Annotated in this window: 48 protein-coding genes (1 of these 48 running past the window's edge); 14 read left to right on the top strand and 34 right to left on the bottom strand. The window is 71.2% G+C overall.

The features are described from left to right. From QRN26_RS15155 to QRN26_RS15120, 8 genes are all read right to left on the bottom strand, one after another. On the bottom strand, positions 1 to 692 hold the 5' portion of the coding sequence (locus QRN26_RS15155) for a Gfo/Idh/MocA family protein (RefSeq protein ID WP_502927623.1). The gene continues 496 nt to the left of window position 1, outside the view; 692 of the gene's 1,188 nt are visible here — the first part of the coding sequence; it begins with the start codon at positions 690 to 692; its stop codon lies off the left edge, out of view. Further along, entirely contained in the window at positions 692 to 1,534 is an 843-nt protein-coding gene (locus tag QRN26_RS15150) for a sugar phosphate isomerase/epimerase family protein (RefSeq protein WP_285037407.1), read from the bottom strand. The genes QRN26_RS15155 and QRN26_RS15150 overlap by 1 nt, the downstream gene beginning before the upstream one ends. Positions 1,535 to 1,643: 109 nt before the next feature. Further along, positions 1,644 to 3,005: an MFS transporter gene (locus QRN26_RS15145; RefSeq protein ID WP_285037406.1), complete on the bottom strand. Its 1,362-nt coding sequence runs from the start codon at positions 3,003 to 3,005 to the stop codon at positions 1,644 to 1,646. Positions 3,006 to 3,315: 310 nt separating this feature from the next. Continuing rightward, entirely contained in the window at positions 3,316 to 3,912 is a 597-nt protein-coding gene (locus tag QRN26_RS15140; RefSeq protein ID WP_285037405.1) for a TetR/AcrR family transcriptional regulator, read from the bottom strand. A gap of 73 nt (positions 3,913 to 3,985) precedes the next feature. Continuing rightward, the gene (gene arfA, locus QRN26_RS15135; RefSeq protein ID WP_285037404.1) at positions 3,986 to 5,494 is read right to left on the bottom strand and encodes an arabinosylfuranosidase ArfA; all 1,509 of its coding nucleotides are present in this window, start codon (positions 5,492 to 5,494) and stop codon (positions 3,986 to 3,988) included. Between the two features lie 123 nt (positions 5,495 to 5,617). After that, positions 5,618 to 6,634 carry a LacI family DNA-binding transcriptional regulator gene (locus tag QRN26_RS15130; protein WP_285037403.1) on the bottom strand — a complete coding sequence of 339 codons (1,017 nt, stop codon included), beginning with the start codon at positions 6,632 to 6,634 and terminating at the stop codon, positions 5,618 to 5,620. Positions 6,635 to 6,677: 43 nt separating this feature from the next. Then, positions 6,678 to 7,751 (bottom strand): LacI family DNA-binding transcriptional regulator, encoded by a 1,074-nt coding sequence (locus QRN26_RS15125; RefSeq protein ID WP_082455570.1) that lies wholly within the window; start codon positions 7,749 to 7,751, stop codon positions 6,678 to 6,680. Between the two features lie 245 nt (positions 7,752 to 7,996). Further along, positions 7,997 to 8,782, bottom strand: coding sequence for a phosphatase PAP2 family protein (locus QRN26_RS15120; protein ID WP_285037402.1), 786 nt, complete (start codon positions 8,780 to 8,782; stop codon positions 7,997 to 7,999). 113 nt (positions 8,783 to 8,895) lie between these two features. Between QRN26_RS15120 and QRN26_RS15115 the strand changes: the two genes are divergently transcribed. Next, entirely contained in the window at positions 8,896 to 9,324 is a 429-nt protein-coding gene (locus QRN26_RS15115; RefSeq protein ID WP_285037401.1) for a YchJ family protein, read from the top strand. Positions 9,325 to 9,547: 223 nt separating this feature from the next. Here QRN26_RS15115 and QRN26_RS15110 read toward each other — a convergent pair whose 3' ends face one another. Next, positions 9,548 to 10,789: a multidrug effflux MFS transporter gene (locus QRN26_RS15110; RefSeq protein ID WP_235522512.1), complete on the bottom strand. Its 1,242-nt coding sequence runs from the start codon at positions 10,787 to 10,789 to the stop codon at positions 9,548 to 9,550. 342 nt (positions 10,790 to 11,131) lie between these two features. On the opposite strand from QRN26_RS15110, the gene QRN26_RS15105 reads away from it, so the two are divergent. Then, complete coding sequence (locus tag QRN26_RS15105) at positions 11,132 to 13,018, top strand: HSP90 family protein (RefSeq protein ID WP_285037400.1); 1,887 nt, start codon at positions 11,132 to 11,134, stop codon at positions 13,016 to 13,018. Next, positions 13,015 to 15,924, top strand: coding sequence for a hypothetical protein (locus tag QRN26_RS15100; RefSeq protein WP_285037399.1), 2,910 nt, complete (start codon positions 13,015 to 13,017; stop codon positions 15,922 to 15,924). The genes QRN26_RS15105 and QRN26_RS15100 overlap by 4 nt, the downstream gene beginning before the upstream one ends. A gap of 55 nt (positions 15,925 to 15,979) precedes the next feature. Here QRN26_RS15100 and QRN26_RS15095 read toward each other — a convergent pair whose 3' ends face one another. Further along, positions 15,980 to 16,960 (bottom strand): cyclase family protein, encoded by a 981-nt coding sequence (locus QRN26_RS15095; RefSeq protein WP_285037398.1) that lies wholly within the window; start codon positions 16,958 to 16,960, stop codon positions 15,980 to 15,982. 95 nt (positions 16,961 to 17,055) lie between these two features. Between QRN26_RS15095 and QRN26_RS15090 the strand changes: the two genes are divergently transcribed. Then, a complete protein-coding gene (locus QRN26_RS15090; protein WP_285037397.1) occupies positions 17,056 to 18,153 on the top strand; it encodes a hypothetical protein in 1,098 nt (365 codons plus the stop codon). 18 nt (positions 18,154 to 18,171) lie between these two features. Here the strand turns inward: QRN26_RS15090 and QRN26_RS15085 are convergent, their stop codons facing one another. The 10 genes from QRN26_RS15085 to QRN26_RS15040 form a co-directional block, all read right to left on the bottom strand. Continuing rightward, a complete protein-coding gene (locus tag QRN26_RS15085; protein WP_056776500.1) occupies positions 18,172 to 18,492 on the bottom strand; it encodes a hypothetical protein in 321 nt (106 codons plus the stop codon). Between the two features lie 150 nt (positions 18,493 to 18,642). Continuing rightward, positions 18,643 to 20,160, bottom strand: a complete 1,518-nt coding sequence (araA, locus tag QRN26_RS15080) for an L-arabinose isomerase (RefSeq protein ID WP_285037396.1) — start codon at positions 20,158 to 20,160, stop codon at positions 18,643 to 18,645. 100 nt (positions 20,161 to 20,260) lie between these two features. Beyond that, the gene (locus QRN26_RS15075; RefSeq protein WP_056014264.1) at positions 20,261 to 20,968 is read right to left on the bottom strand and encodes an L-ribulose-5-phosphate 4-epimerase; all 708 of its coding nucleotides are present in this window, start codon (positions 20,966 to 20,968) and stop codon (positions 20,261 to 20,263) included. Further along, entirely contained in the window at positions 20,965 to 22,725 is a 1,761-nt protein-coding gene (gene araB / locus QRN26_RS15070; RefSeq protein WP_056014261.1) for a ribulokinase, read from the bottom strand. Before araB ends, QRN26_RS15075 begins: the two co-directional genes overlap by 4 nt. 163 nt (positions 22,726 to 22,888) lie before the next feature. After that, positions 22,889 to 24,604, bottom strand: coding sequence for a sugar ABC transporter ATP-binding protein (locus QRN26_RS15065; protein WP_285037395.1), 1,716 nt, complete (start codon positions 24,602 to 24,604; stop codon positions 22,889 to 22,891). A gap of 58 nt (positions 24,605 to 24,662) precedes the next feature. Continuing rightward, positions 24,663 to 25,916, bottom strand: a complete 1,254-nt coding sequence (gene mmsB / locus QRN26_RS15060; RefSeq protein ID WP_056014255.1) for a multiple monosaccharide ABC transporter permease — start codon at positions 25,914 to 25,916, stop codon at positions 24,663 to 24,665. Positions 25,917 to 25,947: 31 nt separating this feature from the next. Next, entirely contained in the window at positions 25,948 to 27,456 is a 1,509-nt protein-coding gene (gene mmsA, locus QRN26_RS15055; RefSeq protein ID WP_056014741.1) for a multiple monosaccharide ABC transporter ATP-binding protein, read from the bottom strand. A gap of 211 nt (positions 27,457 to 27,667) precedes the next feature. Next, complete coding sequence (gene chvE / locus QRN26_RS15050; protein ID WP_056014252.1) at positions 27,668 to 28,780, bottom strand: multiple monosaccharide ABC transporter substrate-binding protein; 1,113 nt, start codon at positions 28,778 to 28,780, stop codon at positions 27,668 to 27,670. Between the two features lie 107 nt (positions 28,781 to 28,887). Continuing rightward, positions 28,888 to 29,028: a hypothetical protein gene (locus QRN26_RS15045; RefSeq protein WP_157605282.1), complete on the bottom strand. Its 141-nt coding sequence runs from the start codon at positions 29,026 to 29,028 to the stop codon at positions 28,888 to 28,890. Positions 29,029 to 29,304: 276 nt separating this feature from the next. Beyond that, positions 29,305 to 30,324: a serine hydrolase domain-containing protein gene (locus QRN26_RS15040; protein ID WP_285037393.1), complete on the bottom strand. Its 1,020-nt coding sequence runs from the start codon at positions 30,322 to 30,324 to the stop codon at positions 29,305 to 29,307. A gap of 134 nt (positions 30,325 to 30,458) precedes the next feature. Here QRN26_RS15040 and QRN26_RS15035 point away from each other — a divergent pair, with 134 nt between their 5' ends. Next, entirely contained in the window at positions 30,459 to 31,478 is a 1,020-nt protein-coding gene (locus tag QRN26_RS15035) for a LacI family DNA-binding transcriptional regulator (RefSeq protein WP_056014246.1), read from the top strand. Positions 31,479 to 31,677: 199 nt separating this feature from the next. Here QRN26_RS15035 and QRN26_RS15030 read toward each other — a convergent pair whose 3' ends face one another. Beyond that, positions 31,678 to 32,874 carry an ROK family protein gene (locus tag QRN26_RS15030; protein ID WP_285037392.1) on the bottom strand — a complete coding sequence of 399 codons (1,197 nt, stop codon included), beginning with the start codon at positions 32,872 to 32,874 and terminating at the stop codon, positions 31,678 to 31,680. A gap of 96 nt (positions 32,875 to 32,970) precedes the next feature. On the opposite strand from QRN26_RS15030, the gene QRN26_RS15025 reads away from it, so the two are divergent. Further along, entirely contained in the window at positions 32,971 to 33,408 is a 438-nt protein-coding gene (locus tag QRN26_RS15025) for a GNAT family N-acetyltransferase (protein ID WP_285037391.1), read from the top strand. 107 nt (positions 33,409 to 33,515) lie between these two features. Here QRN26_RS15025 and QRN26_RS15020 read toward each other — a convergent pair whose 3' ends face one another. Then, positions 33,516 to 34,127 carry a hypothetical protein gene (locus QRN26_RS15020; protein WP_200920982.1) on the bottom strand — a complete coding sequence of 204 codons (612 nt, stop codon included), beginning with the start codon at positions 34,125 to 34,127 and terminating at the stop codon, positions 33,516 to 33,518. Between the two features lie 117 nt (positions 34,128 to 34,244). Here QRN26_RS15020 and QRN26_RS15015 point away from each other — a divergent pair, with 117 nt between their 5' ends. After that, positions 34,245 to 34,748, top strand: a complete 504-nt coding sequence (locus QRN26_RS15015; RefSeq protein WP_056014238.1) for a metallophosphoesterase family protein — start codon at positions 34,245 to 34,247, stop codon at positions 34,746 to 34,748. Positions 34,749 to 34,755: 7 nt separating this feature from the next. Here the strand turns inward: QRN26_RS15015 and QRN26_RS15010 are convergent, their stop codons facing one another. The 8 genes from QRN26_RS15010 to QRN26_RS14975 form a co-directional block, all read right to left on the bottom strand. Beyond that, a complete protein-coding gene (locus QRN26_RS15010; protein ID WP_285037390.1) occupies positions 34,756 to 35,394 on the bottom strand; it encodes a hypothetical protein in 639 nt (212 codons plus the stop codon). A 106-nt stretch (positions 35,395 to 35,500) separates the two neighbouring features. Further along, entirely contained in the window at positions 35,501 to 36,634 is a 1,134-nt protein-coding gene (locus QRN26_RS15005; protein WP_235526869.1) for a Gfo/Idh/MocA family protein, read from the bottom strand. Continuing rightward, positions 36,619 to 37,314: a ThuA domain-containing protein gene (locus QRN26_RS15000; protein WP_056014232.1), complete on the bottom strand. Its 696-nt coding sequence runs from the start codon at positions 37,312 to 37,314 to the stop codon at positions 36,619 to 36,621. Before QRN26_RS15000 ends, QRN26_RS15005 begins: the two co-directional genes overlap by 16 nt. A gap of 48 nt (positions 37,315 to 37,362) precedes the next feature. Then, positions 37,363 to 38,316: a carbohydrate ABC transporter permease gene (locus QRN26_RS14995; protein WP_082498793.1), complete on the bottom strand. Its 954-nt coding sequence runs from the start codon at positions 38,314 to 38,316 to the stop codon at positions 37,363 to 37,365. Next, on the bottom strand, positions 38,316 to 39,242 hold the full coding sequence (locus QRN26_RS14990; RefSeq protein ID WP_056014229.1) for a carbohydrate ABC transporter permease: 927 nt from the start codon (positions 39,240 to 39,242) through the stop codon (positions 38,316 to 38,318). Before QRN26_RS14990 ends, QRN26_RS14995 begins: the two co-directional genes overlap by 1 nt. A gap of 7 nt (positions 39,243 to 39,249) precedes the next feature. Then, the gene (locus QRN26_RS14985) at positions 39,250 to 40,524 is read right to left on the bottom strand and encodes an extracellular solute-binding protein (protein ID WP_235528129.1); all 1,275 of its coding nucleotides are present in this window, start codon (positions 40,522 to 40,524) and stop codon (positions 39,250 to 39,252) included. Between the two features lie 85 nt (positions 40,525 to 40,609). Continuing rightward, positions 40,610 to 41,800 carry a Gfo/Idh/MocA family protein gene (locus QRN26_RS14980; RefSeq protein WP_285037389.1) on the bottom strand — a complete coding sequence of 397 codons (1,191 nt, stop codon included), beginning with the start codon at positions 41,798 to 41,800 and terminating at the stop codon, positions 40,610 to 40,612. Between the two features lie 190 nt (positions 41,801 to 41,990). Continuing rightward, positions 41,991 to 43,025, bottom strand: coding sequence for a LacI family DNA-binding transcriptional regulator (locus QRN26_RS14975; protein ID WP_056776527.1), 1,035 nt, complete (start codon positions 43,023 to 43,025; stop codon positions 41,991 to 41,993). 187 nt (positions 43,026 to 43,212) lie between these two features. On the opposite strand from QRN26_RS14975, the gene xylA reads away from it, so the two are divergent. The 3 genes from xylA (at position 43,213) to QRN26_RS14960 (ending at position 47,160) form a co-directional block, all read left to right on the top strand. Next, positions 43,213 to 44,403, top strand: coding sequence for a xylose isomerase (xylA, locus tag QRN26_RS14970; protein ID WP_285037388.1), 1,191 nt, complete (start codon positions 43,213 to 43,215; stop codon positions 44,401 to 44,403). A 132-nt stretch (positions 44,404 to 44,535) separates the two neighbouring features. Next, entirely contained in the window at positions 44,536 to 45,966 is a 1,431-nt protein-coding gene (locus tag QRN26_RS14965; RefSeq protein WP_285037387.1) for a xylulokinase, read from the top strand. Between the two features lie 153 nt (positions 45,967 to 46,119). Then, a complete protein-coding gene (locus QRN26_RS14960) occupies positions 46,120 to 47,160 on the top strand; it encodes an NADPH:quinone reductase (RefSeq protein ID WP_285037386.1) in 1,041 nt (346 codons plus the stop codon). A gap of 21 nt (positions 47,161 to 47,181) precedes the next feature. Here QRN26_RS14960 and QRN26_RS14955 read toward each other — a convergent pair whose 3' ends face one another. From QRN26_RS14955 to QRN26_RS14940, 4 genes are read right to left on the bottom strand one after another with little or no spacing between them, the layout of a single operon-like run. After that, positions 47,182 to 48,294, bottom strand: a complete 1,113-nt coding sequence (locus QRN26_RS14955) for a glycerate kinase (protein WP_285037385.1) — start codon at positions 48,292 to 48,294, stop codon at positions 47,182 to 47,184. A gap of 4 nt (positions 48,295 to 48,298) precedes the next feature. Continuing rightward, on the bottom strand, positions 48,299 to 49,351 hold the full coding sequence (locus QRN26_RS14950) for a M24 family metallopeptidase (protein ID WP_285037384.1): 1,053 nt from the start codon (positions 49,349 to 49,351) through the stop codon (positions 48,299 to 48,301). Further along, positions 49,348 to 50,508 (bottom strand): Gfo/Idh/MocA family protein, encoded by a 1,161-nt coding sequence (locus QRN26_RS14945; RefSeq protein WP_285037383.1) that lies wholly within the window; start codon positions 50,506 to 50,508, stop codon positions 49,348 to 49,350. Before QRN26_RS14945 ends, QRN26_RS14950 begins: the two co-directional genes overlap by 4 nt. After that, complete coding sequence (locus tag QRN26_RS14940; protein WP_285037382.1) at positions 50,505 to 52,532, bottom strand: DUF6807 family protein; 2,028 nt, start codon at positions 52,530 to 52,532, stop codon at positions 50,505 to 50,507. The genes QRN26_RS14945 and QRN26_RS14940 overlap by 4 nt, the downstream gene beginning before the upstream one ends. Positions 52,533 to 52,657: 125 nt before the next feature. On the opposite strand from QRN26_RS14940, the gene QRN26_RS14935 reads away from it, so the two are divergent. From QRN26_RS14935 to QRN26_RS14920, 4 genes are read left to right on the top strand one after another with little or no spacing between them, the layout of a single operon-like run. Continuing rightward, a complete protein-coding gene (locus QRN26_RS14935; protein ID WP_285037381.1) occupies positions 52,658 to 53,656 on the top strand; it encodes an NAD-dependent epimerase/dehydratase family protein in 999 nt (332 codons plus the stop codon). Between the two features lie 14 nt (positions 53,657 to 53,670). Beyond that, complete coding sequence (locus tag QRN26_RS14930; protein ID WP_285037380.1) at positions 53,671 to 54,612, top strand: 5-dehydro-4-deoxyglucarate dehydratase; 942 nt, start codon at positions 53,671 to 53,673, stop codon at positions 54,610 to 54,612. 2 nt (positions 54,613 to 54,614) lie between these two features. Continuing rightward, positions 54,615 to 55,706 (top strand): mandelate racemase/muconate lactonizing enzyme family protein, encoded by a 1,092-nt coding sequence (locus tag QRN26_RS14925; RefSeq protein WP_285037379.1) that lies wholly within the window; start codon positions 54,615 to 54,617, stop codon positions 55,704 to 55,706. 60 nt (positions 55,707 to 55,766) lie between these two features. After that, positions 55,767 to 57,227, top strand: a complete 1,461-nt coding sequence (locus QRN26_RS14920; RefSeq protein WP_285037378.1) for an aldehyde dehydrogenase (NADP(+)) — start codon at positions 55,767 to 55,769, stop codon at positions 57,225 to 57,227. The last annotated feature ends 444 nt before the right edge of the window (positions 57,228 to 57,671 follow it).

Genomic DNA, 57,671 nt, shown 5'->3' with positions numbered 1-57,671 from the left:
GTGCGCGTCGCCCGCCCGCGGGATCCCGCGGCGGAGACCGACGCGACCGAACCGAACACCTGCACGAGCGTCGTGAGGTAGTACGGGCCCATGTCGAACAGGGGTCCGCCGCCCTTCGCGAACAGGAACTCGGGGTTCGGGTGGAAGATGTCCGGGCCCGCGTACTGCATGACGGTCTGCGCCGTGAGCGGCTGCCCGATGTCACCCCGGGCGATCGCGCGACGCGCGGACTGCACGCCGGGCCCGAGCACGGTGTCGGGGGCGATGCCGACGAGGAGGCCGGCCGCGTCCGCCTGCCCGAGGAGTGCCAGGCCGCTCGCCCGGTCCACACTGATCGGCTTCTCGGTCCAGACGTGCTTGCCCGCGGCGATCACCTGGGAGGCGACCTGCGCGTGGACGGCCGGGATCGTGAGGTTGACGACGAGCTCGACGTCCGGATGGGCGATGACGTCGGCGGCGGTCCCCCAGGCGCCGACGCCCCACTTCTCGGCCTGCGCCTTCGCGCGGTCGACGTCGAGGTCGCCGAGGATGACGACGGTCACGTCGAGAAACGCGGTGAGGTGCTCGAGGTAGGTGTCGCTGATCATGCCGGTGCCGACGAACCCGACGCCGACGGGGCCGCTGCCCTGCGCTGCGCGGGTCCGCGTGCCAGGTGCCGCCGCGGGCATCGTGCCGTCCGCTGCCGCGGGCATCAGCGGGCCACCGCTTCGGTCGAGACGAGCTGCTCGGCGACGAGCGCGTCCACGCTCGCCTGGATGCCGTCGAAGATGTCGCCGGCGCCGTAGTGGTCGAACTCGATGATGGCGAAGCGGGCCGATGGTGCCGCAGCGAGGGATTCGCGCAGCGGCACCTCACCCTGCCCGAACGGGCGCTGGTCGAGGCTCGTCGGCGCGAACGGTGCGGCCCCCGGTGCGAAGGGGTCCGCGGGGAGCAGACCGTCCTTCACGTGGAGCGCCTGCACCCGGTCGCCGAGCCGGGCGAGCAGCGCCGGGACGTCCTGCCCGGCGGTCGCCGCCCAGAACAGGTCGACCTCGAGCGCGACATCGTCACGCAACTGCTCGGCGAAGACCTCGAACGCGCTCCGGCCGCCGAAGGACGCGACGAACTCCTGCGAGTGGTTGTGGTACCCGACCCGGAGCCCGTGGTCGGCTGCGCGCTCCGCGGCGGCGTTCAGGCGCGCGGCGGTGTCCGCGACCGCGGCCTCGTCGAGCCAGCGGTCGGGGCTCACGAAGGAGTCGATGACGATCTCGAGGCCGAGCGCCGTTGCGGCGGCGAAGACGTCCTCCTGCGAGGAGACCGGCATCACCTGGTCGCCGAACCGGATCTCGTCGGAGAGGAGGGTGGCGTGCCCGGTGCGGGCCGCGAGCCCGTGGCGGTCGAACGCCTCGCGGAGCTCGGGCGCCCGGGAGACGAAGTCGAAGGCCTCGACCTCGCGGAGGCCCATCCCGGCCAGCCGGGCGAGCGCGGCGTCGAGTCCGTGGTCGAGGTGCTCCTTGATGCTGTAGAGCTGCACGGAGAGCGCTGGTGCGGTCATGGTGTTGCCGTCCGTTCCGACGCCGACGTTGGCGTCTGTGGTGATGGTGGTGGTGTCGCAGGTGTGGTGTCGCGGGAGTGGTGTCGCGGGGCAGGCTGGTGGCGGTCGCTCAGCCGCGGGTCGCGATGGACCCGGTCACCGTGCCGTCGGCGTTGCGGATCATGCGGTGCCGGACCGGGAGGATCGTCAGCGCGCCGAGGACGCAGATGACGCCGGCGCCCCAGAACAGCGCCGTGTAGTTGTTGCCGAGCCCGCCCAGCCCGAGCAGGACCGCGCCGACGGCTCCGGCGAGCGACTGCGGCAGGGCGTTCGCGATGTTCAGCACCCCGAGGTCCTTTGCCGCGTCGTCGGGGTTCGGGAGCACGTCCACGACGAGTGCTGTGTCGACCGCCACGTACACGCCGTACGCCGCGCCCATGATCGCCTCGACCACGTAGAACATCGGGACCGTCGTCGTGTGGGCCAGCAGCACGAGCCCCAGCGCGAAGACGACCGTCGAGCCGATGACGAAGACCTTGCGGTTGAGCATGCGGTCGGAGAGCCAACCGCCGACCTTCGCGAGCACGACGAGCGCGATCGTGTAGATGAGGACACCCAGGGTCAGGGTGTTGACCGCCTCCTGCTCGGTCAGCCCGACCTCCTCCTGCAGGAAGAACAGCCGGAACGCGACGAAGAGGAAGGACGCGAGCGTCAGCAGGAATCGCGAGAGCCAGACCCAACCGAAGTCGGGGTGCTTGAGCGGGTTCACCCAGAAGGTGAAGAGCAGTCCCTTCCACCCGCCGACGTCCGGACGCTTGGTGATGGGGCGGTCGGGCAGGACGAAGCAGTAGAGCCAGACGGTGATGAGCGCGAAGACGGCGGGTGCGACGAAGAGGAGCACCATGTTCGTGACGAACCAGCTGGCGACGAACGCTGCGGCGAGGATGCCGAGGTTCTGCATGACGCCGACGTTCGCCGAGACGCTGCCGCGCTGCTCAGGCGGCACCTGGTCGGCGATCGTGGTGAGCAGCGGGCCGAGGATGGCGTTGCCCGTGAGCTGCGCGAGGCACCAGCCGACGATGAGCACCGGCACGCTGGGCGCGAGCGCGACGATGGTGAGCGAGACGACGAAGCCGATCGCACCGAGGAACATCCACGGACGACGACGGCCGAAGCGCGAGAGCGTCAGGTCGGAGAGGCGGCCGATGACCGGGTTCGCGACGAGGGCGAACAGGGCGGCGATCGAGAGGACGTTGCCGTTGACGACGGCGGCCTGATCGCCCGGGACGAGCTGCTGCGTCTTCAGCGCGAGGCTGACCGTGACCGGCGCGAGCAAGGCGACGAACAGGCCGAACTGGGCGAGGGCCATCGTGCTGACGACCCGCTTCGACGCCCGCTCCGTGGGGCCGCTCGGGCCGGTGACGAGGCTGATGTAGGGGCCGCTCGAGGCTCGCTGGCCGGTGGGTTTGGGGCCGCGGGGGGTGGTGGACATCCGGATTCCTCTCAACGCTGAGCTGCGGACCGGCTCTGGTCCACGGATGGTGCGGTGCTGGCGCGATCGCGGTAAACCGATCACTGCACGGCTTTGAGTATATCCACGAAACCCGAGTGGTCAATAGGTTTTCACGGATCCACCCGACACCCGTGGTGGAGCGCCGGCGCGGTGCGCTGACGCGAGCGCGGGTCATGGAGGTGAGCGCGCCCCTCCGGAGAGCCGCGCTCGCGCAGGTGGGGTGCGCTCGCGTCAGCGCACCGCGCCAGCGTCGTCCCGAACACTCACGCGCCGGAGCCCCGCGCTCGCGTCAGCGCACCGCGTCGGCGTCGTCCCGGACGAGGAGGTGCCAGGCGCGCTCGAGGTCGCCACCCATGTCGATCGACGGATCGAGACTCCACTGCACCTGCAGCCCGTCCGCGATGGCGATCATGATCCGCGCCACGTGTTCGGCATCGAGCTCCGCCCGCACGACGCCCTCCGCCTGTCGCTCACGCACGACCTCGACGAGACTCCGCCGCACCCCCGCGACGTGCTCGACGAAGAACTCCCTGGCCGGGTGGGCCGGGTCACCCGCCGCGGCGGCCATCGTGAGGTAGAGCTCCACGAGTCCCGGGACGTCGCTGTTGTGCCGCATGACGGCCACGAGCCCCTCGATCGCGTCCTGCGAGCCGGTCGCCGCGAACTCCTCCGAGTCGACGGCGTCGCGGACCCGCAGGATCGCGGCGAACAGGTGCTCCTTGGACGCGAAGTAGTGCATGAGCCCGGGCAGGCTGACCCCGACCTCGCGGGCGACCTCACGCAACGACGTGCCCCGATACCCCTCGCGCGCGAAGACCGCGAGGGCCACGCGCAGGATCTCCTCACGCCGCGCGACGCCCTTCGCGTAGGATCCCCGAGCCGTCATGTGCTGATTGTAGGGCTGCACGACGAGGGCGACGAGGGGGTTCCCCACTCGTCGCCCCGGTGCCCGGAACGCGTCAGGCGCCGAGCGCGACCGCGGTCCACGACACCGGCGGCAGCGTGATCGTCAGGGTGCCGCCGGCGAGGACGGCGCTCTCGTTGGCGACGAGGCCGACGCGCTCGCGGTCGTCGATCGTGTTCTTCGCGTACACGTCGTCGTCATGGATGCCGTTCGCCTCGACGACCGAACCGACGCCGAGGGCCGAGACGTCGACCGTCACCGTGATCGCCTCGTCCTGGCTGCGGTTCACGAGGAAGACGGCAGCGGTCCCCGCGTCGGCGTCGTAGGTGGCGACCGAGTCGACGAGCGGTGCGTCGCCGTGCACCTTCGTGGCGTAGCTGGCGACCTCGATGCGCGGTGCGATGACCACACCGGCGGCGAGCCGGCTCGTGACCGAGAACGGGAAGAAGGTGGTCTGCCGCCACGCCTCCCCGCCCGGCTCCGTCATGATCGGGGCGATGACGTTCACGAGCTGCGCGAGGCTCGCCGAACCCACCCGGTCGCTGTGCTTCAGCAGCGTGATGAGCAGGTTGCCGAACACGACCGCGTCGGCGACGGAGTACAGGTCCTCGATGAGCCGGGGCGCGTAGGCCCACTCCTCGATCGTGCCCTCGATGGCGTTCCACTCGTCGAGGTACCAGACGTTCCACTCGTCGAAGGAGAGCTGGATCTGCTTGTCGGAGTGGCGCTTGTGCTGCACGTGGTCGGCGGCCGCGACGACGGTGCGGATGAAGTACTCCATGTTGAGCGAGGAGGCGAGGAACGAGCCGAGGTCGCCGTCGCGCTCCTGGTAGTAGGCGTGGCAGGAGATGTAGTCCACCGAGTCGAAGCTGTGCTCGAGGACGGTGCGCTCCCAGTCGCCGAAGGTCGGCATGGAGGAGCTGGACGAGCCGCAGACGACGAGCTCGAGCTTCGGGTCCACCATCTTCATCGCCGACGCCGTGCGGGCGGCGAGCTTGCCGTAGTCGTCGGCGGACATCGCGCCGACCTGCCACGGGCCGTCCATCTCGTTGCCGAGGCACCACATGCGGATGCCGTAGGGCTCCGGGGCGCCGTTGGCGATGCGTTGATCCGACAGGGCCGTGCCGCTCGGGTGGTTCGTGTACTCGAGGAGGTCGAGCGCCTCGAGCACCCCGCGGGTGCCGAGGTTGACGGCCATCATCATCTCGCTGCCGGTGAGCTTGCACCAGCTGGCGAACTCGTCGACGCCCACCTGGTTGGTCTCGAGCGAGTGCCAGGCGAGGTCACGACGCACAGGCCGGTCCTCGCGAGGACCGACGCCGTCCTCCCAACGGTAGCCGGAGACGAAGTTGCCGCCCGGGTAGCGGATGGTGCTCGTGCCGAGTTCCTTGACGAGCTCCACGACGTCGCCGCGGAAGCCGTCGGCGTCAGCCGTGGGGTGGCCGGGCTCGTAGATGCCGTCGTAGACACACCGACCGAGGTGCTCGACGAACGAGCCGAAGATCCGGCGGTTGACGGGGGCGACCGTGGCGTTCGGGTCGATCGCGAGGCGTGCGGTGACCATGGGCGGTCCTTTCGATGGACGTCGTCGTCGTTTTCCAACGTTGAAGGTAAACGTTGTAATTGCAGTCTGCCCGCGGGTCCCCGGGCTGTCAAGCACGACGATGCACGCCGGAGCGGGAGGTCGTCAGTGGGTGGTCGACTCGCGTTGGACGAGCTGGAAGTCGGCGTACACCCGGCGAGCGGGCCGTGCGTCGTCGTCGGCCGATTCGATGCGCTCCACCAGGAGGTCGACGGCGGTGGACGCGATCTGCTCGCGGCCGGGCGCGATCGTGGACAGCGACGGCAGGGAGTACCGGCCCTCGTCGATGTCGTCGAAGCCGATGACGGCGACCTCCTCCGGCATGCGGATCCCGCGCTCGGCGAGGACCCGGATCGCTCCGAGGGCGAGGGCGTCGTTGAACGCCACGATCCCGTCGAACCGCAGGCCCTCGTCGAGCATCTCCCGCATCGCGACCGCACCGTCGAAGCGGTGCCAGACCGCGACGTCGCGCACGAGCTCGGGGACGACCGGCAGACCGGCGGCCTCGAGTGCGGCGCGATAGCCGGCGAAGCGGAGACTGGCCGAGCTGACCAGGTCGCCGCGGTGGGCGCCGAACGCGACGACCCGCCGACACCCGATCGACAGCAGGTGCTCCGTCGCGGCCCGGGCCCCCTCGGTGTTGCGCATGGTGACGTGGTCGTTGGGCGCGTTGAAGATCCGCTCCCCCAGCAGCACCATCGGGATGGAGACGTCCTCGATGACCGCCAGGTCGTCGTCGCTCAGCTGCAACGCGCTGTAGAGGACACCGTCGACGGCCCGCAGCCGAGCTCCGCGCAGCAGGTCCGCCTCGCGCGCCAGGTCTCCACCGCTCTGCTCGATGAGGAGGGACAGGCCGCGACGGGCGGCCGCGCGCATGACGGCATCGGCGAGCTCGGCGAAGTAGGCGTTGCGGAGGTCGGGGACGATGAGGCTGATCACGCCGGAGCGACCGGAGCGGAGACCACGGGCGGAGAGGTTCGGCCGGTAGCCGAGTTCCGCGATCGCGGCGAGCACCCGCTCCTTGGTCGCCGCCTTGATGTGCGGGTAGTCGTTGACGACGTTCGAGACGGTCTTGGCGGAGACACCGGCGAGCTTCGCCACGTCGTGCAGGGTGGTCGCCATGATCCTCCTCGGCGGCGGCCGCATCGGCCGCTCGGTACGCACTCTACAACGTTGAAGGGATCGCGCTCCGGCCGCCGGCCGCGTCCGTCGCGGACGTCGTCGCCCCGCCCCTCGGCGCCGTCGACTCCCGCGGCACCACACGGAAGCCACTGACGACCGCGCGCGGCGCCTGCGGCTCGCCCGTCTCACCGATCCGCTCGATGAGCAGCTCGACCGCCCGCTCGGCGATCTCCTCGCGGCCGATGTCGACCGTGGACAGGGCCGGCAGGGCGTAGCGCGTCTCGTCGAGGTCGTCGAACCCGATGATCGCGACGTCCTCGGGGATCCGCCGCCCGGCGTCCTGCAGCACCCGCATCGCGCCGAGCGCCATCGCGTCGTTGAACGCCACGACCCCGTCGAACGGGATCCCCGAGGCGATGACCTCACGCATCGCGTTCGCGCCGTCGCTCCGGTGCCAGCTGACGACCGTGCTCACGTAGTCCGGGTCGGCCTCGATGCCCGCCGCGGCGAGCGCCTCCCGGTACCCCTGCAGTCGCAGCTCCGCGGGCCCGAGGGTGTCGTGGGGGTCGGTGCCGAGGGCGACGATCCGGCGCCGCCCCAGGGCGAGCAGGTGTTCGGTCGCCGCGCGGGCGCCGTCGACGTTCGCCATGGTCACGTGGTCGCGCTCGCCGTCGAAGACCTGCTCGCCGAGCACCACCATGGGCCCGTCGGGGAGGAGGGCGCTGTCCTCGCGGTCGAGGCTGAGCGGGCTGTAGAGGATGCCGTCGACGAGCTGCATGCGGGGGCCGCGGAGGATCTCGAGTTCGACGTCGCGACCACCGGCGACCTGCTCGATGAGGACCGAGAGCCCGCGCGCCCGCGCCTGGCGCATGACCGCATCCGCGAGTTCGGCGAAGTAGGCGTTGCGGAGGTCGGGGATGATGAGGCTGATGACGCCCGAGCGACCGGAACGCAGGCTGCGGGCGGAGAGGTTCGGTCGGTAGCCGAGTTCGGCGATCGCCTGCTCCACCTTGGAGCGGGTCGCGTCGCTGACGTAGGGGTAGTCGTTGACGACGTTCGAGACGGTCTTGATGGAGACACCGGCGCGCGCGGCGACGTCATGCATCGTGATCGACACGCGTCTCCTCCCGGCCCGGCTCAGCTGTCAGCAGACTACCCGTCCGGCGTCACCCCCGGCGTGACCCGCCTGGGGATGGTGGCCTTCGCCAGCGCGGTGCGCTGGACCGAGCGCGGGCCTGTGGGGTGAGCGCGACCCTCCGGAGGGGTGCGCTCACGCCGGAGCCACGCGCTCGCGCCGGTGCGGTCGGTTTCGGGCCGGCGCACCGCGCTGACCCGACCGCGAGCTGGCCGAGTCGGGGTCCGTCAGGCTTCAGCCAATGGGACGCGCTTCTTCGGTTCCGCCGACATCCGTTGGAGCAGCGGGACCGCGACGATGAGCGCGACGCCGGCGCCGAGGAGGAGCCCGCCGACGGTGTCGCTCACCCAGTGGGCGCCGAGGTAGGTGCGTGACAGCATCATGAGCAGCGTGTAGGCGACCCCGATCAGCCACACCCACACGCGCGGGAAGATGATCCCGAACGCGACCGCGATGGTCGCCGCGTTGGCGCTGTGGCCGGAGGGGAACGACCCGAAGTCCGCGTGCACGAGGATGTCCTCGGGCCTCGACCGCCCGACGATGTTCTTGATGACCTGCACGGCCCCGGCGCTCAGCGCGGAGACGAGTCCGAAGTACAACGCGGCCCAGGGGCGACGCAGCAGCAGGAGCACGGCGATCCCGAGCAGCGGCACGACGAAGATCGCGACGACGCCGCCGCCCAACCAGTTCATGACGAGCGCTGCTTGGACAAGCCACGGGGAACGCTCCTCGAGCACCTCCTGCATCCACTCCTCGTCGAACCCGAACGGGGCGTTCGGCCCGCGCTGGAAGAGGAGGACGCCGAGCAGGAGGACGAGCACCACGGCGATCGCACCGCTGATGAGCGGCCACCGGCGGGACACCTTCGCGGCGAGCTTCGGGTCGGGTCGGATCGACGACGGATCGGGGTCCATCGCGAGTGCACCCTGCTCGTCGAGCGTCGGCGGGACGCTCTCGTGGAGCTCCGGAGCCGGTCCGGCTGCGGGGTCGTCGTGGTCGTCAGGTGCCGTCATCGTCCCATCATGCCGTGTCGGGAATGGATCGCGCGGAGGCTTGCGCCCAGCGGATGGAGCCGCACGGACCCCGTGGTCCCGACGCGGACGCCGGCGCGGGCGATACTGGGACGATGACCGCCGACGACCCGACCGCACACCTCGCCGACGACGCCCGATGCCCGTGCCTCTCCGGCGAGACCTACGGCGCCTGCTGCGGACGGCTGCACCGCGGCGAGGCTGCGGCCGCCACGGCGGAGGCGCTCATGCGGTCACGCTTCTCGGCGTTCGCGGTCGGCGACGCCGGCTACCTCCTCCGCACGTGGCACCCGAGCACGAGACCGGCTGCGCTCGACCTCGACGACACGCTCCGCTGGTACCGACTCGACATCCTCGCCACGGCACGCGGCGGTCTGCTCGACACCGAGGGCATGGTCGAGTTCGTCGCGCACCACAAGGTCCCGGGCGTCCGCGGCTCCGCCGGGAGCCAGCACGAGCGGAGTCGGTTCTCGAAGGACACCGGCGTCTGGACCTACGTGGACGGCGTCGACCCCGGAGCCTGAGCCGCGCTCGTCGCCCGAGCCCACGGTCCAGCCGGGGACTCCAGCGCGGTGCGCTCGCGCGAGCACACCGGAACCGGCGTCAGCGCGGTGCGGTGACGCGAGCACACCCGGATCGGCGCCGGTGCGGGTCAGCGCGGTGAGCGCGGCCCTCCGGAGCACCGCGCTCGAGTCGTAGACCCGCGCTCGCGTCAGCGCACCGCGCTGGCGCAGCACAAGAGATGCGTCAGCCGGCGAGCGCCGGGACCTTCTTCGGCTGCACGATGAACCAGAGGGCGCAGACCGACACGACCGAGGTGGCGGCCATGACCGTGCCCATCGGGATCGCGGTGCCGATGCCGAACACCCCGACGATGGGCGAGATGATCCCGGCGAGACCGAAGTTGAGCGCGCCGAGGAGCGACGCCGCCGTTCCGGCCTCGTGTCCGTGGTTCGCCAGGGCGAGGACCTGGACCGCCGGGAATCCGAACCCGCAGGAGAGGATGAAGAAGAACAGGGGTACGAGCACCCCGAACAACCCGACGTCGGCCATGGTGAGCGCGACGATCGTCAGCGCGGAGATGAGCTGCACGATCGTGGTGCAGGCGAGGATCCACTGCGGACCGTACCAGCGCATGAGGCGCGAGGAGATCTGCACGCCGGCGACGATCCCGAGCGAGTTCACGGCGAACAGGAGCCCATACTCCTGCGCGTCGAAGTCGTAGACCTCCTGGAACAGGAACGAGGAGCTCGACAGGTAGGCGAAGAGCCCGGAGAAGCTCATGCCGCCGATGAGGGCGACACCGACGAAGACGCGGTCACTGAACACCGAACGGTAGCGGTCGCGTACGGTGCTGTGACCGGCGTCGCGACGCCGTGCCGGCGGCAGGGTCTCGACGATCCACAGCGACACCGCGACCACGACGAACAGGCCGTACGCGGCGAGGAAGACGAACAGCCCCCGCCAGTCGAGGACGAGCAACAACTGCGACCCGATGACCGGGGCGGCGATCGGCGCGAGGCCGTTGACGAGCGCCAGGCGCGACAGCATCCGCACGAGGGGCTTCCCGCCGAAGAGGTCGCGGACCATCGCCATCGCGACGACACCGCCGGCTGCGGCACCGGCACCCTGCAGGACCCGGAACACCATGAGCCAGCCGATGTCGGGTGCGAAGGCCGCACCGACCGAGGCTGCGATGTGGATGCTCGTCGCCAGGATGAGCGGCAGGCGACGACCGACCTTGTCGCTCCACGGCCCCATGAAGAGCTGCCCGACCGCGAAGCCGATGGTCGTGCCCGTGAGGGTCAACTGGATGAGGCTGACCGGGACGTCGAGATCCTGTTCGAGGATGGGGAACGCGGGCAGGTAGAGGTCGATCGTGAACGGGCCGAGCGCGGTGAGGGCGCCGAGCACGAGGATGTAGACGAGGCGCTGCCGGCCTGAGAGCGAGTCGCCCGGGTGGACGACGGTGATTCCTGCGGTGTGCACGGGTGTACGGATTCCTAGCGAGGTGTGGGTGGAGCGGGCGGCGGTGCGGGAGGCGGTGCGGAACCGATGTCGAATCGATTCGAGAACGAGGATCAAGGCTAGCAGCCGGTGGCACCGTTCCGCGACGACATCCGCCGCCTGATCCGTCGCGACCTCGCTCCACAGCCGTTGTGCGGCGGGCTGACCGCGCGGTTCCCGCAGGAGGGACCCAGCGTCCGTTTCGCGACGCCCGCTAGGCTGTTCCGGCTGCAGGTGACCGCGGTCGAGACGTCCGCCAAGCCGCCTGACCGGAACCGGTGGCCCGCCGGTCTCCGACGCAGCAGCCGCCGACGGAAGAGAGCCATGCCAGACGACGCCCGAGCCCCGCTGCCGTTCCAGGTCGACCTCCGCGGAGTCGTCGACCTGCTGAGCCGGCACATCTACTCCGGCCCGCGCGTCTACCTGCGCGAACTTCTGCAGAACGGTCGCGACGCGGTCGCCGCCCGTCGCGCCGAAGACCCGACGGCACCCTCCGGCGCGCTGCTCATCACCCCGCATATGGCTGGCTCACCCGACGGCGCCGGCTCGCCCTTCCGCTTCCAGGACAACGGGATCGGGCTCACGCGCGACGAGGCGGCCGAGCTGCTGGCCACGGTCGGGCGCAGCTCGAAACGCGGCGACCTCGACGAGCTCCAGCGCGGCGACTACCTGGGCCGGTTCGGCATCGGACTCCTCAGCTGCTTCATGGTCGCCGACACCATCACCGTCCACAGCCGCTCGGCCCGCGGCGGACCGGCCATCGAGTGGATCGGCCACACCGACGGCACCTTCACCATCCGGGAACTCGACGAGCGGACGACCGCCGCGCGCCCGATCGGCTCGGAGGTGCTGCTGGAGCCGCGCCTCGACGGCCCGCTCCACGACGGCGGCCTGCTCGGGCACGGGGCGGTCCTCGGCCTGGCGACGAGCTTCGGGCGGTACCTCGACCTCGACGTCGACGTGGTCGACCCGACGACGTCGACCACCACGCGGGTGAACGTCGAGCCGGTGTTCCGCACCCCGGCGACCACCCCGCGGGAGGAGCTGCTCGCGTTCGGCGAGGAGCTCCTCGGCACACGCCCCTTCGACGCCGTCGAGATCGTGGTGCCCGGCACCGACACCCGGGGCACCGCCTTCGTCCTGCCTTCGCCACCGCCGCCGGGTGCTCGGCAGGCGAGCCGGGTCTACCTGGGCGGCATGCTCCTCAGCGAGCAGGTCGACGACCTCCTGCCGGACTGGGCGTTCTTCGTCCGCTGCATCGTCGACACCACCGGCCTCCGCCCGACGGCCTCGCGCGAGCAACTCGTCCAGGACGACGCCCTCGAGTTCACGCGGGAGGCGATCGGTGCCGCGCTCCGACGCTGGATCCTCGACCTCGCCCGCCAGCGCCCGCACCGCTTGCAGGAGTTCATCGGCGTCCACCAGCTCGGCATCAAGGCCATCGCCGCGCACGACGACGACCTCGCGACCGCGGTGGTCCGGTGGTTGCCGATCGAGACCTCCGCCGGCACCATGACGATCGACGAGCACCTCTCGCAGACCGGGGTCATCCGGTACACCGCGACGCGGGACGAGTTCCGGCAGATCGCCGCGGTCGTCGACCCGGCCTCCCCGATCGTCAACGGCGGGTACGTCTACGACCAGGAGATCCTCGAGCGCCTGCCGTCGTTGATCGACGGCGTCCGGGTCGAACGGGTGACGGTCGCCGACGAGCTCGACAACCTCGAGCCACCCCACCTCGACGACCTCGCCACGACGACCGCCTTGGAAGACCGCGCCAGCCGCGTGCTCGACGAGGTCGAGTGCCGGGTGTCCGTCAGGCGCTACCGCCCCGACGACCTCGCGGCCCTGTACGTCGCCGACCCCTCGGTGCTCCGCCGCCTCGAACGCCACCGCGCGGCCGCCGTCGCCCCCGGCATCTGGTCCCAGGTCGTCGGCGCGGTCGACTCCTTCCTCGCCGAGGCGAAACCGGACGACGGCGACACGACGGCCGCGGCACGCCTGTGCCTGAACTGGAACGCCGCACTCGTCCGCCGGCTGGCCACGCTCGGCGACGACCTCGTGTTCGAGCGCAGCATCCAACTCCTCTACGTACAGGCGCTCCTCGCCGGCCACCGCCCGCTCGAGGCCCGCGACCGCCGCATGCTCGACGCAGCCATGACCGACCTGATCGGCCTCAGTGTCGGTCTCGACGACAAGGAACTCCGATGAACGACTCCGCAACCACCCCCGTCTCCACCGACCTCGGCCCCGACGCGAGTGTCGACGACCTCCTCGCGGAGGCCGACACCCTGCCGTGCGGCCCCGCCGAGCGCGCGCTCCTCGACGAGGCGCTGCGACGCGCCGACGCGGCCGGCGACGAGGAGGCCGCGTACGCGACCCGGATGCGGCTGACCCAGTCCGCCCACATGACGGGCGACACCGACACCATGTTCAGCTCCTTCGGGTGGTGCGTCGGCAAGCACGACGCCGACCCGCAGCGCTTCCCCATCACGGTCGACGGCTGCGACCTCCTCTTCCAGTACAAGTGGATGGCCGGACGGCTGTCGACGAACCCGACCTTCTCGCTCGCGCAGATCGAGGCGATGCACCAGGACATGCAGGCCAGGTACGCGGCGGCCGGTGCCACGATGAGCGGCGTCGTGCAGTCGCAGTTCCACATCGCGACGGTCACCGGGCGGCTCGACGAGGCGGCTACGCTCCTCGAACGCCGGTCGAGCATCGAGGACGACCGGTACAGCCACTGCGAGGCCTGTGTCCGCAACGAGGACGCCTGGTTCCATCAGCTCCGCGGGCACGACGACGAGGCGATCCGGATCTACGACGAGATGTTCGAGAACCGCATGAGCTGCGGCGAGGAGCCGGAGACGAGCGAGGCCCAGGCGCTGCTCCCCTACCTGCGCGCCGGCCGACTCGACGACGCCAAGGCGGCCCACCAGCGCAGCTACCGGGTGGCGCGTTCGAACGCGGACGGCTTCGGCATCATCGCCGACCACCTGATCTTCTGCGCGGTCACCGGTAACGAGGCACGTGGCCTCGCGATGCTCGAGCGTCACCTCCCGACCCTCGTCAACGACCCCATCAACCTGTCCGGGCACACCGACGGCCTCACCGCGGTCGGCGTGCTCCTCGACGCGGTCACGCGGGCCGGCCACGGTGGGCTGCCGGTGCGTGGCGCCGACGCCCCCGAGCTCGCGCGATACCTCGGGGTGGCGCCGGCCGACGCCACCGACGGTGCCCCGCGCGACGACGCGGACTGGACCGTGGCCGCGATCGCCGAGCGGGCGTGGGCCTCGGCCGAACGGCTCGCCCGGGCGTTCGACGAACGGAACGGCAACGACTTCCGCACCGCGCGGCTCGAGGCGGCTCGCGCGCTCGCGACGGAGCACTGGGACCTCCCGCTCTCCGTCGAGGGCTTCGCCGCACCCGTCGTCGAACCGGAGCCGGCGGCCTCCGCCGCCGAGTGGCGCGAACGCACCTCGGCCCTCCTCCAGAGCGCCGACACCACGGGGGCGATCGTCGCGGCCGAACAGGGTCTCGCCCTGCTCGCCGACGAGTCGGACCCGGACGAGAACCTCCGCGCCGGGCTCTTCGGCGTGATCACGCAAGCGGCCGTCATCGAGGGCGACGAGGGACGCGCGGGTGCTGCGTGGACCGACCGCGGCATCGCCCTCCGTGCCGCCGGCCGAAACGCCGTCGCCGAGCTCGAGGGCCGGTTCGGTCCAGCGCTCCTCGGCACGGCCACGGAGGACCGACTCACGGCGCTGCTCGCGGAACTCGACGAGGCCCGCCTCGTCCCCGTCGATCCCGACCGGCTCATCCACACCCTGGTCATCACCGCCCGGCATGCCTTCGAGCTCGCCGGGCAGCAGACCGAGCAGGAGGCGGCGGAGCGCTTCATGGGGATCGCCGACCGACTCGCCGGCGAGGCCGTCCTCGCCGCGGCCGTCGACGATCCCGGCGAGGCCGGCCCCCCGGCGCGGCTGCTGCACGCCCACCTCTTCGCGGTGACCGGACGGATCCAGGAGGCCGAAGAGCTCCTCGACCCACTCCTCGAGCCCGGGCAGCGGGCGTCTGTCCGGCTCCCGGCGCTGACCCTCCGCACCCGCATGCTCGGCGGAGCCGGGGCGTTCGCCGAGGGGGTCGCCCTCGCCGACGAGCTCGTCGGCCTCCAGACCACGCTCGGCAACCGGCTCGGCATCATCCAGGCCTGCACCCTCTCGGCCGCGCTCCTGAGCGACGCCGACCGCGACCGCGAGGCGGCGGCCCGGATGCAGCTCGCGATCACGCATGCTCGGCGAGCCGAGGTCGAGGACGTCGATTCGCTCACCCTGCAGCTGGCCCGGTACCTGCAGTTCGCCGGCGACGCCGCCACGGCCCTCGAGCACTATGACGAGGTCTACCAGGCGCGGCGCGAGCAGGCGGCCCCCGGTGAACTCGCGGACCTCCTCGCGAACATGGGCGAGGCGGCGCGCATGATCGGCGAACACGGCATGGCGTACGGGGTGTGGCGTGCTGCGCTCGACGACGCCGCCGCGGTCGGGAACGACCAGGTCGTCATCCGCACGGGCTTCGGTCTGAGCACCCTGCTCCTCCAGTTCGAGGACGACGATGCGGTCGAGGTCGTCGACCAGGCCCTCGCGGCAGCGCGTCGTCTCGAGGATCCGCAGCTGCTCGTCCAGGCACTCCAGCGGGCGGCGAGCGCACGGGCGGCGTTCGGCGACGACACCGGGCTCCCCTGGTTCGAGGAGGCCCGCGGGCTCGCGACCGCGCACGAGGCGGCGTGGCTCGTGGCGGACATCACCGATTCGGAAGCCAGGGCCCTCGGCGCGCTCGGACGGGCCGACGACGCGACGGCGACCGCCCGTCGCGCGGCGGCGGGGTTCGTGGCGGCCGGTGACGAGAACGGTGCCGCGGTCGCCGAGGTGTTCGGGGCGCGATCACGTGCGGCGGTCGACGACCACCTCGGCGCGGTCGGGCTGTTCCGTTCCGCGCGCGGGAGGTTGCCTGCGGGTTCACCGGACTGGACGACGGTCACGGCCGAACTCGCCGACGCGCACGAGCGGTTGGAGCAGCACACGGACGCCGCGCTCCTGCGCGCCGAGATCGAGGAGTGACGGACGCCGTCGGACGGGTGCCCGGAGCGCCCGTCCGACGGCGACGGTCCCGGGCCTAGGGCAGGCGGGCGAAGGCGCGCACCGGGAACGTCGCGAAGCCCTCGACGAGTGGTGGGGTGGCGGTGAACGTCGCGCCGCTCGCGGGCAGCTGCTCGAGACCGGTCAGGTGCTCGACCACCTGGATCCCGGCGTCGAGCAGGAGGGAGTGTGCCGGGCGCGCTCCGCCGGAACCCGCCTCGGTGTCGTCGATGTTGATGGAGTCGATGCCGACGAGGACCACGCCCTGCTCGACGAGGTGTCGGACACCGTCCTCCGCGAGGAAGGGCGCGTTCGAGCGGTACGCGTCGCTCTCGAAGTGCCGGTCCCAGCCGGTGTGCAGGAGCACGGCGGTCCCGCGCAGCTCGCGGTCGAGGAAGACGTTCGCGCCGATGCCGCGCTCGGACGAGTCCTCGAGGTGGAAGACCTCGGCTGGGAGGTCGACGAGTCGGTCGAGCGTCAGGCTCGCGAGGTCGCCTCCGCCGGCGTAGCGGTGGAACGGGCTGTCGAGGTAGGTACCGGTGTTGCCGATCATCTCGATGACGTCCATCGCGAACTCGGTCCCCTCCGCGTATTTCGCGCGTGAGTCCTCGCGGGTGAGGAAGGGACGGATCACCGGCTCGGGCAGGCCCGGGTAGGTGCGCAGTCCGGCGCGGATCGGGTGGCTCAGCTCCACGAGCCGTCCCTCCGGGCGCGGCCGCCGCTGCGTCTCAGCCGTCGTCTCAGCGGGGAGCTCGAGCCCCGCGGCCGCCGCTGCAGCGAGGATGCCGCGCGAGCCCTTGTGCTGTTCGCGCACGATCTCGAGCTTCGTGATGCGGATCTCACCGACCATCGCCAGCCCGAGGTGGGTGACGAGGAGCCGGCCGATCTCCTGCTGCTGCGCTTTCCCCTTCGCCTGGGCGATGGCCGGTGGCAGGTCGAGGCGGAAGTCCTCGACGGCGAGGCCACCGCCGTTCAGGAAGCTGACGGAGGCATCGAGGACGGCGCGTTGTTCGGTCATGCCTTCATTCTGGCGCGTGGCCCGAGCCGCGCCGAGGGATTCCCGGCCATGCCTCGCCGATTTCCGGCCACGAGCGCGGAAGTAGGCTGAAGGACGTGCAGGCGCTCCCCGAACCACTCGACACGAGTGCGCTCACCCGACCGTTTCCCGGCCACGAGGTCCGAGCGCAGTGGCCGGCCTTCGTGGCGGAGGACCGCGACGCACGGGATCGCATCGGGCGACTCCGACGGCTCACCACCACCCTCAGCGCGTTGGGCGGGCTGTTCGGCATCTTCTTCTTCGGGCTCGTCGGCCTGCTCGCCTCCGCGCAGGTCGGCCGGAACGCCGGTGGGATCGCCTTCGGCATGGGCACCCTCGTGGTGGTCATGATCCTCCTCGCCGTGATCCTCGTCCGGATGACGGTCCGGGTCTGGTCGCGCAGGACCCTGAAACGCACGCACCTCCGTCTCGCCGCCTTCGCCCAGGCGAACGGGTTCGACTACCGGGTCGGTCCCATCGCCCTGCAGCGCGACATGCCCTGGCGGAGCCGCGGGTCCGCGAACCTGCACCGGGTGTTCCGGAGCCGGGAGCCGCGCGGCATCGAGATCGCGAACTACGAGGTCATCGGCAACCGCAAGAACCTCGCGGCCCCCTTCGGCGGCTACTGCGCGCTCCGGATGCCCGTCGCGCTCCCCCACATCCTGCTGCGCGCCCAGGACGGCCGCCGCCGAGGCATGACCGGTGCCGGCGCCCCGGCCGACGCGCAGCGCCTCAGCCTCGAGGGCGGGTTCGACCGCCACTTCCAGCTGTACTGCCCGATCGGCTACGAGGCCGACGCGCTCTACCTGTTCACGCCCGACGTGATGGCACGCCTGCTCGACCACGTGCGGGGCTTCGACGTGGAGATCGTCGACGACTGGCTCCTCCTCGTGACCACCAAGGACCTCGTCACGACCAGACCGGAGGACTGGCGGGACATCGCCGACGCCGTCGATGCGCTCGACGACCGCGTCGAACGCTGGGCCCGGTGGCGCGAGACCCGAGGTGACCGACGGAGCGCCGCGGCGGACGAATCGCCCTCGACGACGACGACGGCCGGCCGGGTCAGCACCCGTGGTCGGCGCCTCGCCGTCCGGATGAGCCTCGACGACATCCTCATGTGGAGCGCGCTCGCACTCTTCGTCGTCGGCTTGGTCTTCGGGCTCCTGCGCTAGCCGGCCCGAGCGGTCCGGTCAGTCGCCGTACTCGTCGAGAAAGGTGTCCGAGTCGGCTTGGAGTGCACAGCCCTCCGCCGCGGCCTCCTCGGGCGTGCGGTCGCCGGCGTCGACGATCCGGCTCGCCTGCTCCTCGATGCAGCGTTCCATCGCCCGCTCGGCGGCCGCCGGATCCGCCGCGGCGAACCCGCCCGTCACCGCGACGATCGCGAGGACCGCGCCGACACCGGCGACGAGGACGGTCCCGCCGATCGCGAGCCGCCAGCCGAGCCCGGTGCGTCCGGTCGCCGCTTCCTGGTCCTGCCCCGGTGCCCCGGCCTGCTCGAACACGTCCGTCATCGGTCGACCCCCGTCGTTCCTCGCGCCACCCCCGGCGCCTCGCCTCAGGCTAGCAAGCGCCGACGTCGGACCGCACGATCGGTGACGCCGGAACGCAGGACGGCCTCCCACCGTGCGGTGGGAGGCCGTCCTCATGGGACTGCTGGGTGCTTAGAAGCCCTGGGCCAGACGGTAGTAGGCGTTGTTCCAGCGCACCTCACGCTGGAAGTCGCGCGTGGTCGTCGACTCGTCGATCACGAGCAGCTCGGTCTTCGCGATCTCGGCGAAGTCGGCGAACACCTCGACCCCGACGGCCGTCGACATCACCGTGTGGTGCGCGGCACCCGCGGTGAGCCAGGCGGCGGCCGACGTCGCGAAGTCGGGAGCCGGCTTCCACACGGCACGACCGACGGGCAGCTTCGGCAGTGCCTCGATGGGCTGGACCACCTCGACGACGTTCGCCGTGAGCCGGAAGCGGTCACGCATGTCGCTCATGGCGACGACGACGGCCGGGCCGGAGTCGGCCGTGAAGACCAGGCGCACCGGGTCCTCCTTGCCGCCGATGCCGAGCGGGTGCACCTCGAGCGTGGCCCGCGCGGAGGACAGCGTCGGGCTGACCTCGAGCATGTGCGCCCCGAGGATGAGCTCGTTGCCGGGCTCCATGTGGTACGTGTAGTCCTCCATGAGCGAGGCGCCGCCGGGGAGGCCTGCACCCATGACGGACGCGGCGCGCACGAGGACGGCCGTCTTCCAGTCACCCTCGGCACCGAAGCCGTAACCGTCGGCCATGAGGCGCTGGACGGCGAGACCGGGCAGCTGGCGCAGCTCACCGAGGTCCTCGAAGCTCGTCGTGAACGCGGCGAAGTCACCGGCCTCGAGGAACGAGCGCAGGCCGAGCTCGATCGCGGCGCCGTAGCGGAGCGACTCGTGCCGCTCGCCGCCCTTCCGCAGCTCGGGGACGACGTCGTACAGCTCCTCGTACTCGGCGACGAGCGCGTCGATGTCGGCGTCCGTCGAGGCGTGCACGGCCGCGGCGAGTTCGTTGACGCTCCAGGTGTTCACCTGCACGCCGAACCGCAGCTCGGCCTCCGTCTTGTCACCCTCGGTGACGGCGACGTAGCGCATGTTGTCACCGAAGCGGGCGAGCTTCAGCTCGTGCGTGGCGGCCCAACCGGCTGCGGCGCGCTGCCAGGTGCCGACCTCACGCTGCACCCGCGGGTCCGACACGTGGCCGACGACCGTCTTGCGGGCGACGCCGAGACGGGTCTGGATGTAGCCGAACTCGCGGTCGCCGTGGGCGGCCTGGTTGAGGTTCATGAAGTCGAAGTCGATCTCCGACCACGGCAGCTCGACGTTCGCCTGCGTGTGCAGGTGCAGGAGCGGCTTCTGCAGGGCGTCGAGGCCGGCGATCCACATCTTCGCGGGGCTGAAGGTGTGCATCCAGGTGACGAGGCCGATGACGCTGTCGTCGGCGTTCGCGTCGAGCATCGCGCGACGGATGGACTCGGAGTCCTTGAGGACGGGCTTCCACTCGATCCGGACCGGGACGTCGGCGGCGGCGCCGAGCTCGGCGGCGATGGCCTGCGACTGCTCGGCGACCTGGCGGAGGGTCTCCTCGCCGTAGAGGTTCTGGCTGCCGGTGAGGAACCAGACGGTGTAGTGGTCGAGGGTGGTGGTGGGCTTCGGCATGGGTGGGTCTGCTTTCTGGTCTGGAGTGGTGTGCGCGGTCCCTGCCCGTCGACGAGCTCAGGGACCGGGAGGGATCAGGGACCGGGGTGCGGTGGCTGGCCTAGAGCGCGCCCTGGGGCGCCTGGCCGTAGACGTTCTGGTAGCGGTCGAACAGGGCGTCGATCGCCTCGGTCGGCATCGGCTTCGGCTCACCCAGCTGCCGCGAGATGTGCACGGTCCGGGCCACGTCCTCGACCATGACGGCCGCCTTCACGGCGTCCCGCGCGTCCTTGCCGATGGTGAACGGACCGTGGTTCTGCATGAGGACGGCGCGCGACCGGTGGCCGGTCAGCGTCTCCACGATGCCGCGACCGATCGAGTCGTCGCCGATGATCGAGAACGGCCCGACGGGGACCTCCCCGCCGAACTCGTCGGCCATGGCGGTGATGACGCACGGGATCGGCTCGGCGCGTGCAGCCCAGGCGACGGCGTAGGTGGAGTGCGTGTGCACGACCCCGCCGACCTCGGGCATGTGGCGGTACACGTAGGCGTGCGCGGCCGTGTCGCTCGAGGGCGACCGGTCGGAGCCGGGCGTGCCCGGGATCACGTTGCCGTCGAGGTCGCAGAGGATCATGTTCTCGGGCGCGAGGTCGTCGTAGTCGACGCCCGACGGCTTGATCACGAACAGCTCGGCGCCGGGCACCCGACCGGAGACGTTGCCGCCGGTCCAGATGACGAGGCCGTAGCGCACGAGCTCGCCGTGCAGCTTCGCGACGTCGGCGCGGACGCGGGCGATCGCGACCTCGATCTCCGGTGAGTAGGTGTTCACGAGGTTGCTCCTTCGAGGGCGGTGGTCTCGGTGTCGGACGGCAGGCGGTCGGAGCCGCCACCGAGGGCGGCCCGGCGGAGGCGCTTCAGCCGCTTCATGACGTCGTTGGCTCCGCGACCGAAGTAGTCGTGGAGGGTGGCGTACTCGGCGTAGAGCAGGTCGTACGCGTCCGCCGCGGCCTCGTTCGGCGTGTAGACGGCGCGGTCGACCTTGCCCATCGCGGCGCTGGCCGCCGGGACGTCCGGGTAGGCGCCGGCCGCGACGGCCGCGTGGATGGCGGAGCCGAGGGCGGGACCCTGGGCGCTCGCGGTGATCGAGATCGGCAGGCGCAGGATGTCGGAGTAGGTCTGCATGAGGAACGGGTTCCGCTGCAGACCGCCGGCGACGATGAACTCGGTGACGGGCACGCCCGAAGCGTTGAACGTCTCGACGATCTTGCGCGTCCCGAAGGCGGTCGCCTCGAACAGCGCCCGGTAGACCTCTTCGGTGCGTGTGGAGAGCGTCAGGCCGAGGACCGTGCCGGAGAGTTCGTGGTCGACGAGCACCGAGCGGTTGCCGGAGTGCCAGTCGAGCGCGACGAGCCCGTGGGCACCGACCGGCTGGTCCTGGATCAGAGAGGTGAGGTACTCGTGGATGCTGACGCCGCGCGCGGCCGCCTCCTCCGTGTACCGGGCGGGGACCTGGTTCTCGACGTACCAGGCGAAGATGTCACCGACGCCGGACTGGCCCGCCTCGTAGCCGTACAGGCCGGCGATGATGCCGCCGTCGACGACGCCGCACATGCCGGGGACCTCGCGGAGGACGTCGCCGTTCATGACGTGGCAGGTGGACGTGCCCATGATCGCGACCATCTGGCCGGGCGAGACCGCCTGTGCCGCGGGGGCGGCGACGTGCGCGTCGACGTTCCCGACCGCGACGGCGATGCCCTCACGGAGCCCGGTCCAGGCCGCGGCCTCGGCCGAGAGGGTGCCGGCGGCAGCGCCCAGTTCGCCGATCTCGTGCTCGACCTTGTCGTCGGCGAAGCGCTCGAACGCGGGGTTGAGGGCGGCGAGGAACTCGTGGCTCGGGTAGGCGCCGTCCTGGTAGATGCCCTTGTACCCGGCGGTGCAGGCGTTCCGGACGTAGCGTCCGGTCAGCTGCCAGATGATCCAGTCGGCGGCCTCGACCCAGTGGTCCATGCGCTCGTAGAGTTCCGGGTCCTCCTCGAGCAGCTGGAGTCCCTTGGCGAACTCCCACTCGCTGGAGATGAGTCCGCCGTAGCGCGGCAGCCAGGACTCGCCCCGCTCGGCGGCGAGTTCGTTGATGCGGTCGGCCTGCGGCTGCGCGGAGTGGTGCTTCCACAGCTTCACGTAGGCGTGCGGGCGGTCGGCGTACTCGGGTAGCTCGTTGAGCGGGGTGCCGTCGGCGATGACGGGGACCATCGTGCAGGCCGTGAAATCGGTGCCGATGCCGATGACCGCCGCCGGGTCGATCCCGGCGGCCTCGACGGCGCGGGGCACGGCGGACCTGATGACCGCGACGTAGTCGGCCGGGACCTGCAGCGCCCAGTCGGGCGGCAGGGTGGCGCCGGTCGAGGCGAGCTCGCGGTCCATGACGGCGTGCGGGTAGTCGAGCACCGCGGAGCCGAGTTCAGCGCCGTCGGACACGCGGACGACGACGGCCCGGCCGGACAGGGTGCCGAAGTCGACGCCGATCGTGTAGGTCTCGCCGGAGGCGGCTGACGCGCTGGGGGATGCTGCGGTGTGCTCGGTGTTCACCGGCTGGACTCCTTCGTCTGGTGGTGCTGGTTCGTCGGGTGGTGCGGAAGCCTGCGGCGTCCGTGGGACGCTCGGGGTGGGTGGGCCGGGGTCGGGTGGAGGTTCGACGGCGTCCGGGCCGATCCCAGTGTACAACGTTGTACATCGGCGTGACCAGCGCCGCTCATGCGAGCCCGCCCATCGCCTCGAGGACGGCGAGGACCGCGTCCCGATGCCCCCTGGCGTCGCGGTCGGGACGGGTCTCCCCCACCACCCGGCCGTTGCGGACGGCGATGACCCGGTCGCAGACCTCGACGAGCGCGGACGGGTCGTCGCCGGCCACCACGACCGCGCGACCGGAGGCGGCGATGGCCCGGATGAGGGCGACGCGTTCGGCCGCACCGGCGTCGCGGCGGTCACCGAACGGTTCGGCCAGGAGCACCACCCGTGCCGGTGTGTCGAGGAGCGACCGGAGTGACTCGGTGAACTGCTCGACGCTCGGGCCGCGATGCGCACCGGGCAGTGCCGCGGCCAGTCCGTTCACCCCGGTGGTCGCCGGGTACGCCCGGCGGCCGTCCGCGAGCCCGGTCGAGACCATGCGGGTGAGCGACGTCGGCGACACACTCGAGGGCACGCCGCCGAGGAACGCGAGGTCGTAGCGGATCGGGTGTTCGGTCGTGTAGAGCAGTCCGGCAGCGCGAGCGCGGTCCATGGTCGAGACGTCGACGGTCTCGTCGTCGATGCTGACCGCGCCGCGCACCGTGGCGCCGTACGAGCGGCCGAACAGGCTGAGGAGCACCTCGCCGGCACCGGAGTCGAGGGGGCCGAAGAGGCCGAGGACCTCGCCGGGTGCGCACGCGAAGCTCACCCCGTCGACGACGGTCCTGGTGGCGTCGGCGGGGTGGCTCGCGTGCCACTGATCGACACGCAGCCCGCCCGTGCGCTCGGTCGGGCGGGTGTCGCGATCCGGGCAGGACCGCGCGCTGTCGCTCGTGCGGTCCACACCACGGAGACCCGCGGCGCTCCCGAGGCCCGCTGCCAAGGCGTCGAGCACCCGCCGCTCATCGGCCGCGTCCGACACCGGGAGCGTGCGGGGGCCGTTCGCGCCGGATCCGGTTCCGAGCAGGGTGACCGCCGATGCGACGGCGGCGAGACCGGTGACCGTCCCCGTGACGAGTAGGACCACCGGAGCGGTCCCGGTCGGCCGGGGCGTGGCGGCGACGGAGCGCAGGGCGGTCTGCCAGCGCTCGCGTTCCGGCGTGGACAGTCCGGCTCCGGACTCGTCGACGATCACGACGGCGGCTCCGGCTGCGACCGCTCTCGCGAGCTCGACGAGTCGGCGTTCCAGAGCGGTCAGCTCCGCGACCGCCGCGGTCGGATCGGTCGCGAGGCCGACCGTCGCGAGCGCCCGGACCACGCGGTCCCGGTCGGTCCCGCGCGCATCGCCGCCGGGACGGCCGAGGCGGAGGGCGGCACGGACCGCGGCGCCGAAGCCGTCGACACCCGAGCCGTGCTCGTTGCCGAGCAGGACGTTGTCGCCGACGTCCTGCGTCCAACTGATCGCCTGGCCGCCGGTCACCACGGCGATCCCGGCCGCACTCGACGCCGCACGGGAAGCGAGGGCGACGGCCGTCCCCGCGATGCGCACGACCTCGGCGGTCCTGCGTCGCCGCCGTCCGCCCGCGGCGCCGGAGAGGGCGTCGACGAAGCGCCGCGTCGCCGACCGGGACCCGACGACCGCGTGGACGACGCCGGCCTCGACGGCGAGCACCGTCTCGTCACCGTCGAGCACCTCGAGTGCGGGTACCGACGGGGCCGTCGCATCACCGCCCGGACCACGCACGGAGGCGAGCGCCCCGGCCTGTTCGCCGGTGCGCTCGCCTCCGTGGTTCGCGGTCATCGCTGAGGGTGACTGGTCGTTCGTGCTGGACAGCTCGCCGCCTGAGCGGGGCTGCGGATCAGCGTCCGCCGCTGCGGCGCTTGTTGTAGACGTCGAAGGCGACGGCGAGCAGGAGCACGAGGCCCTTGACGGCCTGCTGCCACTCGATGCCGAGGCCGATGATCGACATACCGTTGTTCAGGACGCCGATGATGAGACCACCGATGATCGCGCCACCGATGGTTCCGACACCACCCTGCACCGCGGCTCCACCGATGAACGCCGCGGAGATCGCCTCGAGCTCGAAGCCGTCACCGGCCTTCGGACCGGCGAGGTTCAGGCGGGCCGTGAAGATGAGGCCGGCGAGCGCCGCGAGGAAGCCCATGTTGACGAACAGGAAGAAGTCGACCTTGCGCGTCTTGATACCGGACAGCTCGGCCGCGTGGCGGTTGCCACCGATCGCGTAGATGTGGCGACCGAAGACCGAGCGGTTCATCACGATGCCGTAGACGAGCACCAGGACGGCGAGCACGATGAGCGTGACCGGGATGCCCTTGTACGCGGCGAGGGCGTAGACGAAGAAGCCGATGCCGGCGGTGATCAGGACGAGCTTGGCGACGAACCACGGGAAGGGCTCGGTCTCCTGGCCGTACTTCTGACGGCCGAGGCGCGTGCGGACCTGCTGCACGACGAGGCCGATGACGGCGATGACGCCGATCCCGAGCGTGAGCGGGTCGATCGGGAAGTCACCGAAGACGTCGTTCAGGAAGCCGTTGCCGAGGGCGCGGTACTCGCCCGGGAAGGAACCGATGTTCGCGTTGCCGAGGACCACGAGCGCGAGGCCGCGGAAGATGAGCATGCCGGCGAGCGTGACGATGAACGCCGGGATGCCGACGTAGGCGATCCAGAAGCCCTGCCAGACGCCGACGAGGGCACCGATGGCGAGCGAGAGGATGACCGCGATCCACCACGGCATCTGCATCTGCACGGCGAAGACACCGGAGACGGCGCCGACGAAGGCCGCGACGGAACCGACCGACAGGTCGATGTGGCCGGCGATGATGACCATCACCATGCCGATCGCGAGGACGAGGATGTACCCGTTCTGCACGATCAGGTTGGAGATGTTCTGCGGCCGCAGCAGGATGCCGTCGGTGATGACGGCGAAGAACACGACGACGAGCAGGAGGGCGATGAAGATGCCGTTCTTGCCGAGGTCGCTGAGGATGTGGGTCAGCCAGCTCGTGAACCGGTTCGTGGCCGGGTTGACGAGGCCGCCGGCGGCGGTGCCGTCCCCTGCCGGGACGGTGGGTTTGGTGTCCAGATCGGACATTGCGGTTCTCCTTCGATCCGTCCGCGCCCGCTTAGCGGGGCTTCTCCATGGTCATGAGCTTGAGGAGCGCTTCGGGGTTCGCTTCCTCGATCGGCAGTTCGCCGGTGATGCGGCCCTCGCTGAGGGCGTAGATGCGGTCGCAGATGCCGATGAGCTCGGGGAGCTCGGAGGAGATGACGATGACGCCCTTCCCCTCCGCGGCGAGGCGGTTGATGATCGTGTAGATCTCGTACTTCGCGCCGACGTCGATCCCACGGGTGGGCTCATCGAGGATGAGGACGTCGGGGTCGGAGTAGATCCACTTCGACAGCACGACCTTCTGCTGGTTGCCACCCGAGAGCTTGCCGGTCTTCGCGAGCACGTTGGGAGCCTTGATGTTCATGCTCTTGCGGTACTCCTCGGCGACCTTGTACTCCTCGTTGTCGTTCACGAGTCCGCCGCGTTCGAGCTTCTTCAGCGAGGCCATCGAGATGTTGCGCTTGATGTCCTCGATGAGGTTGAGGCCGTAGTACTTGCGGTCCTCGGTGGCGTACGCGAGGCCGTTCGCGATGGCCTCCGACACGGTGCGCGTGCGGATCTCCGAGCCGTTCTTGAAGACCTTGCCGCTGATCCGGCTGCCGTACGACTGGCCGAAGAGGCTCATCGCGAACTCGGTGCGTCCGGCGCCCATGAGGCCGGCGATGCCGACGATCTCACCGGCACGGACGTTGAGGTTCACGGCGTCCACCATCACGCGGGTCGGGTCCTGCGGGTGGTGGGCGGTCCAGTCCTCGACGCGCAGGATCTCGGCGCCGATGTTCGGCGTGTGGTCCGGGTAGCGGTGCTCGAGGTCGCGGCCGACCATGTCCTTGATGATGCGCTCTTCGGTGACGTCGTTCTTCACGATCGTCTCGATCGTCTTGCCGTCGCGGATGACCGTGACGGTGTCGGCGACCTTCTTGATCTCGTTGAGCTTGTGGCTGATGATGATCGACGTGATGCCCTGCTCCTTGAGGTGCAGGATGAGGTCGAGCAGGTGGTCGGAGTCCTCGTCGTTCAGGGCGGCGGTCGGCTCGTCGAGGATGAGGAGCTTCACGCGCTTCGAGAGGGCCTTCGCGATCTCGACGAGCTGCTGCTTGCCGACACCGATCTCGAGGATCTTCGTCGTCGGGTTCTCCCGCAGCCCGACCCGGGCGAGCAGGGCTGCCGCCTCCTGGTTGGTGCGGTTCCAGTCGATGAGGCCGAGCGGCCCCTTCAGCTCGTTGTTGAGGAAGATGTTCTCCGCGATGGAGAGGTAGGGGCTGAGCGCCAGCTCCTGGTGGATGATGACGATGCCCTTGGACTCCGAGTCACGGATGTCCTTGAACTCCATCGTCTCGCCCTCGAACACGATGTCGCCCTCGTAGGTCCCGAACGGGTACACGCCCGACAGCACCTTCATGAGGGTGGACTTGCCGGCACCGTTCTCGCCGCAGATGGCGTGCACGGTACCGCGCTGCACATCGAGGGTGACGTTCGAGAGGGCTTTGACGCCGGGGAAGGTCTTGATGATGTTGCGCATCTCGAGGATGCTCGTCGTCTCGGCTGACACCTGAGTCTCCTTACTGGTGGTCGTCGTTGAGCCTGGCCGGTGACCTCAGGCACGTCGTCCGACTCAGGGACCGGACATGGTCACTGAGGTGGTCGAAGCGTCGAGGTGCGGACCCGGGCCCCGAGACAGGCTCGGAGAGCGGAATCCGCTCCCCGAGCCCGACTGGGGACTTCGGTGGGTGTTAGCCCTTGATCTCGTCTTCGGTCCAGTACCCGGAGTCCACGAGGACCTCCTGGATGTTGTCCTTGACGACGATCTGCGACTCGAGGAGGAAGGACGGGACGACCTTCTTGCCGTTGTCGTAGTCCTCGGTGTTGTTGACCTCGGGCTTCTCACCGTTCAGGACGGCGACGGCCATCTTGACGGCTTCGCTCGCCAGCTGGCGGGTGTCCTTGAAGATGGTCGCGTACTGCTCGCCGGACTCGATGGCCTTGACCGAGTCGAGCTCGGCGTCCTGGCCGGAGATGACGGGCCAGCCGTCGCCCACCGAGTAGCCGGCGTCGGTCAGCGCCGAGATGATGCCTCGCGAGATGCCGTCGTAGGGCGACAGGACCGCGTTGACCTTGGAACCGTCGGAGTAGGTCGACGTGAGGATGTTCTCCATGCGCTTCTGCGCGGTCTCACCGTCCCAACGGAGCGTTGCAGCCTGCTCGAAGGAGGTCTGGCCACTGGCGACCGTGAGGGTGCCCGCGTCGATGAACGGCTTCAGGGTGTCCTGCGCGCCGTCCCAGAAGAACGTGGCGTTGTTGTCGTCGGGCGAGCCGGCGAACATCTCGATGTTGAACGGACCGGCGGGTGCGCCCTCGGTGGGCTTGCCCTCGAGGTCGACGAGGCCGAGGCCGTTGAGGACCGAGTTGGCCTGCTGCACGCCGACCTTGTAGTTGTCGAACGACGCGTAGTAGTCGACGTTCTCGCTGTCGCGGATGAGGCGGTCGTAGGCGATGACGGGGATGTCGCCGTCCTTGGCCTCCTGCAGCACGCTCGTGAGCGTGGTGCCGTCGATCGACGCGATGATCAGGACGGAGGCGCCCTTGGTGATCATGTTCTCGATCTGCGAGACCTGGGTGGGGATGTCGTCCTCGGCGTACTGCAGGTCGACCTTGAAGCCCTCCTTCTCGAGCTGCTCCTTGACGGCGTTGCCGTCCTGGATCCAGCGCTCGGAGCTCTTGGTGGGCATCGCGACGCCGACGAGCTTGCCGTCGCCTTCGCCGCCGCCCGATCCGCCGCTTGCGCCGCCGGAGCAGCCGGCGAGCGACACGACCATCGTGCCTGCGGCCAGCGTGGCGAGGAGCATTCTCTTCTTCACTGTGTGGTTCCTTCCCTAGGGGGTTGCTTGGACGTCGTTGTCATGCGCAGGTCGAACGGCGTCGATGTGTCCAGCTCATCGAGGCCGCTCGTCGGCTACGTGGCGTTCGCGGGTGCGGGTGCGGACGCCTCGTCGTGGTGCCGGCGAGGGTGCAGGGAGAGGTGGCCGGCGGGAAGCCGGGCCGAGAGGGAGTCGTGGTCGGTTCGATCGGTGCCGCGGTTCGGGAGGAGGCTCATCGCCCACCTGCTCGCTCCGTTGCGCTTCGTTCCCACGTCGACTTCCTCGTCACTCCGAATGTGACCGTTCACATTGTGTGTCACACGATAGCCCCAGACCTCCACCCGATGTCAAGTCGGGATGTGTCTCATTTTCATAACCGGCGATCGTCGGGGTATGGTCGCGCTCTCAACGACGTGGTTCCGGGGTGTGCGCGGGGCGCGCGGCGGCCGTGCGCGACGCGCTCGGACGGCGGGTACCGGCGCTGCCGATCCCAGTGGTGGCGCGGAAGTCGCCTAGAGTTCTGCGTCGATGGCGCGGATGACGTCCCACGCGCCGTCCTCGGAGTTCGACAGCACGACGACGTCGATCGCGTCGGCCGCCGTCGGGCCGAAGTAGGTGCGGACGATGCCGCTGGCACCCGGGTTGACACCGTCGAGGTACATCGAACGGACCTGACCGTCCTCGTCGACGTCGAACTCGAATCCGAAGCCGTAGGAGATCTCCTCGTCGACCTCGATCTGCGGGGAGGTGAACTCTTCGGTCAGCTCCGCGGTGAGGAGCTTCGCGTCGCGCGCGGCCCGCAGGAAGGTGATGAGGTCGGCCGCCGTGGACTGCGCGCCGGCGTCCGGGCCGCCGAGCGGCGGGAAGGCGTCGACGTTCGAGTGCCAGACCCCGTCGTCGTCGACGTCGCCCCCCTCGGCGAGGCCGGGCTCGCCCGTGCGGCGGTCGGCGAAGCCCGAGTGGTCCATGCCGAGCAGCGCGAACACCTGCTGCTCGATGAGCTCGCGGTACGGCAGGCCGGTCACCCCTTCGAGGGCGAGCCCGAGCAGGACGTAGCCGGCGTTGACGTAGTTCGCCTCCTCGCCAGGCGCCGCGAGCGGCGGCTTGTGGGCGAAGAGCGGCAGGAGGTCGGCGGTCTCGCGGATCGACGAGGCCGAGCGCTCGGCCCACAGCTCCTCGTAGCTCTCGCCGGCGGTCTCGTCGGCGTCGTCGGCGATGCCCGAGGTGTGGGTGAGGAGGTGGATCAGCTGCACGTCGCGGCGGATGGTGGTGCCGTCGAGGTCGACGTACTCGTGGATCGACTCGTCGAGGTCGATGTGCCCCGCGTCGACCTGCTGCAGCACGGCGGCCGCGGTGAACAGCTTCGTGATCGAGGCCGTGTCGAACCGGGTGTCGAGCGTGATCGGCTCGTCGCGCTCCCGGGAGGCGAGCCCCCGTGCGACCTCGAAGAGCGTCTCGTCTCCGCGCTTGACGAGCACGACGCCCGAGAAGTCGGTGGCTTCGATGACGCGGGCGACGCTTGCGGTGTCCATCCTCCAACGGTACCGTCGTCGGCTGCTCAGCGGCTGCACGGAGGCCGACGGAGCCGATCCTTCGGCGGCCTGAGGCGTGTGCATAATGGGTGCAGCACGAAATGTGACCGTGCACATCGAGGTCCGAGGAATCCGTGAGCGACGACGCCGAACGGGGGCGAGCCCCCAATATCCGCGATGTCGCGCGCCTGGCCGGGGTCTCCCACCAGACCGTGTCCCGAGTGCTCAACAACCATCCGAGCATCCGCGACTCCACGCGCGACCGCGTGCTCGCCGTCATGGACGAGGTCAACTACCGCCCGAACCGTGCGGCCAGAGCCCTCGTGACGAGCCGGTCGCGGACGATCGGCGTGCTCGCCAGCCAGCGCTCCCAGTACGGTCCGGCGAGCATGATCCAGGCCATCGAGAACGCGAGCAAGGACGCCGGGTACCTCGTCAGCACCTCCAACCTGCCCGACACCAGCGAGGTGTCGATCGTCGCGGCCGTGGAGCACCTCCTCGCGCAGTCGGTCGACGGCATCGTGGTGATCGCGCCGCAGGTCCGGGTGTTCCGCGCCATCGAGGAGCTGCAGGTCCGGGTCCCCTTCGTGGCGGTGCAGTCCGGCGGCGACCTCGACGACCACTCGATCGGGGTCGACCAGGTCGCCGGTGGACGCTTGGCGACGCGGCACCTCATCGAGCTCGGGCATCGGAACATCTACCACCTCGCCGGTCCGCAGGACTGGATCGAGGCGGAGGCGCGCATGCGTGGGTTCCTCGCGGAGATGAGCGCGCAGGACGTGCCGACGACCGCGCCGATCCTCGGCGACTGGACGGCCGACTTCGGGTATCGCGCCGGCATCGAACTCATGCGGGTGCGCGACTTCACGGCGATCTTCTCCTCGAACGACCAGATGGCGCTCGGGCTCATCCACGCGATCCGCGACGAGGGCTACGACGTGCCGCGGGACGTGTCGATCGTGGGGTTCGACGACATCCCCGAGGCGTCGCACTTCTGGCCGCCGCTCACGACGGTCCGCCAGGACTTCGACGAGCTGGGGCGGCGCTGCGTCGCGCATCTGCTCGGCAACCTCGAGGTCGACGCCGTCGGCTACCGGGGCACGATCGAGCCCGAGCTCATCGTGCGGAAGTCCGCGGGTCCCCCGGCCTTCTGACCCCGGGTGGCGGTGGTGCCTGGCGCCGGCGCGGTGCGCTGACGCGAGCGCGGCTCACACGCGTGGGCGCGCCCCTCCGGAGACCCGCGCTCACGCGCTCAGCCCGCGGTCGCGCCGATGCCCGCAGAGTCATGCCAGCGCACCGCGCTGACGCCGGGTGGGGACGTCTCACGTCAGTGCACCGCGCCGGCGGACGGACTCACCAGGCGGCGGGGTCCGCGATGAGGCGGTCGAAGGCGAGTTCCGCCGCACCGATGAGGAGGAGGTCCTGCCCGAGCTCCGCACGCACGATCGCGACGTCCTCGAACGGCGGGACGAGCGCCCGCTCACGGACCGCGTCGTGCAGCTCTTCCGAGGCCAGTTCGAGCACGATCCCGAGGTGCCCGCCGAGGACGACGAGCTCGGGGTCGAGGATGTTGACCGTCCCGGCGAGCGCCCGCCCGAGCGTCCTCGCCTGCCGGACGACCTCCTCGCGCATCGGCCCGGCCGGATCCGCGGCGATACCGGCGGCGAGTGCCGCTTCGAGGACCGCGTCGTCCCCGGCGACGAGCCCGGCGACGCGGAGCAGCTCACTACGGCGGACGGCGTCTTCGAGCGCGTTGCCCGCGGCCGTCGCCGAGGTGTGCCCGAACTCCCCCGCGTAGCCGCGCGCTCCGCCGACGGGGCGGCCACCGGCGATGATGCCGCCGCCGATACCGCTCGCGCCACCGTTCAGGTAGACGAGGTCGTCGATGCCTCGGCCGGCCCCGAAGGTCCGCTCCGCCCTGGCACCGAGACTCGCGTCGTTCGCCGCGAACACCGCCCGGCCGGTCGCGGCACGCAGCCGTTCGACGAGGGGTTCGTCGACCCAGCCGAGGTGCGGCGCGAGCCGGACGACCCCATCGGCGTCGCGCACGAGTCCGGGGACCGCGAGCCCGATCCCGCCCCCACCCTGCGCGTCGTCGGGCAGGCGTGCGGCCAACTCGGCGACCAGCTCCGCGATGATCGCCGTCGCCTCGCCTGCCGTCGGGGTCGTGTCGACGTCGCGACGCACGCGTCCGACGACCTCGCCACCGAGCCGGACGGCCGCGACGGTGATCGCGTCGAGCTCCGGGTTCGCCGCGAAGGCGACGGCTCGGGGGCCGGCGGAGACGAGCGGCGACGGACGACCGACGCCCTGCCCGCCGACCGGGACCGACTCCGTGACGACGCCCGACGCTGCGAGTTCCGTCACGAGCGCGGCGACCGTCGAGCGGTTGAGCCCGGTCGCCCGCGTGAGTGCGGACCGCGACTGCACCCCGCCCTGGTGGACCAGCTCGACGATCCGCCCGAGGTTGCGACGGCGCACCGAGTCGAGCCCGCTCCCGGTGGCCTGACCACCCGTCGGAGCGGTTCCGCCCGTTGTCGCCTCACCCACACGCCCACCTCTGCTCGATCCCTCCAGTGTCCCTCACCGGCGGCTCCCCCGGCACCTGCGCGCGCGAGCGACCGGAACGGATGGTTGACTGGATGGATGCCCACCGCATGGACACTCCGACCGGCCACGCTCGACGATGCGACGTGGATGGCCGAGGTGCGCGCCGTCGTGATGCGCCCCGACCTCGAGCGTCTCGGGCGCTACGACGAGACCCGCGTGCGTCGACGGTTCCTCGACGCGTACCGGCCGGAGCACACCTCGGTGATCGTGGTCGACGGCGTCGCTGCCGGGTTGTTCGCGATTCGCCCGGAGCCGGAGGAACGCTGGTTGGAACACTTCTACCTGGCCCCCGAGCACCAGGGCGCCGGCCTCGGTACCGCGGTTCTCGCGCAGGTGCTGCGCGACGACGGCGACCCTCGGCCGTTCCGCCTGAACGTGCTGCAGGGCAGCCCGGCCCGTCGCCTCTACGAGCGCCACGGCTTCACGCTGGAACGCGAGGACGACGTCGACGTGTGGATGGTCCGCCGGGGCTGAGCACGCTGCGGCGCGGCAGCAGGAGATCGGCACCACAGCAGGACGTCAGGGCGCTGAGGGTCCTGCCACCGCGCGGATCTCCGGCTGCCTCGCGACCGCGGAGCAGCTCAGGCGGGTTGCCGGACCGTCGTGACGATGTCGACGAGGTGCGGGTCGGCGGGGGCGGAACCGAAGCCGAACCGCACGGGCGGGGCGAGCGGTGCGAGGGTGCCGAGGTCCGCTCCCGACCAGCTCGCCGTCGCCGCGGTGATGCGGCGGGCACCCGTCACCCCGTAGTACTCGCGTCGTCCGTTGCCGGCCGAGCCCGCCGTGCGCGCACCCGGCTGCAGCACCCGGGCGACGGGGTCGATCGTCTGGAGCCAGAGCGGGTTGACCGCGAGCGGCTTGGGGACGGCTCGGAGCGCTCGTCCCAGGGGCGAACTGCCGCCGATGCGCAGCGTCGTGTCGAGCGGGCCGCCGACGAACCGGAGGCCGGTGGGGAGGCGCGTCCACCCGACCGTGCCGATCTCGATGTCGTCGAAGGTGTACGTGGTGGCGATGAAGTCGGCGATCTCCTGCGTGGGGGCGAGGAGGAGCCGCTTGCCGCGGGAGTCCTCGATCATCGCGTCGGCGAAGGACCCGAAGGGTGACGTCGACCAGAGCCCGAGGACGATGCGGACGCCGCCCGTGGTGCCGTAGCCGGCGATCCTCCCGGAGAAGCGCAGGTCGGTTGCGGGCATGCCGCCCACTGTAGTCGGCCCGTCTGGGTGCCGGCTCGGTTCGTCACTTGAACCGCTCGGCTCGCGCACGACCACCACGCGGTTGACGCGGGCGGGACGATCCGCTTGCGTTGAGGCATGTCGACCTCGCTCCTGCTCATCTCCGACACCCACCTGCCCAAGCGCGCGAAGGCCCTGCCGGACGCCGTGTGGGCCGCGGTCGACGCGGCCGACCTCGTCGTCCACGCCGGCGACTGGGTCGACGAGGCGACACTCGACGCCCTCGAGCAGCGAGCCACCCGCCTCGTCGGCGTCTTCGGCAACAACGACGGACCGGGGCTCCGCGCGCGGCTCCCCGAGGTCGCGCGGTTCGAGGTCGACGGCGTCCGCTTCGCCGTCGTCCACGAGACCGGTGCAGCCACCGGCCGCGAACGGCGCGCCGACGAGGCCTACCCCGACACCGACGTGCTCGTCTTCGGGCACAGCCACATCCCCTGGGACACCGTCTCCCCCGCGGGTCTCCGGCTGCTCAACCCCGGCTCGCCGACGGACCGTCGCCGTCAGCCGCAGTGCACGATGATGACCGCGCGGGTGGACGACGGCGTGCTCGCGGACGTCCTGGTCGTCCCCGTCGCCCGCTGAGCGACGGTCAGCCGCAGTACTCGCTGTCGATCTTCGCTTCGGCACGCACGACGATCGCGTCGACGACGTCGTCCATCACGGAGAAGTTGATCCAGTGCCCGGCGTCGTCGGTGACGGCGTAGAAGACGGCGTACTTGCCCTGCTGCTCGGTGAGCGCGGGGTAGGCGGCGCGGAGTTCCGCGAGGGTCGAGCCGACGCCGACACCCGCTTCCGTCTTCGGCGACGACGCCGCGACAGCAGCCGGACCGCTCCACGCCTGCAGCACGATCTGCTCGACCACGCCCGTGTCCTGCGGATCGGGCAACCACACCGACGGCAGGCCTTCGGCGGCGTAGGCGGTGACCCACGGGCACGCCTCCTGGGTCGCCACGGAGAACGCCGTCATGAGCGACGCCGTCCCGAGGATCGGGGCGCCGAGCTCGACCGGACCGACGCCGGTGAAGTCGACGGTCCAGGACGACGGGTCCGCGAGGTCGGGGCCGGTGGGCGTCGGTGACGGGGTGGCGGTCGGCGTGACCGTCACGGTCTCGGTCGGCGCCGGCGTCGAGGCTCCGGCGCCGCCCGAGCAGCCGGCAAGGGCCAGGGCTGCGGCGATCGCCAGGATGGTGAAGACCGGTCGTCGGTGTGCTCGCGTGAACGACATCATTCCCCCAAATGTGTGCTCGGATCAGCCCATCCTCGCACAGGACCCGGTCCCCGAGCCGCCCTTCGACAGGCTCAGGGACCGAGGTCGTGGGCTCAGGGACCGGGCGTCAGCCGACGGCGACCGTCTGCTGCACGGGCTCGGGACGCTCCACGGTGCTCGTCAGTTCCACGACCCGGTGCTCACGCCCGGCGACGATGATCGCCTCCATGATCTCCAGCACGTGGAACGCGAGGTCCCCCGAGGCCCGGTGTGGCCGGTCCTGCTCGATCGCCTCGGCGAGGTCCGACAGCCCGACCCCGCGTCCGGCGTCGACGAAGCCGGCGCTGTCGGGCACCGCACGCCAGGTGCGGTCGTCCGCGGTCGAGAGCTCAACCGGATCGGAGAACCGGTTCGGGTCGGGCACCGCGACGGTCCCGGCGGTGCCGTACACCTCGAACAGCGGCACCCGGCTGGCCCACACCTCGAACGACACGGTCACCGTCGAGACGACGCCGTTCGCGTGCTCGAGGATCGCCGTCACGTGGGTGTCGACCTGCTCGTGCACCGGGATCGGCGTGCCGGCGAGCGCACCCGTGGCGACCGTCCGCTCCCGGTCCGACCGCGCGACCGCGCCCGACACCCGCACGACGGGACCGAAGAACGACACGAGACTCGTCAGGTAGTACGGCCCCATGTCGAGCAGCGGACCGCCGCCCGGCTGGTAGTAGAACGCGGGTGCCGGGTGCCACAGCTCGTGACCCGGCGCACTCCACGCCACCGCCGCCGCGATCGGTCGACCGATGGCTCCGGCGTCGAGCACGGCGAGCGCCGTCTGGACACCGGAGCCGAGGACGGTGTCGGGCGCACTGCCGACCCGCAACCCCTTCGCGCGCGCGAGCTCGAGCACCGGTCGCGCCTCGGCCGTGGAGAGTGCGAGCGGCTTCTCGCCGTAGACGTGCTTCCCCGCCTCGAGGGCACGGCGGGCGACCTCCGCGTGGGCTGCCGGGATGGTGAGGTTCAGGACGACGTCGACCTCCGGGTCGGCGAGCAACTCGTCGACGCTCGAGGACCGGACGCCCTGCTCGGCCGCGACCTCGGCGGCCCGTGCGAGATCGAGGTCGGCGACGACGACGAGCCGGAGGTTCGGCAACTTGGGGAACTCGGCGAAGTACTGCCGCGAGATGTTGCCGACGCCGATGACGCCGACCCGGAGGACCGATCCCCCGGTGGTCGTGGGGGTGTCGTTCAGCGTGCTGCCCACAGCAGGCCCCGTTCGATGATGGTGCGGACGTTGGGTTCTTCGACGATCTCGATGCGGTGGCCGGGCGCCGACACGAAGATCCGACCCTTCCCCCAGTGGCGCGTCCAGATGGCGGGGGCCGTGACGGGACGGTTCCACGCGTCCCAGGGCCGCACCTCCTGTGTCGTCGTCGCGAGGACGTCGTTGTACTCGTCGCTCAGCACCCAGTACTGCTCGGTGACGAGGTCGAAGTCCTCGATCCCCTCGGTGATCGGGTGCTGCCGGCCGTACTCGGTGATGTGCACGGTGTACGGGATGTAGTTGTCGGACTGCTCCCCCGTGCGCTCCGCCGGATCCTTGCCGGCGTGGTGCGCGAACTGCCCGCCGATCATGTGAAGGTAGTCCGCGTTGTTCCGGTACGAGTCCGCGATCCCGCCGTGCCAACCGGCCATCCCCGTGCCGTTGAGGACGGCCCGCTGGAGGCCCGCGAACTCCTCAGGCTCGATGGTGTTCATGGTGTTGATCTGGACGATGAGGTCGACGGTGTCGAGGTAGTCGGCATCGGTGTAGACGGCGGTCCCGTCCTCGACGCGCACGGTGAACCCGTTCGCCTCCAGGAAGGGGATGAAGGCCGCGGTGGTCTCGACGGGCATGTGCCCGTCCCAACCACCTCGGACCACGAGGGCCTGCTTGTCAGTCATGTATTCCTCTCGGGGGATATATCGGGTTCGGTGTCGATCGGCCGGGCGTCACTTGCTGAAGCCGGCGGTCATGCCGCTGATCAGTTGCCGTCTGCCGAACAGGTACAGGATGAAGATGGGGAGCGTCGACAGCACCACGGCGGCGAGCACCGCTGGCACGTTCACGCTGAACGAGCCCTGGAACGTCCACAGCGACAGCGGCAGCACCCGGTTGCTCGGCGACTGCGTCAGCACGAGCGGGAACAGGAAGCCGTTCCACACGTTGAGCGCGTTGTAGAGCGCCACGGTGACGATGGCAGGGCGGGCCAGCGGGAGCACGAGCGACACGAGGGTCCGCCAGCTCGACGCACCGTCCACGGTCATCGACTCGAACAGTTCCTTCGGGATGTCCCGGATGAAGTTCGACAGGATGAGGACGGTGACCGGCACCGCGAACCCGATGGAGGGCAGGATCAGCGCCAGGAGGGTGTCGTAGAGCCCCGCCTTGCTGAGCATGTAGAACAGCGGGATGATCGTCGCCTGCAGCGGGATCGCGAGCCCCAGCAGGAAGAACGAGAACGCTCCCCGCGTGAACCGCGAGTTGGTGCGCACGATCGCGTACGACGCCATGAGGCAGACGAACACGGTGACCGCGACGCTCGCGACGGTGATGATCACGCTGTTCCCGAGGTACAGGAAGAAGTCGCTCTGCAGGACGAGCGCGTAGCCGTCGAGCGTCGGATCGGTCGGCGGGATGAGCTGGTTGCTCGAGAAGAACCCGGCCTGCGGACGCACACTCGTGATGACGATGTAGTAGATCGGCAGCACGATGATGAGCAGCCAGATCCAGGCGCCGATGCCGCCGAGGATGTTCGGCTTCCGTCGCGCGCCACGGGGACGTCGGCCTCTGGTCTCGTGCTCGGCCGGGCGACCGCGTCGCGAACCCGCGGTGGAGACGCTGACGGTGTCGAGGCTCCCCGTCGGCAGGGCGCCGGGCTTCGTGAGTGGGTTGGTGGCTGACATCAGAGGCCCTCCTGCTGACTGTCCATCTTGGCGAAGCCGCTCAGCTTGGTGAGGAGCAGCGCGATGGCGAGACCGATGACGGCCAGGATGATCGCCATGACACTCGCCTGCCCGAACTGGCTCGCGGAGAAGCCCGTCACGTACATGAGGATCGGGAGGATGCGGGTGCCCGCGCTCGGGACCCCGCCGGTGAGCACGAAGATCACGTCGAAGTAGGTGAGCGATCCGATGATCATGAGCGTCGACGACGTCACGAGCGTGTACCGCAGCTGCGGGAGCGTGATGTGGAAGAACTGCTTGATCGTCCCGGCACCGTCGATCTCCGCCGCCTCGTAGAGCGACGCGGGGATCTGTCGGACGCCGCCCTGGAAGAGGAGCGTGTGGAACGGCACGAACTGCCACGCGATGATGAAGATCACCACGAACAGGACGAGCTGCTGGTTGCCCAGCCAGTCCTGCTTGAGGAAGGGGATGCCGAGCGACGCCGACAGGCCGAAGTTCGGGTCGAGGATCGCCTTGAACGCGATGGCGGTCGCCGCGGACGACAGCAGGAGCGGCAGGAAGAAGATCGCTCCGAGCACCGCCCGGTTGCGCTGCTTCCCCGCGGTCCACGTGCCGAGGAGCAGGCTGATCGGTGTCTGGACGACCCAGGAGATCACGATGACCTTGAGGGTCAGGACGAGCGCGTCGATCGCGACCGGGTCGACGAGGACGGAGGCCCAGTTGTCGAGACCGACCCACGCGGGATCCGTGATGGCGTCCCAGCGGGTGAAGCTCAGGTACAGGGCGACGATGAGCGGGATGATCGCGAAGACGAGGAAGAAGCCCAGCGCCGGCGCGACCATCCAGCCACTGGGGCCGGTGCGGCGGCGCATCGCTGCCGCCCCGGCCCCTCCGGCCCCGTGCAGTTGACGGGTAGCAGTCATCGGAGGATCACTGCCCGATCGTCTTGTTCATGTTGTCGGAGAACTCCTCGGGGGTGATCTGCAGGTTGAACAGCTGGTCGAGGTTCGTCAGCAGCGCGGTCGCCTGTGCGGGCGGGAGCGCCTGGTCCCACGACATCTGGAAGTTCTTGGCGTTCTTCGTGAGGTCGTACACGGTCGTGCCGAAGTCGCCGCCGGCGTCCGCGATCTCCGCGTCGATGTCCGTGATCGGCGGCACCTGGCCGGCCTTCACCATGCGGTCGATGTAGCCCTTGTCGAAGACGCCCTCGGTCAGGTACTTGAGCGCGCTGGCCTTCTGCTCCTTCGTCGCCGCGGCGGAGATGGAGAAGTAGCCGGACGGGTTGCCGACGATGTTCGACGGGTCACCCTTGCCACCGGTCACGGCCGGGAAGGTCGTGTAGCCGAGCCCCTTCTCTGCGAACTCCGCGGCCTGCTGCTTGAACGTCGTCATGACCCAGGCGCCCTGCAGCATCATGGCCGCCTTGCCCGTGTAGAGGAGCGCGACGTCGGCGTTGCTGTCGGCGGTGACCGAGGCGTAGCCGTCGACGAACGCACCGGCCTTCACGAGCTCCTGGATCTTCTCGTTCGCCTCGATGATGCCGGGATCGCTCCACGCGTCGGCCTCACCGGCCATGATCTTGTTGAACGCCTCCGGGCCCGCGACGCGGTCGACGAGGTACTCCTCCCACATGAGCGACGGCCACTTCGAGGCACCGGCGAGGGAGAACGGCGCGACACCGGCCGCCTTGAGCTTCGGGATGGCGTCGACGATCTCGTCGAAGGTGGTCGGGACCTCGACGCCGGCCGACTTCAGGACGTCCTTGTTGTAATAGAACATGATCGGCGTGGTGGCGTTCATCGGCACCGCGTAGACCTTGTCGTCGATGACGCCCTGGTTCCAGACGGACTCCAGGAACTTGCCCTTCGCGTCCGCGGTCTCCGAGGTGATGTCGGCGACCTTGCCGGCGTCGACGTAGGAGTTCAGGGTGCCGCCCGCCCAGCTGTAGATGATGGTCGGTGCACTGCCCGCACCGACCGCGGTGCGGATCTTGGTCTTGTAGGCGTCGTTCTGGAAGTAGGTCGGTGCGACCTGGCCGTCGGCGTTGGCGGCGTTCCACTCCTTGAGCGACGGGCCGAGGACGGTGTCCTCGTCGGTGCCGGTGAGGCCCCAGAGCGTGGCACTGCCACTCGGGGCGCCACCACCGCTCGAGCAGGCGGTCGCGCCGAGCATGAGGGCCGAGACACCGAGGGCGACTGCGGCCATCCGGGTCCGACGGCGAGGTGAAGTACGAAGCGTCATTGCGTTCTCTCCTTGGTGGGTGCTGCTGCTGGTGGTGCGATGGGTCGGATCAGTTCGTGGGGGTCCAGGCGCTGCCGTTCCCGGCACTGCGCTCGACGGCGCGGAGGACGCGCTGGACCTGCAGGCCCTCGGCGAAGGACGGTTCGGGATCGGTGCCGGCGGTGATGGCCTGGACGAGGTCGCGTACCTGGTGCGAGAAGGGGTGCTCGTAGCCGATGCCGTGACCGGTCGGCCACCAGGCGGCCATGTACGGGTGCTCCGGCTCGGTGACGACGATGCGGGTGAAGCCCTGCTTGCCGGCTGGGGCGGTCGCGTCGTACACCTCGAGTTCGTTCATCCGCTCCAGGTCGAACGCGATGGCGCCGCGGGAGCCGCTCAGCTCGATGCGGAGCGCGTTCTTACGGCCGGTCGCGTACCGGGTCGCTTCGAACGCCCCGATGGCACCGTCCGCGAGGCCGCCGACGAGCTTCGCCGTGAACCAGGCGGCGTCGTCGACCGTCACCGCGCCGCGCTCGTCGGAGGCGGTCCCGCTGAGGCCGACCGTCTCGCCGAGGAGGGGCCGTTCCGTCACGAAGGTGGCGAGCGTCCCGCTGACCGTGTCGAGCTGCGCGCCGGTCAGGTGCTGCACGAGGTCGATGGCGTGCGCGCCGATGTCGCCGAGGGAACCGGAGCCGGCCTGGTCCTTGTCGAGGCGCCAGGTCATGGGGCCCTCCGCATCCGTCAACCAGTCCTGGAGGTAGAGCGCGCGGATCTGGCGGACGGCTCCGAGCGCACCCTCGGCGATGAGCTGGCGGGCATAGCCGATGGCCGGCACGCGACGGTAGCTGAAGCCGACCATGGAGCGGACGCCGCGGGCCTTGGCGGCCTCGGCGGCGGCGACCATGAGCTCGGCCTCCTCGACACTGTTGGCCAGGGGCTTCTCGCAGAGCACGTGCTTCCCGGCTTCGAGGGCTGCGATGGCGATCTCGACGTGCGAGGACCCCGGCGTGCAGACGTCGACGATGTCGATGGACGGGTCCTCGACGACGCTGCGCCAATCGGTCGAGGCCGACTGCCAGCCGAACTTCACCCGGGCCGCCTCGAGCGCCTCCGGATTGCGGCCGACGATCGTGGCCATGACGGGCTCGGCGTCGAGGTCGAAGAAGCGCGGTGCGGTGCGCCAGGCCTGCGAGTGCGCGGCCCCCATGAAGCCGTAGCCGATCATCGCGACCCGGAGTTCCGGCTTCCCGCTTCCACCCATGTGTGACGCTCCCGAGTTGTCCGCGCAGCCGCGGGTCCCGGTGATCCGGATCGCGTCGCTGCGGTGACCCTGAAGCTAGCCCCGGCCCCCAACCGGCCGCAAGTTCCCCCTCGCCCATTGGAAACTTTTCGCGAGTCAGCCCTAAGCAGGCCGGGCGGCTTGGACGAGCGGACGGACGGGTGGCCGAGGGTTACGCGGCCGGTGGAGCAGTGGACCCACGGACGACGAGCGAGGTCGCGAGGTCGAGGCGGATGTTGTCGACCGTCTCGGAGCGAAGCTTCAGCACGAGCCGCGTCGCTTCCTCGGCCATCTCGATGAGCGGCTGTCGGATCGTCGTGAGCGCGGGCCCGACCCACTTCGCCGGGGGGACGTCGTCATAGCCGACGACCGACAGCTCCTCGGGGATCGAGACACCGAGGGAGCGCGCCGCCTCGTACACGCCGAAGGCCTGCATGTCGTTGCCCGCGAAGATGGCGGTCGGGCGCTCGTCGAGCTGCAGGAGTTCGAGGGCCAGCACGCGCCCGGCCTCCGGGACGAACTCCCCGCGCCGGAGGATCGACTCGTCGAGCGGGATGCCCGCCTCCTCGAGCGCCGAGCGGTAACCGGACACCCTGGCCCGCGAGCACATGAGGTCCTCGGGCCCCGAGATCAGCCCGATCCTGCGGTGCCCGAGCTCGATCAGGTGGCGGGTCGCCGCCATGCCGCCGGACCAGTTCGTGGAGCCGATCGCGGCGACGTCCGGGCCCGGGTCGCCCGCCGGGTCGACGACGACCACCGGGATGTTCCTCGTGTGCAGCTGCCGGCGGTAGGCGGGGTCGATGTCGGAGAACACGAGGATGACCCCGACGGGCTTCCGCGAGATGATGCTCTCCACCCAGCCCTCACCCGTCGACCGCCTGGCACCCGTCTCGGTGAGCGTGACGCTCATCCCGTGTTGCCTGGCCACCTTCTCGACCCCGCGGATGATCTCGAGCGACCACGAGCTGTCGATGTACTCGAAGACGAGCTCGATGAGCGAGCCCTGGGCGAGCTCGGCGCCCCGCCGGCTGTAGCCGTGGCGGTCGAGCAGGCGCTCGACGATCTCGCGGGTGTCGGGCGACACCCCCGGGCGCCCGTTGAGCACCTTCGAGGCCGTCGACACCGAGACGGACGCCTCGCGCGCGATCCGCGACAGGGTGGCGCGCCCTCCGGTCCCACCGAGCTGCACCGCGACGTCGTCACTCATCCGGATCCTCCGATCCCTCGCCGTCGGGCCGGGCGGCCGTCGCGTCGTCGAGAAGTTCACGCCATGCTAACGAAATATTTCGCACGGAACGAGCCGTGACGCCGGAAGCCCGATCTGCTATTCTCGACCATAAGTTGTGGTTAACAACAAATCATCCGCTCGCCAACGACGCTGAAGGATCATCCGCATGCCTCTCACCCCCACCAAAGCCGACCGCTTCTCGTTCGGCCTCTGGACGATCGGCTACAACGGGACCGACCCGTTCGGTGGCCCCACCCGCCCCGACCTCGACGTGGTCGAAGCCGTCACCCGCCTGAACGAGCTCGGCGCCTACGGCCTCACCTTCCACGACGACGACCTCTTCGCCTTCGGCTCGACCGACGCCGAGCGGCAGAAGCAGATCGACCGCCTCAAGCAGGCTCTCGCCGACACCGGCGTCATCGTCCCGATGGTCACCACCAACCTCTTCAGCGCCCCCGTGTTCAAGGACGGTGGCTTCACCTCCAACGACCGCGCGGTGCGTCGCTTCGCCCTCCGCAAGGTGCTCCGCAACCTCGACCTCGCCGCCGAGCTCGGCGCCAAGACCTTCGTCATGTGGGGCGGCCGCGAGGGCGCCGAGTACGACTCCGCGAAGGACGTGCAGGCCGCGCTCGAGCGCTACCGCGAGGCCGTCAACCTCCTCGGCGACTACGTCACCGACAAGGGCTACGACATCCGCTTCGCGATCGAGCCGAAGCCCAACGAGCCGCGCGGCGACATCCTGCTCCCGACCCTCGGCCACGCCATGGCGTTCATCGAGACGCTCGAACGCCCGGAGCTCGTCGGCATCAACCCCGAGGTCGGCCACGAGCAGATGGCGGGCCTCAACTTCACGGCCGGCATCGCCCAGGCGCTCTACCAGGGCAAGCTCTTCCACATCGACCTGAACGGCCAGCGAGGCATCAAGTACGACCAGGACCTCGTGTTCGGCCACGGCGACCTCCAGAACGCGTTCTCGCTCGTCGACCTCCTCGAGCACGGCGGAGCGGACGGCGGACCGGCCTACGACGGCCCCCGCCACTTCGACTACAAGCCGAGCCGCACCGAGGACATCACGGGCGTCTGGGACTCCGCGGCGGCCAACATGCGCATGTACCTCCTGCTCAAGGAGCGGGCCGAGGCGTTCCGCGCCGACCCCGAGGTGCAGGAGGCGCTCGCGGCCTCGCGCGTGCCCGAGCTGCGCGAGCCGACGCTCGACCCGGGCGAGACGGTCGAGCAGCTGCTCGCCGACCGCTCCGCCTCGGAGGACTTCGACACCGACGCGTACTTCGGCGGCAAGGGCTTCGGGTTCGTCCGCCTGCAGCAGCTCGCGGTCGAGCACCTCATGGGCGCCCGCTAGTCGGGAACCCCACCAGGATGGCGTTCCGTCCTCCGGTCCGAGAGGATCAGGGGACGGGACGCCGTCCGCGTCTGCACCGACACCAGCCCAGGCGGTCACCCGACCGCCCCACCACCGAGAACAGGGAGAGCGATGACGCTCGTCGCCGGCATCGATTCATCCACCCAGAGCTGCAAGGTCGTCATCCGTGACGCCGACACCGGGGCGCTCGTCCGAGAAGGTCGGGCCTCGCACCCGGCCGGCACCGAGGTCGACCCGGCCGCCTGGTGGGCGGCGTTGCAGGAGGCGTCCGCCGCTGCGGGCGGTCTCGACGACGTGGCCGCCGTGTCCGTCGCGGCCCAGCAGCACGGCATGGTCGCGCTCGACGTCGACGGCCGCGTCATCCGTCCGGCACTGCTCTGGAACGACACCAGGAGCGCGTCGGCAGCCACGGACCTCATCGCCGAGTTCGGCGCGGACGAGCTCGCCCGGCGGACCGGCTGCGTCCCCGTCGCCTCCTTCACGATCACGAAGCTGCGCTGGTTGCGCGACGCCGAACCGGCCAACGCGACCGAGGTCGCCGCGGTCGCCCTCCCCCACGACTGGCTGAGCTGGCGCCTGCGCGGTTTCGGCCCGGCCGAGGAGAGCCCCCTCGGCGCGGATCTCGCCGAACTGACGACCGACCGCTCGGACGCCTCCGGCACCGGCTACTGGTCCCCAGCGGACGGCGAGTACGACCGCGAGCTGCTCGTCGCGGCACTCGGACACGACGCGATCCTCCCCCGTGTGCTCGGACCGGACGAGTCGGCCGGGACCGGCATCGACGGTGGCCTGGTCGGCGCCGACACGGTCATCGGCCCGGGTGCCGGCGACAACGCGGGCGCCGCCCTGGGGCTCGGCGCCACGGCCGGCGACGTCGTCGTGTCGATCGGCACGAGCGGGACCGTGTTCGCCGTGACCCCCGCGGTCGTCCGCGACCCCTCCGGGACCGTCGCGGGCTTCGCCTCGGCGGACGGCGCGTTCCTGCCGCTCATCGCGACCCTCAACGCCGCCAGGATCCTCGACGCGGTCGCCGCGCTGCTCGGCGTCGACCACACCGAGCTCGGCCGACTCGCGCTCGACGCCCCAGCCGGCGCCAGGGGCCTCGTGCTGCAGCCGTACTTCGAGGGCGAACGGACCCCGAACCGGCCCGACGCGACGGCGACGCTGTTCGGCATGACCCTCGAGTCGACGACGCGCGAAGGGCTCGCCCGGGCGGCGATCGAAGGATTGCTCTGCGGCCTCGCCGACGGCCTCGACGCGGTGCTCTCGCAGGGCGTCACCGCCGAGCGGGTCCTCCTCATCGGCGGCGCCGCGCAGAACCCGGCCGTGCAGGCGATCGCCCGCGAGGTGTTCGACGTGCCGGTCGTGGTGCCGGCCCCCGGTGAGTACGTCGCCGACGGCGCGGCCGTGCAGGCGGCGTGGGCGTTGACGGGCGCTCGCCCGGCGTGGCCGATGGCCGGCACCGACGACGTCGCCGGTGCGCCGGCTGACGCGGTCGACCCCTCGGGAGTCGCGCGCGAGCAGTACGCCGCCCGCGCCTGAGGCGGCCGCCCGTCGACGGGCTCAGGGACCAGCCGGGGTCGGTTCCTGAGGCAGCGCCTCCCTTGGACAGGCTCAGGGACCGAAGGGGGGTTCGGTCACTGAGCCTGTCGAAGTGCGTGGAATCTTCCGGTCGGCGGAGGCGTTGGGCCGGGTATGCGATCCATCATCTACTCCACCAACGGTGACCCGTCCGTCCTCCAGCTCGTCGAGCGTGAGATCCCGGAGCCCGGCCCCGGCGAGGTGCGTGTCAAGCTCGCGTTCTCCGGCGTCAACCCGACCGACTGGAAGACCAGGCGCGGCGGCGGTCCCTCGGGCGCGATGCCCTTCCCGGAGGTCGTCCCGAACCTCGACGGCGCCGGCGTGATCGACGCGGTCGGTCCCGCCACCGACGACGCGACCACGACCACCTTCGCGGTCGGCGACCGCGTCTGGGTGTACCTCGCAGCCCACGAGAGCCCGCTCGGCACCGCGCAGGAGTTCACGGTCCAGCCCGTCGCCCGGGTGGTCCCGCTGCCCGACGCCGCCTCCTTCGAACTCGGCGCGAGCCTCGGTGTCCCGGCGATGACCGCGCACCGCGCGCTCACGGTGGCGCAGGACGGCCCGACCCGGCTCTCCCCCGGAGCGCTCGACGGCCGGACGGTCCTCGTCCAGGGTGGCGCAGGTGCCGTCGGCAACGCGGCGATCCAGCTCGCACGCTGGGCCGGCGCGACGGTCGTCAGCACCATCAGCAGCGACGAGAAGGCCCGGCTCGCGACCGCCGCCGGAGCCCACCACGTCGTCAACTACCGCGAGGGCGACACCGCCGCGGCGATCCGCGAGGTCGCTCCGCAGGGCGTCGACCTCGTCGTGGAGGTCGCCATCGCGCAGAACCTCGAGCTCGACCAGGCCGTCCTCGCCCCGCGCGGCACGGTGGTCAGCTACGCCAACAACGGCGGCGACCAGGTCACCCTCGACATCCGGCCGCACATGGGCCTCAACACGAGACTCCAGTTCATGCTGCTCTACACCGTCGGCGACGCGGCACTCCAGGCAGCCGCCGAGGACGTCACGGCGGCGATCGAAGCCGACGCGCTCGACGTGGGCCGCGAGCACGGCTTGCCGCTGACGGTGTTCCCGCTCGCCGACACGGCCGGTGCCCACGCCGCCGTCGAGGACGACACGATCGGGAAGGTCCTCATCGACGTCACCGCGTGACGCATGCCGCGCACGACGTGATCAGGGGCGGTACTGCGCAGCCAGTGCCGCCCCTGCCGCACGCAGGTGCACGAGCGGTTCGGCCATCGCAGCCTCGACCCCGCCGGCGAGCTCGGTGAGCGAGACGGCGTCGACGAACAGCCCCTCCGTCGGTGCCTGCACGGCACCGGCGACGAGCATGGTCCGGCCGGGAGCGAGGCCGGCGACGTGGGAGGCGACCTTGCCGTCTGCCGTCTGGTCGTCGAAGCGACCCTCGCCGGTGATGACGACCGAGGCCGTCGGCGCTGCGGCGGGGAGGCCGATCGCGTCACCGACGCCGGTCGCGCCCGAGGTGGCCGTCGCTCCCCAGAGCAGGAGGCCGTAGCCGGCACCGCCTGCCGCTCCGGCGCCGGGTTCGACCGCGGCACGTTCCGCTTGTTCCGCGCCGAATGCCGCGGCGGCCCGGCTCGCGAACCGCGCGAGGTTCGCATCGAGCACCGTGACGTCCTCGTCGGTGGCGCCCTTCTGCGGGCCGAAGACGGCAGCGGCCCCGCGGTCGCCGAGCAGCGGGTTGGTGACGTCGCTGAGGATGACCGCCCCGCGGTCCGGCAGTGCTCGCAGGCCGCCGAGGTCGAGGTGGTCCAACGTCGCGAGTCCCGCGTTCCCCGGCATCACCCCACCACCGTCCGCATCCTGGAGTCGCACCCCGAGTGCGCTGAGGAGCCCGGCACCGCCGTCCGTGCTGGAGCTGCCGCCGATCGCGAGGAGCAGGCGACGGGCACCGTGATCGAGCGCCGCTGCGATGGCCTCCCCGAACCCGGTCGTGTGCGCCGCGAACGGCTGCAGTGGGTCGAGCAGGGTCAGCCCGCTCGTCTGGGCGAGCTCGACGACCGCGGAGCCGTCCGGCAGTTCGAGCCACTCGGCCTGCACCGCGTCGCCGACCGGACCCGTGACGGTGATCGGGTGTCGCCGCGCTCCGGGCACGGCGGCAGCGAAGGCGTCGAGCGTCCCCTCTCCGCCGTCGGCCATCGGCAACAGCTGCACGGTGTCCTCGGGCCGGACGGAGCGCCAACCGTCGGCGATCGCCGAGGCGACCTCGGCGGCGATCGCGGTGCCTTTGAACGAGTCCGGGGCGATGACGATGTGCGGAGCCATGGCCTTAGCCTCCCACGAGGGACCGGTGCGCAGCGGAGCCACCCGCGGCGTCCGTCAGCACCTCGACACCGCTCGGGGTGACCACGACGGTGTCCTCCACCTTCACCCCTGGCGCGGTCGGGTTCCAGGCGAACGCCTGCCACGGCTGTACGACGTCGGTCGTGTCGGGGGTGGCGCGCGGGTCGCGTCCCGCGTAGCCCGCAGCGCCGCCCTGGTGGTGCCTGGTCCACTCCTCGGGGTCGAAGCCCTGGGCGGCGTAGGCCGCGGTGCCCGCGCGGAAGACGTCGGCGAGGGTCGCGCCCGGCACCGTCGCGTCGAGGTACGCGCGCTCGACGGCCCGGATCCGACGCATGTCGGTGGCGAAGGGTTCCGGGGCGGTGCCGCCGTCGTCGAACCACCGCGTGAGGTTGACGATGAGCCCGTCCCGGCGCCCGCAGGCGACGACCATCGCGCGGGAGCCCAGCAGCCCGTCGGTCGGGAGCGGATGCCGGTGCGCGAGGCGGTCCGTCCCGGCGACCAGGAGCACGAGCGGATCGATCCCGGCGGCGACCAGACGGCACGCGAGGTCCGCCGCCACCGCGCGTTCCGTCCAGCTCGGATCGAGCCGTCCGATGAGCGTCTCGAGTTCGGCGGTCGTCTCCCGGCCGAGCGCGCGGAACCGCTCGAGTTCGGCTGGGAGGAGCGAGGCCCGCGCCGCCCGCAGTCCGGCTGGGACGTCCGACTCCTGAAGCACCCCGGTGCCGCTCGGCAGCACCGAGTCGATCGGTGTGTGCCACGGCACGGTCGTGACGCGGATGTCCGGGAGTTCCTCGGCCAGCAGGCGCTCGGCCTCGTTCGAGGTCGCCACGAGCCACGCGTCGTCACGCGAGACGACGACCGCGACGATCGGATCGGCCGCGAGGCTCACGTGGACGCGGGCACCGTCGAGGTACCAGCTGACCGCCGCCGCCGAGCGCAGCACGATCGCCCGGGCGGCCTGCGCGTCGAGCAGCTCCACCAGGCGGGCGTGTTTGCGCCGACGGTCGTCCTCGTCGGGACCCGGCCGCGCGTCGCTCATCGGCGTGCCCAGGGCGTGCCGAGCTCCGCGAAGGTGCTCCCGGTGGTGGCCGCCTCGGCGACGAACCGCTCGATCCCCGGGATGACGGGGTGGCGGTCCTCGCCCGTCCCGCGCCAGTCGAGGAGTTCCGCGGGGATGGGGTGCGGGGCGGGTGCCGACCGCACGGCGTCGAGGACCGCGGTGAAGGCGGAGGCGTCGGCCAGCGAGCTGACGAGCGCCGCCTCCCCACCCGCGCGGACAGCCGCCCGGGCTCGGAGGAGGTCGGGGAGCAGTGCGGTCCGGTCGGTCGTCCACCGCCGGACGGACTGATCCTCGAGGTCGACCTCGACGACGTCCTTCGTGTAGAGGAACCGGATCGCCCCGCGCTCGCCACGGACCGTGACGACCGGGTCGGTGGTGTCCTCGGCGCAGAGGGTGACCGCCGCCGTCATGATCGGACCGCTGCGCGGCGTGATGCGGACGACGGAGGTGTCGTCCGCCTCGATGTCGTTCGCCCGATACTGGTCGAGCTCGATGGTCGCGATCGCGGCGCGGTCCGTGACCCCACCGAGTCGGAGCATGGTCTGGACCGCGTGCGCGAGCGGGTTCGTGACGACCCCGTCCACGACCGGCACGTCGTTCAGGGTGCGCCGACCCGACCACGCGGCGCGGGTCCAGTACCCGATCGTGCGGACCCAGGTCCCGGTCGCCTCGAGCCCCGTGACCGCGCCGATCTCCCCGGCCGCGACGAGCTCGGTGATCTCGCCGATCGCGTGCGATCCGAGACTCTGGAACCCGACCTGCACGAGTCCGCCGGTCCGCTCAGCGACGGCCTGCAGGAGGTCGAGCTCGTCGTTCGACGTGACCGGCGGTTTCTCGAGCAGGACGTCAGCTCCGTGTTCGAGGGCCGCGACGGCGAGGTCGAGGTGCGTGTGGATGGGCGTGGAGAGGATGACGACGTCCACCTGCCCGGCGGCGAAGCAGTCGTCGAGCGACCCGTACAGCGGGGCGTCGCCGGCCGCGTGGTCCTCGGGCGTGAAGGCGCGGTCGACGAGGCCGACCAGCCGGATCGCGCCGGTCTCGGCGAGCGCCCTGGCCGCGTCGACGTGGCTGGCGCCGTGGCCGTGGATGCCGACCACCACGACGGTGGGGACGTGGTGCTGGTTCGAGGTCGTCATGCGTCACTCCCGGTGGTGGGTCGCTGGGTGGTGGGGCGGTCCTCGGCGGCGAGGAGCGCCCGATGGATGGCCGCGGCCTGCCCGGCGTCGAGTGCGGCGTCGACGACGACCGCCTCCAGACCGGTGACCAGCGGGGTCTCGGCGGTGATGGTGGTGCGGCTGGTGGTGGCGAGCGAGACGCCGACACCGGGGTACTCGGCGGCGCGGAGGAACCAGGGGAAGGTCTGCTCGCCCGGCTGCCGGAAGAGCACGGTGACCGCTCGCCCGCGGGTGTCGGCATCCGAGGCGGCGTAATCGGGTGCGGCGTCGAGGACGAACGCGACCCAGGCCGCGCGGGAACCGTGAGCGGTCGCCTCGCCGGGCCCGTCGGCGCTGAGCACCGATCGTCGAGCGCCGGCCGGCAGCCGCCAGAACCAGCCCCCGTAGGCGGCACCCTCGCGTCCGTTCGTGGCCGGCGATCCGATGGTCACGACCCCGGTGACGGCCCTGAGGGTGCTCGAGACCAGGACGCGCAGGGCCGAGCGGGGTGCGGGGTCGTCCGCGCGGTCGGCGCCGTTGTCGGCGTTCGAGGTCGGGAGTGCGATCTCCTCGACGACCGAGACGCGGGACTCCCGCAGCTGGGTCGTCCCGTCGCGTCCGATCCAGTCCACGGCCTGCCGGAGGGTGCCGGGGTCCGGCTGTGTCCCGGCTTCGACCTCGACCACCCGTTGGACCCCGTGGTTGTCGAGCAGCGTCGAGCCCTGCCCGGCGACGTAGGTGCGTCCGCCCCAGTAGGAGACGCCGTCCACGTCGGCGACGGCCATCGAGAGCCCGAAGTGGTGCGGGTGGTCGTCGGGTGCCGACTCCGTGACGACGGTTCCGGCCAGGGAGGTGACGGGGTGTGCGAACGGTCGCGGGGCGTCCGCCCGGGCGAGCCCACCACCGTCGTGCAGGACGAGCAGTTCGCGACCACCGAGCCGGGCGACGAGGCCGTTCGGCTCCTCGGCCGCCACCCAGGCGACCCCGCCTGCGCCCCGCGGCGCCGCGGTGCTCTCCCGGGCGACGAACCGTGGGCGGAAGACGAGCGGGTGGCCGCCCGCCGCGCCCCCGATCGTGTCGCGGAGGCGGGTCCAGGCCTCGGCGCCGAGCTCGCGGCGCGGGACGGACACCGTGCTCAGCGCGGGCACGGCGAAGGCGGCGAAGGGGATGTCGTCGAACCCGACCACGCTCAGCGCGGCCGGTACGGACACGCCGGCCTGGCGCAGCGCCGACACGAGTCCGAGGGCGACGAGGTCGTTGAAGGCGACCACGGCGGTCGCGTCGAGCGCCAGCACGGCGTCCACGACCGCGGCGCCGTCGACGAGCGCGGAGCCCGCGGCGACGACGTCGACGGTGAGCTCCCGGTGCGCGGAGACCGCACGCGTGATGCCGACCCGGCGCAGGCGGTCGCCCTGGCTGGCGACCGGCCCCGCCAGGTACACGACGCGCCGGTGCCCGAGCGCGGACAGTTCGGCGAGCACCTGCTCCATCCCACTCGCGTAGTCGATCGACACCGAGGGCACCGGCGAGTCGGTGAGCTCGCGGTTGACGAGGACGACGGGGTGCAGCTCGGCGAGCAGGGCGCGCAACTCCGGTTCGGCCAGGCGCGGTGAGCACAGGACGATCGCGTCGCACCGGCGGCGGGCCTCCCGGGCGGCGGCCGCCTCATCGGTCGGGTCCTCCTCGGTGTCGGTCACGAGGACGCGGTAGCCGTCGGCCGCGGCCGCCCGGGTCACGCCGCGCAGGATCTCCTGGAACATCGGGTTCTCGAGGTCGGGCACGACGACGCCGACGGTGTTCGTGCGCCCGAGGGACAGGTTCCTGGCGAGCATGCTCGGCTGGTAGCCGAGGGCGTCCACCGCGGCGAGGACCCGGCTGGCGATCTCGGCGTCGACGGTCGCCTTGCCGTTGAGGACCCGCGAGACCGTCGCCTTCGAGACCTCGGCATGCCGGGCGACGTCGGAGATGGTCGGCGTGGCGCCAGCCGTCGGTAACCGGTTGCTCATGCGTCCTCGCTCGGGTCGTGCCGGGTGGTGCGGTTGGCAATCATCATATAGGGTTCCTCGGAGAAACCGGTTTCTCGGTTTCGACGTCGAGCACCTCGACGCGAGCGCTGTCAGAGAGGACACCGATGCGCATCATCGTCACCGGCGGTGCCGGACGACTCGGGCGGAGCGTCGCCACCGAACTCGTCGCGGCCGGCCACGACGTCGTCTCCGTCGACCGCTCCGACCCCGGACTCCCCGGGGTCGAGGGCGTGGTGGCCGAGCTGCTCGACCACGACGCCACCCACGAACGCTTCGCCGCCCTGCAGCCGGACGCCGTGGTGCACCTGGCCGCGATCGCCGTGCCGTTCAGCGCTCCCGAACACGTCATCCTGTCGGTGAACCAGTCCCTGGCCTTCACCGTCCTCACCGCCGGGATCGCCGCCGGAGCCACGAGGGTCCTGGCCGCGAGCAGCCCGACCGTCATCGGGTACGGGGCCCCGCACGGCTGGGCACCCGAGGCCCTCCCCCTCACCGAGACCCACTCCGTCGCCCCGTGGAACGCCTACGCCCTGTCGAAGGTGGCCATCGAGTCGACGGTCGCGATGCTCGCCCGAGCCCACGGCGACGCGGTCGTGACCGGCGCGTTCCGCCCGTGCTTCGTCGTCTCCCCCGAGGAGTGGGAGGGCGCACCGACGCAACAGGGGCACACGATCGTCGACCGGCTCGCCGATCCCGCGCTCGCGGCCGTCTCCCTCTACAACTACGTCGACGCCCGCGACGCCGGCCGCTTCGTCGCGGCCTGGGTCGAGCACGCCGCCGCCCCGCACTCCGGTGCGGTGTACTTCGTCGGAGCCGACGACGCCCTCGCCCTCGAACCGCTGTCGGCGCTGCTGCCCGCCATGGTGCCGAGCACCGCCGGCTTCGCCGAGACGCTCGACGACCGCAGCGCCGCGTTCAGCAGCGCGAAGGCGACCGCCGACCTCGGGTGGCGGCCTCGACACGACTGGCGGTCGGCCCTCAGCCCCACGGAGCGGGCCCGCCTCGACGGTCTGCTCGCCGCCGACGGCCGCCCGCGACACCACGCCACGACCGACACCCAGACCACCACCCCGGCGCAGACGCCGACGACGACCCCCAGATGACGAGGACTACCACCATGCCAGCACCGCTCGCCTTCGACGGCGTCCTGTACTTCCCGATCACCCCCTTCGACGCGGCCGGCGCGGTCGACCTCGGTCTCCTCGGCACCCACCTGGAGTCGCGACTCGACCACCGGCCCGGCGGCGTCTTCCCCGCCTGCGGGACGGGCGAGCTGCACGCGATGTCACCCTCGGAGGCCGCGCGCGTGGTCCGCCGGACGGTCGAGGTCGTCGACGGGGCCGTTCCGGTCATCGCCGGGGCCGGCGGTGGCGTGGCGATTGCGAAGGAACTCGCCGTCGCGGCCGAGGACGCTGGAGCCGACGCGATCCTCCTCATGCCGCCGTACCTCGTGACCGGCCCGGCGCGCGGGCTGCAGGGGTACGTCGAGGACGTCCTCGCTGCGACGAGCCTCCCGGCGATCGTCTACCACCGCAACAACGCGCGGTACACCACCGAGACGATGCGTCACCTGGCGCGCAACCCGCAGGTCGTCGGCTTCAAGGACGGCGTCGGCGACGTCGCCGCTGCACAGGACATCGTGCTCGCCGTGCACGAGGAGGGCCGCGAGGACTTCGCCTTCTTCAACGGTCTCCTCACCGCGGAGCTCACCCAGGCCGCCTACCGGGGCATCGGCATCCCGCTCTACTCCTCCGCGGTGTTCGCGATGCTGCCCGAGCTCGCGACCCTGTTCTACCGGGCCTACACGGACCACGACGAACCGCTTCGTGAGCGCCTGCTCCGCGAGTTCTACCGACCGCTGGTCGCCCTCCGCGACGAGACCCCCGGCTTCGCCGTGTCGCTCATCAAAGCCGGCGTCCGGCTCGGTGGTCTGCCGGTCGGTTCCGTGCGGTCGCCGTTCGTCGACCCGACACCGGAGCAGACGGATCGGCTGGCGGCGCTCCTCGCGACCGGCGCCGACCTCGTCGCCGAGCACGCGACCCTCGCAGCCGGGCGCTGACGATGCCGGCGATCGCCTCCATCACCACCACCCTGCAGCGGTTCACGATGCCGCGACCATGGGTGCCGGAAGCGCCGTGGCTGCACCTCGTCCGGGTGGACGTCGTCGACGACGAGGGCGCGACCGGTTCCGGCTTCACGTGGACGCCGACGATCGGCGCGACCGCGGTCCGAGCCCTGCTCGATGACGACATCACGTCCGCCGCCATCGGCTCATCCACCGAACCCGAGGTCCTCTGGCCGCAGCTGTGGGCCCACCTGCACGAGGCCGGCGGCGGCGGGATCACGACCATCGCACTCGCCGGGCTCGACACGGCGCTCTGGGACCTCCGCGGGCGGCGGGCGGGCCTCGGGCTGGCCGAGCTGCTCGGTCGTCGCCGTGAGACCGTCCGCGCCTACGGCAGCGGCGTCAACCTGCACCTCGACGCCGACGCCCTCGTGGCGCAGGTCGGGCGATGGATCGCGGCAGGCCACGACGCGGTGAAGGTGAAGGTCGGCAAGCCCGACATCGCCGAAGACCTCGACCGCCTCACCATGGTGCGCGAACTGCTCGGCCCGAACCGCCGGCTCATGATCGACGCCAACCAGCGCTGGGACCTCGAGCGGGCGACCTCGGCACTCGAACGGCTGAGCATCGTCGACCCAGCCTGGATCGAAGAACCGCTGCGCTCCAACGACACCGCCGGCTACGAACGGCTGCGTCAGGCGACGGACATCCCGATCGCGCTCGGCGAGAACGTGCACACGATCCATCGGTTCCGCGACCTCGTGGACCGTGGCGTGGCCGACGTCCTGCAACCGAACGTCGTCCGCGTCGGGGGCATCACCCCGTTCCTGCAGATCGCCGAGCTCGTCGAGGACGCCGGGCTGATCCTCGCCCCGCACCTCCTCCCCGACCTCTCGGGGCAACTCGCCCTCGCCCTCCCGCAGACGGTCGAGATCGAAGACGTGGAGGACGCGGACTTCGTCGCGATCGGCGCCATCGACGCGCCAGGACCGGTCACCATCAGCCGGGGTTGGGCGCGGATCGAGGCCCGGCCCGGGCTCGGATTCGTCATCCGCGAGCAGCCCACCGAAGCCGACACCGCCCGCTGAACCACGCCGTCCGGCCGCCGGTCCGTTCCGCCGACACCACACCACTCCCGAGGAGTCATCATGACCACCAACACTTCCAGCACCACCACGACCGTCGACGAGGCCGCGTCACTCGCCGCCACGGCAGCGCCCCGGCTTGCGGCCTCGTCACCCTCGACGCGCGCCGCCTGGCTCGAAGCCGTGGCCGACGCCCTCGACGGGCGGGTCACCGAGCTCGTCGCGCTCGCCGACGAGGAGTCCCACCTCGGGACCGCGCGGCTCACGGGCGAGGTCGCCCGGACGACGGGGCAGCTGCGCCTGTTCGCGACCGTCCTGCGCGACGGCGCGTTCCTCGAGGTCGTCGTCGACCACGCCGACGCCGCAGCCACCCCACCCAAGCCGGAGCTGCGACGGATGCTGCGACCGACCGGCCCGGTCGCCGTGTTCAGCGCCTCGAACTTCCCGTTCGCGTTCTCGGTCGCCGGCGGTGACACCGCGTCGGCGCTGGCCGCCGGCTGCCCGGTGATCGTGAAGGCCCACTCGGCGCACCCGCGGCTCTCCCGACTGACCGCAGAAATCGTCACCGAGGCGTTGCGCGACGCCGGCGCACCCGAGGGCACGTTCGCGCTCGTCGAGGGTCGTGAGCAGGGCACCGCGCTCGTCCGGCACCCGGCGATCACCGCGGTCGGGTTCACCGGCTCGCTCGCCGGCGGCCGGGCCCTGTTCGACCTCGCCTCACAGCGGCCGGCGCCGATCCCGTTCTACGGGGAGCTCGGCAGCACGAACCCGGTCGTGATCACGGCGGCGGCGCTCGCCGACGGTGCCGCGGCTCTCGCGCGCGGGCTGGCCGCATCGATCACCCTCGGGGTCGGTCAGTTCTGCACGAACCCCGGCCTCGTCCTCGTGCCTGCCGGCAGCGGGTTCGCCGAACTCGTCGCCGCCGCAGCGAGCGGCACGGCTGCGGGGCGCATGCTGACGCCCGGTATCGCCGACGCCTACGCGAGCGGTACTGCTCGTGCCACCGCGCACCCGGGTGTGCGCACGCTCCTCGGTGGCGACGCGGGAGCGCCGGAGTCGGGTGTCCCGACGGTCCTCGCGACGACCGCCGCAACCGTGCTGGAGGACCCGGAGGTCCTGCTCGAGGAGATCTTCGGACCGGCGACGCTCGTCATCGAGTACGCCGACGAGACGGAGCTGCACGCGGTCCTGGCTGCCGTGGGCGGCGCGCTGACCGCCACGGTGCACGCGGCTCCCGGCGAGGACGTCGCCGAACTGGTGTCGCGGCTCGAACCGCTCGCCGGCCGGGTGCTCTTCGGCGGCTGGCCGACGGGCGTCGCGGTGGGCTGGGCACAGCACCACGGTGGGCCGTGGCCGGCGACCACCTCCCTCCACACCTCCGTCGGGGCGACCGCCGTGCGCCGGTTCCAGCGTCCGATCGTCTACCAGGACGCCCCCGAGCGCGTCCTCCCCGAGGCGCTCCACGAGTCGAACCCGCTGCGTCTCCCCCGCCGCGTCGACGGCGAGCTGGAGCTCCCCGCCTGACCGGCACACCTCACCTGACCGCCCGGCCACCGTCCCTCACTCAGGACTCCCCCGGCGTGCCGCCTTCCCCAGGCCCCGACACACCGCAGCTCTCCTGAGAACGGGACAGACACTCCACCCAATCCCACCCACCCGTGTTCACAACTCAGGACCACCCCGGCGCGCCAGCCGCCGAAACCCCCGTCCCGGGCCCGACACCCCGCACCCCTCCTGAATTGTGAACGCACCACCACCACACAACCCGCCGTCCCTAACTCAGGACTCCCCCGGCGTGCCGCCTTCCCAGACCCCGACACACCGCAGCTCTCCTGAGTTAGGGACAGACAATCCACCCAATCCCACCCACCCGTGTTCACAACTCAGGACGCTCCCGGCGCGCCACGCACCGGAACCCCCGTCCCGGGCCCGACACCCCGCACCCCTCCTGCATTGTGAACACCCCAC

Origin of the sequence: Plantibacter sp. ME-Dv--P-095 (assembly GCF_030209365.1) — a bacterium.
GTDB lineage: Bacteria > Actinomycetota > Actinomycetes > Actinomycetales > Microbacteriaceae > Plantibacter.
Note: the sequence above shows the minus strand (reverse complement) of the source record. Positions and strands in the feature narration are given on the sequence as shown.

Coding starts and splice junctions, on each gene's coding strand:
- QRN26_RS15150 (WP_285037407.1), bottom strand. CDS start 1,534: ATGACCGCACCAGCGCTCTCCGTGCAGCTCTACAGCATCAAGGAGCAC.
- QRN26_RS15145 (WP_285037406.1), bottom strand. CDS start 3,005: ATGTCCACCACCCCCCGCGGCCCCAAACCCACCGGCCAGCGAGCCTCG.
- QRN26_RS15140 (WP_285037405.1), bottom strand. CDS start 3,912: ATGACGGCTCGGGGATCCTACGCGAAGGGCGTCGCGCGGCGTGAGGAG.
- arfA (WP_285037404.1), bottom strand. CDS start 5,494: ATGGTCACCGCACGCCTCGCGATCGACCCGAACGCCACGGTCGCCCCC.
- QRN26_RS15130 (WP_285037403.1), bottom strand. CDS start 6,634: ATGGCGACCACCCTGCACGACGTGGCGAAGCTCGCCGGTGTCTCCGCC.
- QRN26_RS15120 (WP_285037402.1), bottom strand. CDS start 8,782: ATGACGGCACCTGACGACCACGACGACCCCGCAGCCGGACCGGCTCCG.
- QRN26_RS15115 (WP_285037401.1), top strand. CDS start 8,896: ATGACCGCCGACGACCCGACCGCACACCTCGCCGACGACGCCCGATGC.
- QRN26_RS15105 (WP_285037400.1), top strand. CDS start 11,132: ATGCCAGACGACGCCCGAGCCCCGCTGCCGTTCCAGGTCGACCTCCGC.
- QRN26_RS15100 (WP_285037399.1), top strand. CDS start 13,015: ATGAACGACTCCGCAACCACCCCCGTCTCCACCGACCTCGGCCCCGAC.
- QRN26_RS15095 (WP_285037398.1), bottom strand. CDS start 16,960: ATGACCGAACAACGCGCCGTCCTCGATGCCTCCGTCAGCTTCCTGAAC.
- QRN26_RS15085 (WP_056776500.1), bottom strand. CDS start 18,492: ATGACGGACGTGTTCGAGCAGGCCGGGGCACCGGGGCAGGACCAGGAA.
- araA (WP_285037396.1), bottom strand. CDS start 20,160: ATGCCGAAGCCCACCACCACCCTCGACCACTACACCGTCTGGTTCCTC.
- QRN26_RS15065 (WP_285037395.1), bottom strand. CDS start 24,604: ATGACCGCGAACCACGGAGGCGAGCGCACCGGCGAACAGGCCGGGGCG.
- mmsB (WP_056014255.1), bottom strand. CDS start 25,916: ATGTCCGATCTGGACACCAAACCCACCGTCCCGGCAGGGGACGGCACC.
- mmsA (WP_056014741.1), bottom strand. CDS start 27,456: ATGCGCAACATCATCAAGACCTTCCCCGGCGTCAAAGCCCTCTCGAAC.
- chvE (WP_056014252.1), bottom strand. CDS start 28,780: ATGCTCCTCGCCACGCTGGCCGCAGGCACGATGGTCGTGTCGCTCGCC.
- QRN26_RS15045 (WP_157605282.1), bottom strand. CDS start 29,028: ATGAGCCTCCTCCCGAACCGCGGCACCGATCGAACCGACCACGACTCC.
- QRN26_RS15040 (WP_285037393.1), bottom strand. CDS start 30,324: ATGGACACCGCAAGCGTCGCCCGCGTCATCGAAGCCACCGACTTCTCG.
- QRN26_RS15025 (WP_285037391.1), top strand. CDS start 32,971: ATGCCCACCGCATGGACACTCCGACCGGCCACGCTCGACGATGCGACG.
- QRN26_RS15020 (WP_200920982.1), bottom strand. CDS start 34,127: ATGCCCGCAACCGACCTGCGCTTCTCCGGGAGGATCGCCGGCTACGGC.
- QRN26_RS15015 (WP_056014238.1), top strand. CDS start 34,245: ATGTCGACCTCGCTCCTGCTCATCTCCGACACCCACCTGCCCAAGCGC.
- QRN26_RS15010 (WP_285037390.1), bottom strand. CDS start 35,394: ATGATGTCGTTCACGCGAGCACACCGACGACCGGTCTTCACCATCCTG.
- QRN26_RS15000 (WP_056014232.1), bottom strand. CDS start 37,314: ATGACTGACAAGCAGGCCCTCGTGGTCCGAGGTGGTTGGGACGGGCAC.
- QRN26_RS14995 (WP_082498793.1), bottom strand. CDS start 38,316: ATGTCAGCCACCAACCCACTCACGAAGCCCGGCGCCCTGCCGACGGGG.
- QRN26_RS14990 (WP_056014229.1), bottom strand. CDS start 39,242: ATGACTGCTACCCGTCAACTGCACGGGGCCGGAGGGGCCGGGGCGGCA.
- QRN26_RS14985 (WP_235528129.1), bottom strand. CDS start 40,524: ATGGCCGCAGTCGCCCTCGGTGTCTCGGCCCTCATGCTCGGCGCGACC.
- QRN26_RS14980 (WP_285037389.1), bottom strand. CDS start 41,800: ATGGGTGGAAGCGGGAAGCCGGAACTCCGGGTCGCGATGATCGGCTAC.
- QRN26_RS14975 (WP_056776527.1), bottom strand. CDS start 43,025: ATGAGTGACGACGTCGCGGTGCAGCTCGGTGGGACCGGAGGGCGCGCC.
- xylA (WP_285037388.1), top strand. CDS start 43,213: ATGCCTCTCACCCCCACCAAAGCCGACCGCTTCTCGTTCGGCCTCTGG.
- QRN26_RS14965 (WP_285037387.1), top strand. CDS start 44,536: ATGACGCTCGTCGCCGGCATCGATTCATCCACCCAGAGCTGCAAGGTC.
- QRN26_RS14960 (WP_285037386.1), top strand. CDS start 46,120: ATGCGATCCATCATCTACTCCACCAACGGTGACCCGTCCGTCCTCCAG.
- QRN26_RS14955 (WP_285037385.1), bottom strand. CDS start 48,294: ATGGCTCCGCACATCGTCATCGCCCCGGACTCGTTCAAAGGCACCGCG.
- QRN26_RS14950 (WP_285037384.1), bottom strand. CDS start 49,351: ATGAGCGACGCGCGGCCGGGTCCCGACGAGGACGACCGTCGGCGCAAA.
- QRN26_RS14945 (WP_285037383.1), bottom strand. CDS start 50,508: ATGACGACCTCGAACCAGCACCACGTCCCCACCGTCGTGGTGGTCGGC.
- QRN26_RS14940 (WP_285037382.1), bottom strand. CDS start 52,532: ATGAGCAACCGGTTACCGACGGCTGGCGCCACGCCGACCATCTCCGAC.
- QRN26_RS14935 (WP_285037381.1), top strand. CDS start 52,658: ATGCGCATCATCGTCACCGGCGGTGCCGGACGACTCGGGCGGAGCGTC.
- QRN26_RS14930 (WP_285037380.1), top strand. CDS start 53,671: ATGCCAGCACCGCTCGCCTTCGACGGCGTCCTGTACTTCCCGATCACC.
- QRN26_RS14925 (WP_285037379.1), top strand. CDS start 54,615: ATGCCGGCGATCGCCTCCATCACCACCACCCTGCAGCGGTTCACGATG.
- QRN26_RS14920 (WP_285037378.1), top strand. CDS start 55,767: ATGACCACCAACACTTCCAGCACCACCACGACCGTCGACGAGGCCGCG.